Consider the following 57,671-nt stretch of genomic DNA (forward strand, 5'->3'; position numbering starts at 1 on the left):
GCGGCGTCCGGGCAGGCTCGTTGGCTCCCCGCAGGTACCACTTCACCAAGGTATTCACCGCGAACGTGTGCCTCAGGTCGTGGAGCTTAGGGCTGTGTGGCGCGCCGACTCCCACGCCGCCTTCGCGCATAGGTCCCGGAAGGTCCCGCCGACCACGGTATAGAAGAGCCCCTTTCCGGTGACGGTCACGAGGAACGCGTTGGTCTGGCGCTGGGGATGCACCGCACCCCGCAGTTTTGTATAGGAGCCCATGGCCTCCCTGGCCCCATTCTGGAAGGGTACGAGACGGGTCTTTCCGCACTTAGATTCCCGGATCAGCAACGCTCAACAACCCAATCAGCGATTTGTATGTTGCCGCAGGCAGCCGCGGACCCAGTGCAAACCGAGACTGGGCCATCAACCCCGCGACGTACCGGGCCGAGTAGATGTAGGGAGGGTGCCACCGTCCCCGATGCGGGAGCAAACCGACAGGAGGGACCCCCGTGCATCGGCTGGAGGGCAGGCACACCTGAGCACGTCCACGACGAGGTCAGGCCGAATAGGTTTTCGGGGGCTGGTTCGATCAGGAATACTTTCCTAGGTCCCGCGTGTCCGATGTCCGCGTTCCGTCGCAGGAACCCACCAACTTCTCCACCTCGGTGGCGTCAGTGAAACGGGCAGGCCGGCATCCCTCCATCCTGCGACCGACGACACTGAAATCGCCAGATCCAGCTCTGCCAGGTGGAGCAAGAGCGAACGAACCTCGGCCACGCGTCCGCGCGCGGAACCCAAACTCACCCGCCCGCTCTCGAGCAGCATGAACGCTGCCACGTCCGACCTCCGCAGGGCGGACGGTTGTGTCGAGGAACCGCCGCGCCAAATTGGCGTATCGAAGTATGGTCATTTCCGAGAGATCACGCTCAGCAGCCAGCCAGTGCCGATAACCCCGCAAGAAGGCTTTAGGGGCTGATGGCGGCTTGACGAGTGCGGCCGGGAGCACGTCCTGCTCGCGTAGGAAAGCCATCAGCAATGTGTAAACGCTCCGGTGCTTTTTCTGTCGATACCCGGCATCGTGCCGCTACTCATCGAGGGGTTCCACCCTGCGCTCGTTGAAGTCAGAGACCGTCAATCCCTCCAAGACAAGCCAGTTACCAACATTGCCAACCACCTTCAACATGCCCCCGGTCGTCCCAGGCGTGTAGCCCAACGACGACAGTCGTGATTCGAACTCCAAGATATTGGGCACCATCCGTCCCGGTTTCCGCCGCGTACCCACCATGATCCTGCCCTCCGTTCCGGACACCTTGTTCCTTGGAAAGCAGCATCAACCCCACCACGGGACCATGTCGATGGACGCCAGCGGTTTCCATCCCGTTTCTCATGTGGGCAAGGGTCGAGTCCGACGTTCCGTGAAGGGTATCGGCATAATCCCGACCTCGGCACAGGGCGATGACGTTCAACTGGTTCTTGGTCAGTGACGCGAGCTCCTTGTCCAGACGGTCCTCCTCCTTGGCAAGGCGCAGTATCACCACCAACGCGGAGGTGGTGAAGAACCTCGCCTGGATGCCCTGCCGGCACTCGGCGGCCACCAGTTCGGTGGCCATGTGCGTTTTATCCCGTGCCCATGTCTGCGTAAAGGAACCGGTCTTGGACTCTTTCGATGAAGTCCAGGGATTCCAAGGGATGGCCTCAGTAGTCCTCGGGGAACCTGACGTTGCTGTAGTCGAACCCGGTGAGGACTTTCATGGCCGGCAGCAGTGCGGCCTTCAGCAGTTCTTGCCGCCCCGATTCGCGTTCGGACACCAACACCCCGTGTAGGTAGTCACTTTGCTTCGGGGTGCCCTTCTCGGCCCATTCGGTCAGCACTGTGTCGGTGAGCGAGGCATGCTTGCCGGCCTCGAGCAGGTATTGGACGGTGATCGATCCATGCGGCTTCTCTGGTGGTCATATTCAGGGTGGAGAAGGTGTCGTAGAAGCTCAAGTCCACCTTGGCGGGACAGCATGGCCATGTCCAATTCGTGCCCATGCGCGATCAGGGTGTGGGCGGCCTTTATCGCGACCTTGAACCCGGTGGTCCCGGGCGCGGCATCCACCGCGTTGAACAACCATCGCCGGTCGGTGGCGGTGGTTTTGTCCAACCAGTCACGCCGGGTCGGTGACCAGAGTCCGCAACGGCGAATGGGCTCAGTTACCGGGCTTGATCACCAGCATCAGGACCAGGGACGCGGGGACGAAGATCGTCTCGGTGTGCTTCCCGAAGGCGCGCGGGCAGGTGCAGACCAGTGAGGAATGCTTGTCAAGAATCTGTACCACGTCGTGCCCGAGCACCACGGTGTTTTGGGGAAAGCTGGGGAGAGGCGCAATGGCTGAATAATCTGCTCGGAGTGCATGCGGGATCTTACTTCGGTACGGTTTCACGTGAAACATCTAGTTCCTATCGTTTGAGAAGGGAATCGAGACCTGGCCAAGATGTTGAGTGTTTCACGTGAAACACTCCGTAAGCGCGTAAGGCACCAATCGTGATCTACGGAGGCTGGCCGTGTTTGTTTCACGTGAAACAGTGCCCATGCCGCCCAACCTAGGGTCGAATCGTTCAGGATGAAACGGTCGGTATGCCGATCCCTGACCGCAGTAGATCACGGTCGTCGCGCGACTGGGGGAGCGGCGCACAGGAGCGCAGAAGCCGCGTACGCGCAGCTTTGGGGGAGTGGCGGCGCATGCAAGGCGCCTCGAACGGTAAGCCCTCCATTGTTGCAGTGACCCGCACGCGCCCAACGGATAATGAATTCGAACTAGCCCACGGCTTCAAGCCTGCCCAAACGGTACTACTGGCATGCTGAACATGGAGGGATGAGGGGCAGGATCGAAGGCCTTTCCCATGAAGGATCGATAAATGTAACCCAATCCTGTTCATCCCGTGGTGTGCATGAACCATCATGGATATGAGCGACATGCGGCCCGGGAGCCACACACCGGGGACAACGGTCGCTCATGACAGATGCCTGATGACCAATCGGCATCCGGGTTGGTTCGCGGAGATGCGAATGCGCCGGTCAAGATCATCCGTCACCGCCTGATTTCCTGTCGGGCGAAAATCGCGGGCAGTCACAAACTGCATGCACATGACCGGCGACCATCCAAGGCTCACATGCAAACTTGCCTCGCGAACTCAACGTCGAGGTGCCGTCGCTCGGGACAAATCACGCTTGATTAGAACGGAGAAAGAATTGCACACGCCGCACCGCCCGCTGGATACTCGACGGTGGGGTATCGCAGAGAGATTTGGTGGCTGCTTGGTGACGATTCATGGACGTCCTGAGCGTTGAGCGAATTTTGGTGATGAATATCTGACTCTAAGAGAGTCACCAATATTGCCGTTCAGAGCCACCAATTGCGCCTTGGAAGGCGTCAATACTGCGCGTGGGGACCATCCCGGGGAAACGGGAATAGTCTTCATGGGAACCGCTTTGCCGTCGACTTGGAGCAGGCCCTGCGAAATGAGTGAGTCGGTCCGGCCTCGACCGATTGCCCCGATTGCTCAGGACAACATGCTGCTGGGCACCGCGAAGCTCTGGAAATGCACTGCGGACTCCATTCTGCCGCCGATCCGCGGGCTGTTGCCGGAGCGCGCTACAGGGAAGGGGCTCTGCCTGCGGATCGAGTCTTGGGACCGCCGCTGCGGCTCAACCTCGCCGGTGCTCTGCAGGCAGTATCCGTAGAATGGCTACCGCCATCGACTCGGCTTCGGCGGCCACGCCGAAGCGAACATGGACCGGACCATTATCAACACCATCTGTAGCGAAACCGGAACGTACAACTTGCGCGAGAAGATCGATGCCGTCCAGGCCGGCGAGGAACCGTTGGAGGCCGGTGGCAATATCCGGTGGCTCTCAAACCTCCGGATATTCAGTCGACGTCGAACAGGCACGGCGGATGCTCTCCGCCAAGAGGTCTCACGGCTCCCCGCCCAAGAACATCGAGGGGTTGGGAACCGATGGGGAGCTGACAACGGCAAGCCTGGAACGGATGCGACCATTGAATTGCTCAGTCGGTGGATCGTGCACGCGCGTGCGTTGAACAACGAGGCATCGTCAGACCCAACACGAACCAAGCCTGAAGCCACGGATTCACTGTCGCGCAAAGGAAAACGTCTGCGTCAATCCTGGATATGGCGGGGCAGTGTGTGGGTGACGAGCTGCAGACCAGCGGTCCGTGAACTTCACGGACGGTCGGATTTGATCGGGCGTGTTGCCCGAACAGGGGCAAGTGTTTCGGCGCGGACTGACAGCGTTCCGTCATTGTTGCTGTTCGCGAAGCTTGAGGCTGCAAGCAAATGGCTGAGGTGTCGACAAGCCGGAGGCCATCTATGGCAGGTGTGTAGATCCTAGTGAGTTACGGAAACTAAAACCGGGCATCGATGCCGAGTCGAACAGGATCGACTACGTTTTCTAGGTAAACAAACAATTTCAATTGTATATGGACAGCACTTGTTCCAGAGCGTATCCATTGTCGTTCGATCGGGAGACGGACCCGAGGTAGGGCTTAAAAAATGCTCGGTGCATCCGGCCCGTGGGGCGGATGCACCGAGCTGGTGGATTCGAGGGCGCGTATTAGAGGTACGCGGCGAATTCCTTTTCCAGGACCGGCTTTGGCTTGGCGCCGATGGAGGTCGCGACATGTTCGCCGCCCTGGAAGACGTAGACGGCGGGGATGCTGGTGATCCCGTACTTGGCGGCGATGGCCGGGTTGTCATCGACGTTGACCTTGACCACGTCGACCTTCTCGGCGTGCTCGGCCGCGATCTGCTCGAGGATCGGGGTCAGCTGGCGGCAGGGGCCGCACCATTCGGCCCAGAAGTCCACGATGACGGGCTTGGCGGCCTCGAGGACATCGGCCTGGAACGTTGCGTCGGTGACGTCTTTGGTCTGGCTCATGGCCTGCACCTTTCGTTAAGGATTTCTTCCCAGTGCTTGGGAAGGGGATCTAGTTGGAGACGGAAACCGCTGCCGGGGTCGCGGCGTTGGAGTGGACGTCTGCGAGGTAGTGCTCGACGTCCAGGGCCGCGGCGCAGCCGGAGCCGGCGGCGGTGATGGCCTGGCGGTAAGAGGAATCGATGACGTCTCCTGCGGCGAAGACGCCGGGGAGGCTGGTCTTGGAGGTGCGGCCTTCGACGGCGATGGTTCCTTCGGCCGTGAGGGTCAGTACGTCCTTGACCAGGTCGGTGCGTGGGTCGTTGCCGATGGCTACGAACATGCCGGTGACCGGGACGTCCTGGCGGGCGTCTGTCTTGAGGTTGCGCAGCGTCATGCCGGTGACCTTCTGCTCGCCGGTGATGCCAACGACCTCGGAGTCCCAGATGAATTCGATCTTCGGGTGGGCCAGGGCGCGATCGGCCATGATCTTGGAGGCGCGCAGGGTATCGCGGCGGTGGACCACGGTGACCTTGGAGGCAAACTTGGTCAGGAAGAGTGCTTCTTCCATGGCCGAGTCGCCGCCGCCGATTACGGCGATTTCCTGTTCGCGGAAGAAGAAGCCGTCGCAGGTCGCGCACCAGGAGACGCCGTGTCCGGAAAGGCGCTTCTCGTCGGGCAGGCCGATCTCGCGGTAGGCCGAGCCGGTGGAGAGGATCACGGCGTGGGCGCGGTACACGGTGCCGTCGCCCAGGGTGACGACCTTGACGTCGCCGGCCAGATCGACGGCGGTGACGTCGTCGAAGAGGATCTCGGCGCCGAAACGCTCGGCCTGCTTCTGCATGTTGTCCATGAGGTCCGGACCCATGATGCCCTCGGGGAAGCCGGGGAAGTTTTCCACGTCGGTGGTGTTCATGAGCTCGCCGCCGGCGGTCACCGAGCCGGCGATGACCAGGGGCTGCAGGTTCGCACGTGCCGTGTAAACGGCCGCGGTGTAGCCGGCGGGGCCCGAACCGATGATGATGACGTTGCGGATGGCGTCTTGTGCTTCTGTGGCCACGGGTCGGTGAACCTTTCATGAGTGCGGCCTGGTTCAAACACGCCGCGGGTAAGGGGGACTGTCCTGCATAACAGCCAATGCAGTGTTGGTATTCCCGGCCGGGTGGGGCTAGGAGACGCGGAACTCGCCGATTTGCAGGCCGTACGGGCGGGAGGCGTTGCCGCCCGAGGCGCGGCGCGGCAGTTCGGTGACGTTAAGGAACACGTATTGCCCCTTGGCAGCTGCACCGTTCTCGCCGCTGACCGGGACGCTTACAGTCGGTCCGGTGAAGGAACCGCTGGAAACCATCTTGGCATCGGAAAGGTCGTCCGTTTCACCGACGCGGATTTCGAAGGATCCACCGGTGCCGTTCAAACCCTCAAGCTGGATTTCCGTGACGTCGGAAACTTCTTCCAGCTCCGCGATGAGCACCATGTTCGATGCAAGTCCGCCGAACTGGGGGGACGTGTAGGAGTATGACCTGTAGAGGCTTGCCGGGTTGCCGTCGATCGCCTTGGAAAGGGTGCTGTCCGTCTCCGCGTTGAGGTCCTGGTTGCCAGGCACCATGCGCGAGAGGTCGGCGACCACGGGCTCGACGGGGGCGGCGCTCGGCGATTCCGAGGCCGGCTCGCTGCCGCCGCTGGTATCGGGGGCACTTTGCGTGGGGGAGTCGCTGGCCACGGGTTCGGGGGCGCGGCCGCCCAATGCGTTGAAGGCGAAGACGACGGCCAAGACCAGCACTGCACACAGCAACGCACCCACGAGCAGGCGCGTGGTCTTCTTTCGGCCTTCACCAGCTTCCTCGTCCTCATCCTCGTAGTCCTCTTGCAGCGGCTCCGAGTACGACTGGGCTGCGACGGGGAAGCTGGAGGCCACGCGCTGGCCCGATTCGTCGACGTTGATGCCACGGGACTTCTGCGCCGCTGCAAGGGCGGCAGCGGACGTCACGACGGGTTCCTCGGTGTGGTCAGTGGTTTCCATCCGAGTGACCTTGGGAGCAGGCTGGCCGACGGGCGGTGCCGTGGGCGCCGGGGGAGTGGTGGGGGTGGCCTGCGTCGCGGCAGGGGTTTCGCGTGGCGCGGGGGTCGGGGAGGAAGCCGCCGGGGCAGGGGCGGAGGGAGAGGACGCCGAAACGGCAGGAGCCTGCTCGGTGCTCGAACCCACCGATGCAGCGGGCAGAACCGGGGGGACCGACGGCGGGGTCTGCTTGCCGCGGCCGAAGCGGCCCTTGATGCTGTTTAGTTTCTCGTTGAGGCTGATTTCCGGCAGCCGGTCGAGCATGGATGGACGCTGCTCTTCCTGGGTGCGCTGGTCCTCGTAGTATTCGGCGTCGTCTTCGTAGCGTGCCGGCTCCTTTGAGCGGGTCACGCCGAAGATCTCGGTCCCCAGGGTGTCGGTGTAGAACGGCTCGACGTAGGGGGCATCGACCTGGACCACCAGATCCAGAAGGTCTGCGGGCTCCGCAAGGTTTGTCACCAGGTAGGTGTTTCCCTCGGAAATTCCCAGGTCCAGGACCTGGACCGCGGCATAGCGTTCGCCGGTGGCAATTTCGCGCGCACTCGTGGCCAGCTGCGAGGCATTGGCCGTTGAACCGACCAGGATGCTGACAGGCCGGTTGAGCACCTGATCGATGCCACTGAGGACCTGGTCTCCGTCGGCTGAGGTCAAGACCAATTCGGTGACCTGGTAGCGGCCGCCAAGCATGGCGCCGGCGTCGATGGGCTGCGACACGATTCCCTCCCGGGATTACTTTGCGTTGCCGGCACCCTCGTGGGTGCCCCGTTCCATGTTACCGGGATGGGGACGGGATTTCTCGAAGTCCCAAGCCGAAGCCGGGGGCGCGCCGAGTCTCCCGAACCCGCCAGTTGCTCCGATTACCGCCGCAGTGAAGGGATTCGGCGGGCCAGCGGACCCAGGAAATCATCTAGCTCCTCCGAGCGCATCAGGCGCAGCAAAATGATGTAGACCAGGGCCATGACGGACCCGACGACGACAATCGAGACGACCGCGGCACCGATGGAACTCCAAGCAAATCCCCAGTCGTAGCCGCCCAGCAGCCACAGCACCACAGCCCCCACGGCACCGGAAATGGTGGCCATCATGCCGATGCGGATATACGCGGTCGCGACCCTGGCGCTGCCGTAGTCGCCATAGCGGCGGACGATCAGGAAGTGCGCGATCACCGCGGAGAGCACATTGGTGGCACCGTAGATCAGCGCCACGGCCCGGGCGATGTCCGTTGTAGGCAGGACCTGCACCGCGACGAAGGCCAATGCGACGGTGAGGCTGGCGACAACGGTCTGGATCAGCATGGGGGTCTTGGTGTCTTCCTCGGCGAAGAAGACACGGATCATGAAGAAGTGAATGGACTTGAATGGCAGCCCGAGCGTCGTGAGAAGCAACAACTGGCCGATGGCGGCGCCCTGCAACATCGCGGTGGAGGAGCTGCCGGCAAACAGCCGGCCCAACGGCCCGGCGAGCACGATGAAGGCCACCGAGGCGAAGACGATCGGAACCGCGCTGGTGCGCAGCCCGCGAGAGAGCAGTGGCGCTATGTCCTCGCGGCGTTTCTCATGGAAGGCCTTGGTGAACTCGTTAAAGAGCATTGTGGCCAAGGTGAGGGCAAAGATGGAGTGTGGCAGCACGGTGATCAGCTGGGAGGTGTTCAAGGCGTATTCGCCCGGAACCGTAGCCCCGCCGTCGGGCAGCAACAGACGTGCCGGAGCCGCGGCCGAGACGAACTTGGAGTTGATCAGTGAGGCGATGTTGCCCACCATCATCGACCCCAGCGTCCAGGCGGCCAGCTTGCCCACGTGCCGCAGGCCCATGCCGCGCCAGGAGAAATCCGGGCGCAAGTTCAGTCCGACGCGGCGCAAAGGCCAGAACAGGGCCAGCGCCTGGACCGCGATGCCCAGGGTGGCGCCGCCTGCCAGCAGGACGGTCTGCTCGGAGGTCCAGGCGGCCAGCTGGTCGCCGTCCCCGGAGTAGGCGCCAAAGAGGATGATGAAGGTTCCGATGGTGCAGATCTGCACCAGGTTGTTGGCCACCGGTGCCCACATATAGGCACCGAACCGGCTGTGGGCGTTGAGCACCTGGCCAATCACCGCGTAGACGCCGTAGAAGAAAATCTGTGGCAGGCACCAATACGCAAACGTGGTTCCCATGGCGATCATCGCCGGGGTCCAGTCCAGGGTCAGCACCTTGATCAGCGGTCCCGCCATGGAAACCAGCAGCACCGTGGCAAGGCCCATCACCACGATCGTGAGGGTCACGAGCTTGGAGGTGTACGCGGATCCGCGGTCGGACGCCTTCGAGGCCTTGATGAGCTGGGGAACCAGCACCACGTTGAAGATGCCGCCGGCCAGCAGCATGAAGATGATCGTCGGGATGACGTTCGCCTTCTCGAAGATGTCGGCCATCGTGGTGCTCGAGCCGATGGCAACAGCCAGCAGCGCGGTGCGGATGAAGCCGAGTACGCGGGAGACCATGGTGCCCGACGCCATTAGCGCGTAGGCCTTGGACTGGCTGTGTGATTGCTTGGCCGGGGTCTGTGGAGGCGTGCTGGGACGCGCGGGGTGTTTAGATACCTGGGACATAGTTGGGGAGCACTTCACGCGCAAGATCGGCGATGCGCCGCTCATTGGGGAAGGACAGGCGCTTGCCGAGATCAAGCAGCGGGACCCACGCCACGTCCACGGCTTCGTGGTCCGGGTCGTTTTCGATGGTCAGTTCGCCGCCCGTTGCACGCAAGAGGAAATGGTGCACGGTCTTGTGGACGCGGTAGTTGGTGACGGTAAACCAGTAGTCGACCGAACCCAGCGGGGCAAGGATGTCGCCGGCGATGCCGGTTTCTTCCTCGATTTCGCGGACGGCTGCTTCTTCGTTGGTTTCGGCGCCCTCGGGGTGGCCCTTGGGCAGGCACCATTCAAGGCGTCCGCCGCGGTTGTACCTGGCGATAATGGCCACCGGCAGGCTGGGAAGCGACGTGTCGATGACGACGCCGCCGGCCGAGATTTCCTCCACAGTGGGCAACGGGTGGTGTCCGGTGCCCACCTGCGCCTGCGCATGCGCCATTGACGCAGTCAACGGCGTGCGCTTCGGGGCGCTGGGAACTGGATGAGCCATGGAAACCACTCTATCGGTTTTGCGTCACTTCGTGGCTTGCCCCGCCCGCTCGGCGCGTGATTCCATTCTTCGGTGCGAAGCGGCGGCATCAGGCGTGTGGAAGCTAACGCCGAATCGGGGAGGCCGGGAACATGTCACCGTCCCGAAAGTCTGGCACCCTTAAAGAACTATGCAGCAGCTACCGTCCCCACAGGTCCTCTCCGATATTTTGCCCCCCGTCATCTTTGAGCTGGGGCAGCGGTTTGTCGATTCCGGCTTTGAACTATCCCTGGTGGGGGGACCGGTGCGCGACCTCTTCCTGGGCCGAGTGTCCCCGGATCTTGACTTCACCACCAGTGCTTCCCCAGATGAAACCCTTGCGGTGGTGGCCGGATGGGCCGATGCCACTTGGGAGGTGGGCCGCGATTTCGGAACGATTGCGCTGCGCAAGGGCGAGCACACCATCGAGGTGACCACCTACCGGGCCGATGCGTACGACCCTTCCTCCCGCAAGCCCATCGTGGCCTTCGGCCGCAGGCTGGAAGACGATCTCTACCGCCGCGACTTCACCATGAACGCGATGGCGCTGCGCCTGCCGAGCCTGGAACTGGTGGATCCATACAACGGAGCCGCCGACCTGGCCGAGGGCGAGGTCCGCACGCCGGGTGCCCCGTCCATGTCCTTCTCCGACGACCCGTTGCGGATGATGCGTGCCGCGCGATTCGCCTCCCAGCTGGGCATTGGCGTGGCGGACGAGGTGCGCGCGGCCATGAAGGAAATGGCTGAGCGGATCAAGATCATCTCCGCCGAGCGTGTCAGGGACGAACTGGTGAAGTTGATCAACGGTGTCGATCCGCGCGCCGGCATCGACCTGTTGGTGGACACGGGGCTGGCAGACATCGTGCTTCCGGAGGTTTCCGCCTTGCGCCTGGAACTCGACGAACACCATCGACACAAGGACGTCTACCAGCACTCGTTGACGGTGCTGGAGCAGGCCATGGAGCTGGAAAGTGATGCGGAGGGCCCGGTGCCGGGTCCCGACTTCGTGTTGCGCTTCGCCGCACTGATGCATGACATCGGCAAGCCGGCGACTCGCAAGTTTGAACCGAACGGTGCTGTCAGTTTCCGCCACCATGACGTCGTCGGTGCCAAGCAGGTCAAGGCCCGCATGCGCGCCCTGCGTTTCGACAATGACACCACCAAGGCGGTGGCCCGCCTGGTTGAACTGCATATGCGCTTCTATGGGTACGGAGATGCAGGGTGGAGCGACTCGGCGGTGCGTCGCTACGTTCACGACGCTGGCGACTTGCTGGAGCGGCTGCACCGGTTGACGCGGTCGGACGTGACCACGCGCAACCGCAAGAAGGCGGACAGGCTTGCCTTTGCCTACGACGACCTTGAGGCACGCATTGCAGAGATCAGCGGGAAAGAGGAAATGGCCGCCGTGCGGCCGGACCTCAACGGCCAGCAGATCATGGAGATCCTTGGGATCAAGCCCGGTCCCGTGGTGGGTCGCGCCTACAACTACCTGCTCGAGCGTCGCCTGGACAACGGGCCGATCGAAGAAGAGGAAGCAATTGCGGCGCTGCTCCAGTGGTGGCGGATGCAGCCCGAAGCAGCAGAGCAGTAGGCCAAGGAGTCCCCGGGGGAACCTTGTCCCGGCGTGTCGCACCAAACACGCCGAGACGAGGTTCCCCGTTTTAAACTCTTGGAAAAATGAGTGGCGTAACCCTATCGCGGTGTGTATCGTGGAACCTGTGATTGAGAAGTCTCAATGAGACATCGAAATCCAATAGACAATGTTGGCGCCAGAATCTTCTGGCATGTTCTTCCAGAAAAGGAGGTGGGAATGATGATTACTTCAATGAATTTCGGCGGCTTCTATGTGCCCCGTCATGGCTTCGGCGGCCTTACCGCTCGAGCCACTTCCCCCGCCTCCGGAACGGCGCCCTGCTAGTACTTCCCTAGCTTTTCAAAGTTCCCGAGGCTGATGAGTCATTAATCGACCAAATCCTTGAGGAACTTTTATCATGTCTACCCAGATCTCATCGATCTCCACCCAGGTTGCTCGCTCCGCTGAACTAATCTTCACCGGGCCGGAAGCGCTGCGTGCCCGCAGCTCGCGGCCCACGGAACAGGCCACCTTCCGCTCCTCCAACACCGTTGAGGGGAGGTAACCACCATGAGTGCAAAGGAACGCAAGCCAAAGAACAAGGCTTGGCTTCAGACGCAGTTCAACCCCGATGCAAGGGATCGCGAACTACGTCACCACCTTCCGATGGACATGATCTTCCGCGTGCGGTGAGTGAATTAGGACCAGGTCTCCACAAAGCCTGGCCCGGAATGCAAGTCACTCACCCACCCAGGAGCATGACCATGAACGAGTATGTAACCCACTGTGCAAAGCCCGCCGGCTTCGCCGGCGGGCTTTGCCGGTTAAAGTTGGTTCCTGCCACTTGGCAATCGGAAGCAGGCGGCTGCTCAGTCGAGCTGCGCGCGCCAATGGCGGAGGAACGCCAATCCTGCATGGTCGTGGATGATGTCCTGTCCCAGACCTAGATCCCGCGCGGTAAGCACCGGGTAGGGTTTCCCTGCAGGAATGCCGTCGCCCGGGCGCACGTCGACGTGGCTGACCCGGTGCCCGTTTTGCGCCAGCCAGTCGGCCATGGCGTAGTCGGTGCGGGAATCGCCAACCGTGAACCACTCCGCGGGGAAGATGCCATCCGCGGCCAACAGCTCGAGGGTGCGTCTGGCACCGAGGTCCTTGCCCAGTTCCACCGACTCAATGTCCGTGGAGATGATGGTCGGGTCGACCCGGTAGGAGATTTCCTCATTCGCATCCGGTTGGCTTACCTCCAGTCGTTCAACGCCCAGGCCACTGCGGGCCATCGCGTCCATGGCGGCCGAATCGAATTGCTCTTGGGCGCGCCGGTATTCATGGTTCGCTGCATCGATGTTTTGTTCCACCGAAACCATGGCGCGTTTGGTCTCGTCGAAGAACATGTGGTCGTCGAATTTGGAGGCCACCAGCTCTCGAATTTCATCCGAATAGTGCCCAGGGACAGCAAGCCCGTGGTCGATGTGGACTTCCCCGGCGCCGGTTGAATCAAAGGTGAACCAAGTGGCTCCCTTTTCGCAGATGGCGTGGATTTTAAGGTTTTCGGGCATGCCCGACGTGATCATGGGTCCCATCACCTGGCGCTTGATGAACTCGTCGGAACGCCCGGTGTTGAAGACAACGGGGATTCCCGAGACGGCGAGTTCCAGGAGCAGGGAGATGACCTCCGGTGCGACATCGCGGGTCACCGGAGATGCGATGGGACCGTCGACATCGAGAAGCAAGGCAAATGGGGGAGTTGAGGACATGACTTCCATTCTCCCACTGCGCGGGAAAGGGACGGAAACCTCGAACCCTGGCGCCCAAAGGGCACGGTCCCGCTGGCACTGGAGTTATCCACAGATTCGCCGGCACCGGTCAATCGCATGGGCGCAATTCCTAGGATGAGGGCATGGACAAGGGAAAACGGAAATATGCCGTTGCAGTCGTACTCTGTTGTGTCGGGCTGATGGTTGGTTCCTGCACGCCGGGACCGGAATCGGCCGGTGGAGCAATTTCGGGAACGGACGCCTTGGCGCCCGCTTCACCTGCGGTCGACGCGGCGGCGGAACTAGCCAATCGCCGAACCCGTATGGTCGAACCCTCATGGAGCGTGAAGATGAAGGTCTTGGACCGCCCCCGGGTGGTCAACGGGGTGGCGGTCGTGCTCGCCGAAGGGGCCAAAGGGCTGCAGCTGGTGGGGCTGAAGGAAACCACGGGCAAGAAACTCTGGGGCGTCACCGTTGTCCCGGGCTGGGTACCCAGCGGCGTCAACATGACGGTGGAACTGAGTAAGACGGCCAAGGGGAAGGACATGGCGCTCTTCCTGGAGAAATCGAAACCACGCGATGGCTGGAGCGGAGGTGTCTGGACCAAGCCGGTGGCCGTGGACATCGCCTCGGGCAAGGTCGTCTACAAGGGGCCCGCGCAACTGATCAGGTCCCGACCGTCCTCCTGCCCAGACAGCAAGGACATGTGCTATCTCTCGATCAACCCCTACATCAATGACGAGCAGCGGATGCGTGTCGACCTCGACCGTGGAACCCAGCGAACCCTCACGCCGCAGTACAAGTTGGGGGATTCCATCTTCCCAATCAGCGGCGGGGAACTCTACGGGCACTACACCGGAAACACGAGCAACCTCCTGCGGCTCAAGGGAAACAAGAAAGTGTGGGGAGTGTCCCTGGCCAAGGCCATGGGACCGGGCTACACACCCGGTCAGGGCTGGAACGTTGACTACTCGGAAAAGCTCGGAGTCTACTCCGGCTGGATCGGCCGAGAACACAAGGAAACCCAGGACAGCAAGGGAAACGTCGTCGCCCGCGATACGGACTTCCGCCAGGAAATGATGTTCGGCATAGATGCCGAAAACGGAAAGACCCTGTGGAAAGCCAAGGGGGCAGCCACTTACTGCCTGCCCCCCATGGGCCGGAAACAGACTGTGCTGGAGGAGGGAAAAGCCTATCCAGTGAGATGCATCTTCGACTCCGGAAGATTTAAGGAAGCCAAGGGAACCAAGGGCAGATTCGAGGATGTCAAAGTCCATTTGGAAGGGTTCGACCCGAAAACCGGGAAGGTCATCTGGAAGACCAAAAGCTACCCAAGGGCTGCCGACCTGGATGTCGCCCACGCACCCGATGACGGCGGGGCAAGCCTCTTCCTGGCAGCGGAAGAGACGCCGACGTTGCTAGACACCCGTACCGGCAAGACCATCAATGTCGCCGCCGGGGAACGCTTCCTGTGCACCAAGGATGCCAAGTACACCAAGCCCGAGGATGGCAACGGCGGGACGCTGCTCTATCCCTGTGCGGCAGGCGGCAAGGAAGCCAGAGGTGTCAGTGTCGGCGCGCTCCAGGCACAGGATTCCGGTGAAAGCCACGTGGTTCTGGGCTTTGCCGGAGCGGTCGCTGCCTTTCCGGTGGATCCCTAAAAGGCCGAGACCTGCCGGTCACGGGGCCGGGCTTCTCCTTGTTCCGCTGATGCGGTGATAGCTTGAAGGTGTAGCGAGGACGGCCAGACTCCTTGAACGTCCTCAATCACCCCGCCACCGGGAATCCAGATAGGGGACACACTATGACAGCGATGCCGGAAGCCGACATGAGTGATCTAGCGATTGCTTCGCGGGCCGTGCTCAAGCCAATTTCCGAGATTGCCGCATCGGCCGGGATTCCGGAAGACGCGGTTGAGGCCTACGGTCGCTACAAGGCCAAGATCGATCCGGCACGCCTGAGAGCACGCGGGGCGAAACTCGGAAAAGTGGTCTTGGTCAGCGGAGTATCCCCAACGCCCGCCGGGGAGGGGAAATCCACCATCACGGTGGGTCTGGGAGATGCCCTTGCGGCCGCCGGCGCCAAGACGATGATCGCCCTGCGCGAACCGTCGCTGGGGCCGATCTTCGGCATGAAGGGCGGAGCCACCGGTGGCGGTTACTCGCAGGTCCTGCCCATGGATGAGATCAACATGCATTTCACCGGGGATTTCCATGCCATCACCAGCGCCAACAACCTGCTGATGGCGCTACTCGACAACCATCTGCATCAGGGCAATGCCTTGGGAATTGACCCGCGCCGGATCACCTTCAAGCGCGTCATGGACATGAACGACCGAGCCCTGCGCAACATCGTGATCGGCCTTGGCGGCCCGACCGAAGGTGTTCCGCGCGAAACGGGATTTGAGATCACCGTGGCCTCGGAAGTCATGGCGGTCTTCTGCCTGGCAACCGGTCTCGATGACCTGCGGACTCGCCTGGGCCGGATGACGATCGGATACACCTACGCCAAGACCCCCGTCACCGTGGACGACCTAGGGGCGTCCGGCGCCATGACTATGTTGCTCAAGGACGCCATCAAGCCCAACCTGGTCCAGACCATGGCCGGAACGCCGGCGTTCATCCACGGAGGACCGTTCGCCAACATCGCCCACGGCTGCAACTCGGCTATCGCCACCAATACTGCCCGTTCGCTGGCCGACATCGTGGTCACCGAGGCTGGCTTCGGGGCGGATTTGGGCGCCGAGAAGTTCATGGACATCAAGGCCCGCTATGCCGGCTGCAATCCCGATGCGGTGGTCCTGGTGGCAACTATTCGTGCTCTTAAGATGCATGGCGGCGTGGCCAAAGACGCGTTGAAGAGCGAAAACGTCGAAGCGGTACGCGACGGCATGGCCAATCTGGTCCGGCACGCCCAAAACGTCAGGAAATTCGGGGTCCAGCCGGTTATCGGCATCAACAGGTTCACCGCGGACACCGAGGAAGAAATCGCGGTTGTCACCGAATGGGCAGCCGCCAACGGCATCGAATGCGCTGTGGCGGATGTCTGGGGACAGGGGGGAGAAGGGGCCGGTGAGCTGGCCGCCGCCGTGTTGCGGGCCATCGAGGCCCCGAACAATTTTGCCCCTCTCTACGACTTGGATCGTCCCGTCGAGGAGAAGATCCAGACGGTCGTGCGGGAGATCTACGGAGGCGCCGGAGTCGAGTATTCCGCGGCTGCCACGCGGATGCTCAAGCAAATCCATGACAACGGCTGGGACAATCTCCCGGTGTGCATGGCCAAGACCCAGTACTCGTTCTCCGACGACCCCACGCTGCTGGGCGCTCCCGAGGGGTTCACGCTGCACGTGCGGGATCTCATTCCCAAGACCGGTGCCGGGTTCATCGTGGCGATCACCGGGACCCTCATGACAATGCCGGGCCTGCCCAAGGTTCCGGCCTCGATGCGCATGGATGTTGACGAAAACGGGCGGGCCGTCGGCCTGTCGTAATCGCGCTGACCCGGCAATGATCGCGGGAAGGCGCAGGGACCCCCTGGTCGGGGATTAACCGTCGAAGCCACCACGGGCAACCGTGGTGGCTTCGACGGTTCGCACCCCTTACACGGGTGCGGCGTTGAGTCCTAGGCTTCGCCGCGGATGAAGGCCTCGACCTTTTCCTTGGCGATGTCGTCGTTGTACTGCTCCGGCGGCGACTTCATGAAGTACGAGGAAGCCGAGAGAATCGGTCCGCCGATGCCGCGGTCCAGGGCGATCTTGGCGGCGCGCACGGCATCGATGATGACACCTGCGGAGTTCGGGGAGTCCCACACCTCAAGCTTGTATTCCAGGGACACCGGGGCATCACCGAAGTTGCGGCCTTCGAGGCGCACGAAGGCCCACTTGCGGTCATCGAGCCAGGCGACGTAGTCCGACGGGCCAATGTGCACGTCGTCGGCCTCCAGCACCGCGGTGGTGTTGGAGGTGACGGCCTGGGTCTTGGAGATCTTCTTGGACTCCAGGCGGTCGCGCTCGAGCATGTTCTTGAAGTCCATGTTGCCGCCGACATTGAGCTGGTAGGTGCGGTCCAGGGTGACGCCGCGGTCTTCAAAGAGCTTGGCCATCACGCGGTGGGTGATGGTGGCGCCGATCTGGGACTTGATGTCGTCGCCGACGATCGGGACGCCGGCGGCGGTGAACTTGTCGGCCCACTCCTTGGTGCCGGCAATGAACACCGGCAGGGCGTTGACGAAGGCCACGCCGGCGTCGATGCATGCCTGTGCGTAGAACTTTGCGGCGGCGTCGGAGCCGACCGGCAGGTAGCAGACCAGGACGTCGACCTGTGCGGCCTTCAGCGTTTCAACCATGTCCACCGGCTCAGCGGAGGATTCGGTGATCGTCTCGCGGTAGTACTTGCCCAGGCCGTCGAGGGTGTGGCCGCGCTGCACCGTGACGCCCGAGGTCGGGACGTCGGCGATCTTGATGGTGTTGTTCTCGGAGGCGTGGATTGCGTCCGCCAGGTCCAGTCCGACCTTCTTGTCGTCCACGTCGAAGGCAGCCACGAATTGCACGTCATTGACGTGGTACTTTCCGAACTGGACGTGCATCAGGCCGGGAACCGTGGCCTGCGGGTCCGCGTCACGGTAGTACTCAACACCTTGCACCAATGACGTGGCGCAGTTGCCTACGCCAACAATTGCAACCCGAATCGGATTTTCCGACACCTTGTCTCCTCAAAATCAAAACTTCTGGGCAGGGGAAGGCCCACCGTCCAGCACATCTACAATGCTAAGTGAGAAAGCGGGACGGTTATTCCCAACGGGCTTCTTCAGTGGTACAAGCGGGCTGGCGGATCAGATCCGCGAGCCGCGTTCGCGCAGCCACCAGCGCCGTATCCGCAGCAGCGCCTCGAGGGCAGGGCGTGGCAGCGAGGTGCGTACTCGCTGCCTGAAAGCGACGTCACGGACCATGGCCAGCTGCTCGTTCGAGGTGGTCAGCGCCTGGTTCTGGGCACGCTGGGCATAGTGGGAAAGCGCGGAGATGAATTCCGGGCCGCGGCGGTGGAAGTAGTTTTCCCGCAACCACGCGCGATTCGGGAAAGAAAAGTGCAATGTTGCCGCGTCATCAAGGGTTCCCAAGAGCCCGGAGCCTCGGAAGACTGAGTTGAGCATCTGGTCATTGAGGCCGAAATCGGTCATCACCAATACCGGCAGTCCACGATCCACCGCCTCCAACGCAGCCGTGGAGGAGACAGTGAGCAACGCGGAACCGGGAACCAGCACCCGGTCCATGGCTCCGGTCACGAACTCCACGTGCCCGGCCCCGACCTTCCCCTCGGCCACCAGCTGCTCCCACAGGGCGTCGAAGGGGTGGGCCTCTGCATGGGTCTGTGGTTCCCCGGCACGGGCGCGGAGCTTGACCAGAACGCGCACGTCCGGGTTCAACCGCGCCACCCGTTCAAGGGCCAGCAGGATCTCCTCGCGTTCGGCGCGCTGGACCGGGACCTTGGCCTGGGAAGCGAACACCACGGTGTCGATGGGGGAGGTCTGGGGCTGCGGGAACCCGGCGGTCTTCAGGAAAGGAAGCTTCGAGACCAGGATGTCGGGGCTGTGGCCGGTCTCCATGTCGGCCAGGTGCGAGAATTCGCGGGCCTCGGCATGGGAATGCACGATAAACGCGTCCCCGCTTCGCCGGTAGGCCCATCCCTTGGTGGTCGCCGGGTAGGCGACGCCGGGCAGCGCCGAGATCAGCGCAGCGGGGCGCGCCGAGTTGGTCTTGGAGCGCAGGAGCTTCGTGAAAAGCTCGCTGACCACCGGTCCGGTGGCCGCGGCAAAGATAATGTGTTCCTCGAGCGAGTCGTAGTTCAGCGCGGCCCGCGGAATGACCGGAATGTCCTCGGCCTCGAAGCAGGTGCCGGCGGTAGCGGCGGCAATCTGTTCCGGGGTGGGGGCGATCGGGGTGCGCACCAACACCACGCGGCGGTCCCATTCCGGTCCGAGGGCCGAGAGGGTGGTGCAGGCCAGCTTCAGGTAGGAATCGGAGTCGGCCACGGCCACGATGCTGGGTCTGAATGAAAGATTGTTCACGGGGTCAACAGCTCCAGGGACGAGGACAAGTGGGAACGAAGTTCTGGGGTGGCGGCGGGTTTCCACCAGGCGGCGGGGATCCCTTGGCCCAGGATCCGCACCCCGCCCTCGCCCAGCAGCAGCCGCAGGGACGGCAGGGCAGTGGACGGCAAGGCCCGCACGACCTGGCCGGGGCGCAGCGAGCGCAATCGCATTTCGATGGGGATGGTGTGCTCGCGGACCACGATTCGGTCGTGGTCCGCGAGCAGGGCCAGGAACTTCCCCGACTCGCGGCGGTGCGGGAAGTAGGCGACGGGCCCGTCGAGCGTCAGCGAATCCAGCCAGCGGAAGTACGGCTCCGCGTGGATGAGCCCGTCGGCGGCCATGGCCGAACCGACAACCACGGTGGGCTCGTTGATCCGCTCGGTCACCGGTTGGGTGTTTAACCATTCGAAGCGGTGGGACTCCAGGTGCCCGCCCAGCTCCAGGAACCGTTGCGCGATGTCGGGCTCGACGGGAAGGGCAGTGAAGATCAGCAGGCGGCCCGCCCGGGCCAGGGCGCGCAGGCGGTACCAGCTGGCGATGCCCAACGCCCGGCGTGCCGGGTTCGTGCGGGAGCGCGGACGCACCAAGGGGGTCGGCTCGGCGGACACCAGCGCCTTGATGAGACCCAGCGTGGCCAGGCCGTCGTCGATGATCACCACTTCCTTCACGGCGATGTACCCCAGCATGGCGCGCTGGACCCTTCCCGAATACGCGTCGCCTATCACCCAGCGCCGGGCCCCGGCGGATCCCGGCGCGGGAGGGGCAGCGGTGGACGGCGCGAACTGCACGCCCGCCGGGGCCTGCGCGATGAGCGTGGCCAGGGTGGCGTCTAGCGTCGTGGTGCCCCCGCGCGGGTGGATGCGGCTGGTGGTTCCCAGCAGCCCGGCTCCGTGCGCCTCGATGGCGGAGAGCAGTTGCAGCGGGGATTCCACCCACACCTCGGCATGTCCGAAGCGGGGACGGGCGACGGCCGATTCAGCGGGATACACGGGAAGAAGTCTCCTGGAGCGTGCGTGCCAATTTCTCCAGGGAACGGGAGCCGACGCGCAGGGCACGACGCTTGATGCTGCGTCCCCAGACCCGGCTGCGGTTGGCCCGCGAGGGGTGGGCCCAGGTCGGGGGCAGGTCCAGGGCGGCCAGCCGACGGCGCTTGAAATGCGCGGCAAAGGACGAGTAGTTCGACTCCAGGAACGCGGCGGCATCCTCGCGAAGCCCGGGCAGGTTGCGGTACTGCATGCAATAGGCCACGGCGCGCAGCAGTGGGGTGAGTTCGTCGTCGGGACCCGCCTCGGCGGGCGTTGCCAGCTCCTGGACGAGCAGGGCGTCGACGATCGAGACAGGGATGCGGTTGCTGTTCTGGTAGGGGCTCAGTTCCTGCAGCAAGTCCCCGGTGCCCACGGCGATGACAGGGGTGCCAAGCATGTACTTGGCGCTGATCAATGCCGTGGAGAAGCAGGAGATGACCACCAACGGGCTCATGAGCGTGATGACGGTTTCGGCCAGCAGGTCGGTGTGCAGGATCCGGAACTCCAGACCCAGGGACTCTGCGCGGGCACGCAGTTGCAGCGCGGCGGTCGGGCCGGCGCTGGGGTGCGGCTTAAACACCACGGAGCCCGCCCCGGCCTCCCGGGCTGCCAACAGCATGTGATGGTGCAGCTCCAGTTCCCTGGCCGTGTCGAGGATGCCCAGCGAGCCCAGGTACTGGCCCACCACCAGGGCTGCGCCTTGGGGCAGGTCGAGGCCGGCGGGCCCTGCCGCGGCTGCCAGCTCGGCAAAGACGGCGGCCAGCGGCTCGAGGCGCAGGACCTTGCGCTGTACCGGGGCCTCGAGCAGCAGCATGGGCTCCAGGCCCGGCACCAGGTCGATGTGGATGGTCTCGCGCAGGCGCTGGGTCATCTGCACGGACAGCTTGTTGCGCGTGGGGCCGTAGGACATCAACCCGTCCGAATGCACGGAGATCGGTGCGTCGAAGAAGATCCTGGCCAATGCCTGGGCCGGGTTCACCTGGATGGATTCGAGCACCAGCGACACCTGCCCCGCGCCGAGGTTCCAGCGGTGGCGCAACAGCTTCTCGAAGAGCGGGAGTTCCTCGTTCCGGGGATTGAACTGCCCCGGGCGGCGTGGCCACAGCAGCTCGCCCAGGTCCACCACGTCGTCGAAGCGTGCGGCCAGGGCCTCGAAGCCCGGGTTCCCGCGCAGCGGTGTGGTGATTTCGGGCATCTGGCTGCCGTTGGCCAGCACCAGGACGCGGCGCTCGGCCTCCGGGAGCAGGCCGGCATCGACCATCGCGGCCAGCGAGACGACCTGGAAGTAGGTGGACGCCTGGATGAGTTGGATCATTTGCTTTCCCTCTTGGCCGCGGCGGAGGGCCGCAGGCCGGTCAATGTCTTGCGGCGCTTGGCGTCGAGTTGGGCCAGCCCGTCTTCCAGCAGCGGTGCCGGCACCATCGCCAGCCGGTCGGCGATGCGCAAGCGCAGGGCCTGGCGCAGGGCGGGCGGGAACTCGGCGGAGCGCTTGAGGTGGTGGCAGGAAACGGCGAGGAATTGCCGCAGTGCCTTGGGTGCGTGGGCCTCGTGCGCCGGATCGTCCAGCACCATGTCCAGGATCCCTGCATAGGCGTTCACGAAGTCCAGTTGCCGGTCGTCGAAGACCTGCGTGAGGGAGCCGGGAAGTCCGCGGCGGTAGAAAACCCCCGGCGCGTTCAGGACCGCGTAGCTTTTGGCGTTGAGGCACAGCTCCCACATCCAGGCCCTGTCCTCGCAGGTGCGCAGCTCCTCGTTGAAGCGCGGTGCAGCGGCCTCCAGCACCTCGGCGCGGTACATGCCCGCCCAGACCAGGGGGTAGTCGATCATGGTCGCGGTGTGGATGGGGGAGATGTCGTCGGCCGGGTCCAACACGATGTTTCGGTTGGCTTGCGGAGCGTGGTGCAGGGTCCGGTTCGCGCCGGTGACCCGGACGTGGTCGCAGCGCACGAAGTCCACGTCCAGTGCCTCCAGCCCGTCGGCCAGCTGTGCCAGGTGGTTCGGGGCAAACCAGTCGTCGGGATCCAGGAAGACCACGAATTCGCCGCTGGCGTTTTCCAGCCCGGTGTTGCGGGCGGCGGACACCCCGCGGTTGGCATGGTGCGTGAGGATCTTCAGGCCGGGAATGCGTGTGCCGAACTCCGCGGTGATTGCCACGGTGGCATCGGTGGAGGCGTCATCGACAACCAGGACTTCCAGTTCCCTTCCCTTCAGTTGCTGGAGGGCCAGGGACGCCAGGGCGTCGCCAATGAAATCCTGCTGGTCCATCGCGGGGATGATGACGCTGATGCGGCCGGGGACGCGGGCCTTGACGGGGGGAAGTGTGGCTGTGGAGGGCATGGGGATCTCGGTGTGGTCCTTAGGTCTGGGAGGCTGGTCGACGGCATATGTGGCCACCTAGTCCCGTGGGGTGCCCGCCTGGTAGGCGGACACCCCACGGTGTTGAAGCTATGCGAAGAATGCTACGGGTTAGGCATCGACGCGGCGCAGGCGGGACAGCGGTGCCAGCTCGCCCGGGAAGACCTTCTTGACGCCGTCGCCCATGGCCTGCTCGAGGATGCGGATGTCGCGGATCAGTGCCTCGAAGCCCTTCGGCTCCAGCGAGGAGGCCTGGTCGGAGCCCCACATGGTGCGGTCAAGGGTGATGTGGCGCTCGACGGTGACGGCGCCCAGGGCGACTGCTGCCAGCGAGATCTGCAGGCCGCGCTCGTGGCCCGAGTAGCCGACCGGAACCTGGTAGCGCTCCTGCAGCGTGGTGATCATGCGCAGGTTGGCCTCTTCTGGAGGCAGCGGGTAGGTGGAGGTTGCGTGCATCATGACCAGCTTGTCGGTGCCGAGGGTCTCCACGGCCTTGTCGATCTGCTCGATGGTGGACATGCCGGTGGAGAGGATGATCGGCTTGCCGGTCTCGGCCAGGGCCTTGAGCAGCTCGATGTCGGTGACCGAGGCGGAGGCGACCTTGTGGGTCACTGCGCCCTGCTCTTCCATGAACTCGACCGAGGGGACGTCCCACGGGGAGGCGAAGGCGTGCAGGCCCTGTGCTGCGGCGTAGCGGATCAGTTCCTTGTACTGCGCTGCATCGAATTCGACGCGGTAGCGGTAGTCCAGGTAGGTCATGTCGCCCCACGGGGTGGAACGGATCTTGTCGCGCATGTCCATCGGGGTGGAGATGTCGGGGGTGCGCTTCTGGAACTTCACGGCGTTGGCGCCGGCCTTGGCGGAGACGTCGATGAGCTGCTTGGCGATCTCCATGTCACCGTTGTGGTTGATGCCGATCTCGCCGATGACATAAACCTGCTGGCCGGTGCCCAGGGTCTGCTCGCCGATGGCGACGGGTGCGGTTTCCGTGGTGGTGATAGTCATGGGGGACTTTCCTTTCGTTGATTGCCGGACCGTTCGGGTTGGTTATGTGAAGGTCACGGCGAGAATTGGTGGAAAACTGTGGGGGCCTAGCGAACCAGTGAGGGTTCCAGTGGCCCGGATGCCGGGACGGCGGCCGTCACGGTGTTTTGGCTGGTGGTGCCGGCCAGGATGAGGTCGGCGGCTTCCCGCACCGCGCCGCGGCCGCCGAGCCGCGAAAGGCGGTGCCGGGCCGCGAGGTGTACGGAGTCTTGGGCGTCGGCCACCGTCAGTGGCCAGCCGACTTGGTTCATGGCGTCCAGGTCGTTCACGTCGTTGCCAAGGTAGGCGACGCGTTCCGGATCCAGGCCGCGGTCGGCGATCCATTGGTTCAGGACGGTGGCCTTGTCGCTCACGGCTTGGGCGACTTCCACGCCGAGTTTGGTGGCCCGGGCGGTGACCACGGGGTTGGTTTCCGTGGACAGGATCAGCAGGTGGATTCCTGCCTTCTTCAGCAACGAGATGCCCATTCCGTCGGAGCGGGAGACCCGTACCGATTCGCTTCCGTCCTGGCCGAGGTAGGCGGTGTCCGGGGTGTGCACGCCGTCGAAATCGGTGACCAGCGCGTCAACGTCGATCCCGGCCACGGGCGTGTTGTGGGTCAGTCGCCATTGGGCCAAGGCCAGATCGGCCTCGGTGTCGATGTCGATTCCGTGGTCCTCCGGCACCTGGGCCAGGGCCAGGGAACCGAAGAAGCGATGTTCCGCCTCAAGGAATCCCGCGGTGTCCATGACGTAGAACGCACCCGTTTCGCGGAACCGCGGTTCGCGGTCCTGCCGTCGCGGACGCCGTGCGGCATCGTGTCCGCTGGCCTGGGCGGCCCCGGTTTCGTCGCAGCTCCAGTGGAACCCGTGGTCGGGAACCACGGCAAAGCTGACGTCCGCCGCTCCGCTGGCAACCGTGGTGATGGCCGCCTGCAGGTCTGCCGGGTCGATGACCGGCGAGGTGCATTGGATGAAAACAGTGATTTGGGGGAGAACGTCCAGCGTGCCCAGGGCGTGCAACAACACCGATTCGCTGCTTGCTGTGTCACCGGCGATCTCTGCCGGGCGGTCGATGACTGTTGCGCCGTTTGCCAACGCCTCCGCCTTGATGTCCGGGTGATCCGTGCTGACCACGACGTCGAGAACTGACGGCGTGGCAAACGCGGATTCAATGGCCCGGGCCAGCAAGGTTTGGCCGCCGATCCTGCGCAGGTTCTTTAGCGGGATTCCCTTTGATCCCCCGCGGGCCGGGATGATGACCAGGGTCTTCGCTTCGCTGTTCGTACTCACAACCAAAGACGCTATCGGCGCAAGTCAACGAGCCGACCGCATTTAGGTTAACGGGAAGCGACAACTGGGAGACTATTGGGAAATGTCGATGATAACCCCTTGTCAGGACGCTTTTGCCATGGTTGAAATTAAGGATTGGGTATCGCTTGGGCAGCCGGGTTGCCCCAAAGGGAAGGTAAATGCAGGCCGGGCATGGGGGGCAGGGTTTCGTCGTGCGGCGGGTGCTGCACCGGGACCGGAGCGCGAATCCGGTCGGTGACGGGGCCACCGTGGCTGGCACGGCGTATCCGGGGATGTGTACCGCGTCCGGCCCTAGGGCACGCGGGCTGCCGTCGGCCGGGTCTCTCGCGACGGGAACTGTTTTCCGTACCTATGATGGATGGACGGAACCATCCACCAAAGCAGGGAACAAAGTGAGCGAAAAACCGCCGGTAGATCCGCTGGCGTTGGAGAACCAGGTTTGTTTTGCGCTGTCCTTGGCGTCGCGCAGCGTGGTCGCGGCCTATCGGCCGGTCCTTGAGCCGCTGGGGCTAACCCATCCCCAATACCTTGTCATGCTGACGCTCTGGGAGCATGAACCTCTGTCAATCAAGGGCCTTAGTGAACTGCTCCAATTGGACCCCGGAACGCTGTCGCCGCTGGTGAAGCGAATTGAAGCTCTCGGCTATGTGCGGCGCAGCCGCAGTGCGGCCGATGAGCGGACCCTGGAGATAGTGCTGACCGAAAAAGGCAGGGACGCCCGGGAGCTTGCCCTTGAGGTGCCCAGGGAGATGATGCGGCGTCTGGATATGGACGGCGACGAACTCGTTGCCCTCCACGCGACCATGAAGAAGGTCATCGCGGCCGCCTCCAAGGCGACCCACTAAGACCCTCCGAATTCGTCGGAGGATGTCCCGGGGCAATTAGTTGGTGTACCAATCATTGGCTTACACTTGAACCGAGGCAGCCCACCGGACGATCCGCTCGCAATCGGGTTGTTGTCCCACAGAAAGTGACTGGAAACCCATGAGTGACAAGAAATTGCCCATCGTCGAGGACACCACGGGATTGAGCCTCACCTACCGCGTTCTGTGGCGCCTGCAGTTCCTGGGATTCACCGTCCTTGGCCCCGCGGACCAATTGCCGCACCGCGATCCGCGCGAACGGTTGAAGCGCGACCGTGCCCGCAAGGTGTTGCGCGCCCACGAAGCGGCCGGAACCCAGGCGCCCGATGAGGTAATTGCGGCAGCAAACCGCTGATCCAGTGGCGCCCGGCCCTTCCATCGTTGTGAAAAGGCAATGTCTCCCTAGGGGGCATGGCCTTTTGACGAAGAGATGGGTTGTACCCTCTGTAGGCGCGTGATGCATTGAGGGAAACTGCCGTGCGAACAAGCATGGCCAGGTGTATCCCCTGGTTTGGCGCAAGGACTTGTGGCTGGCGTTGAGGAAACACGCCAACGATCAAGGTTCCCGCAAGAACGGCCAAAGCAAGCCTTGAGTCGATTGCGGAAAGCTTGGAGGAAGCCTGCCGAAAAATCCATCTCCATCTTGTGGTTCGACCTGCACAGTAGGTGTTGCACCGGTCGCTGGGTCCGGCGCAGGACTTGTGGAGGACCAACACGACGAACAAGATGACGAAGGGCGCTCTTGCGACCGGCCTCGGCGTGGCACTGCTGCTGGGAGGCGGTGGAACGCTCGCAGTGTGGAACAAATCAGTGGCCGAGCCGGCAGGAACCATTGTCTCCGGCGATCTTGACCTGACTGCGGGCGTCGGAACCTGGACCAATGACGCCGGCACCGCGATCGAACTGGATTCCTACAAGGTCGTCCCGGGCGACGAGCTGCACTTCTCGCAGCCTGTCACCGTGGCGCTTGATGGCGACTTGATGAGCGCGTCGCTCACGCTGACGAACAATCTGGCCGGATCCGAGTTCGCCTCCTACCTCGAGGTCGGCAGCGCGACCCTGAAAAATTCAAGCGGAACCCCCGTCATCGCGCCCCTTGACGCCAACTCGGACGGTGAATACACCGCAACTGTCAGCGTGACATTCCTGGAAGCAACCACCGGCACCGAGGGCGCCAAGGCCAGCAATGCACTGGGAACCATCGGTTTCAAGCTGGAACAGATCGCGCCGGTCAGCACGCCATAGCGCCACCGCTGAAATCTTGACCCACGAGGAGCACAGCATGGGCACGAAAACGACGCTGAGGATGGTTGCGATCTTGGGGGCCGCAACCATCCTGGCGCTGTTTACGGTGCAGGGAACCCTTGCCGCGTGGAACCAAACGGAAACATCGACACGCCAGATCGTGACCGGTGCCGACTTCTCGTTGGCCGTTAAGACATCCGGGGGCACGGCACAACAGCTCTCGGTTTCGGGACAAACCGTGACGATTCCCGGGGTCACCGGGCTACTGCCCGGAGCGACCCGCACCACCGCCGTCACACTCACCAATTCGAGCAACGCCGGCAGCGGGACGTTCCGCATCAGAGTGGATCCGGGACTGCCAAAGGCAACAGGTGCGCTCGCGCCCTATCTCACCACCGACCTCTACAGGGTCCAGGGCGCCGATTGCTCGGTGATCCGCGTGTCAACGGCAGTGGAGCTGGGACAGGGCCAAAGTGGCACGCTCTGCCTGACAGTCGCGCTGGCGGCCAATGCCCCGGCAACCCTTGGGGGAGCGGTTGCCGGCGTTGGCTTCAACCTCAACGCCACCCAACTCCAGTAAACCCACCTCCCAGAAAGGTATGGTCCCCCATGTCCCGGCATACGGCAGCACATTCATCCTTCGCCCGCCAGGCACTTGGCCGGGCCGGGACCGCCGTCAGTTTCGTCGCCCTGGTTGCTGCCTCGTTGGCAGCATTGGTGCTCATCGTGGTCCCCGCACTCACGGGGTCGCAGGCCTATTCGGTGCTGACCAGCTCCATGCTGCCGAACTATGGACCGGGAACGCTGCTGGTCGTCAAACCCGCCCCGTTTGAATCGTTGAACGTCGGCGACGTGGTGACCTACCAGCTTGAATCTGGCCGCCCGGAAGTCATCACCCACCGCATCGAATCACTCGCCGCGGACCAGTCGGGCATGCGCACGCTGGTCACCCGGGGAGACAACAACGATGTTGCCGATGAAACCCCTGTCACCGAGGTGCAGATGCGCGGGAAGCTGTTCTACGCGGTGCCGTACGCAGGATTCGCGGCCAATTGGCTAGGCAACCACGACCGCGGACTGGTGGGCAACCTTGCTGCAGCCGGGCTGATTGGCTACGGTGCCATCACCATGATCCGCGGACTTCTCGCACGGCGGCGTGCCGCGGCGACCCCCGGCCAGGACGACGAGGCCTCCCGACAGGTGTCGGCGTGAGCGCGCGCGGCACCCGCGAGCGGTCCGGTTCGTGGCGCATCGCGGCGATTGTCTACGGCGTCATCGTGGTCCTTGGGCTCGGCGCCACCGGAGCACAGGCACTGTGGACGCTGAACGGGTCGGTGGCCTCCACCGTGGTTGCCGGCGCGTGGGCACCGCAGGGCGTCAACCCCGCAACCGTGACCTGTACCCGCAAGGACGGGCCGCTGTTGGGCGATTCATACTCCGATCTGACCCTGAAATGGGGCGCAGTCGACGCCACCGGATACACGGTGCAAGCCGTGCGGAACTCGGTCACGACCACAAAAACCACATCGAACACAACGGCAACCTTGCGCCTGGACGGCGCGGCCCTGCTGGGCACCTACGTGTATGCCGTGACAATCACGCCCACGGCCTCGGGGCTTAGCGGCGCGCCGGCGCGCGTCACGGCGGAGCTGTCCAAGGTCCTGCTCGTGACCAGCGTGAAGTGCACCCCGGCCTCGTAGCGGGACGGCTACGCTCCGACGTAGGCTCCCAGGTGCTTGCCGGTCAGCGTGGAACCATCGGCCACCAGCTCCGCAGGGGTCCCCTCGAAAACGATGGTGCCCCCGTCGTGGCCCGCGCCCGGACCGATGTCGATGATCCAGTCGGCGTGGGCCATGACCGCCTGGTGGTGCTCGATCACGATGACCGACTTGTCCGACTCCACCAGCTTGTCCAGCAGGCCCAGCAGCTGCTGGACGTCGGCCAGGTGCAGACCTGTGGTCGGCTCGTCCAGGATGAGGATGCCGCCGGATTCTCCCATGTGGGTGGCCAGCTTGAGGCGTTGGCGTTCGCCGCCCGAGAGTGTGGTCAGCGGCTGGCCGATGCCCAAGTAGCCCAGGCCCACGTCCGAGAGCCGGGAGAGGATCTTATGTGCTGCCGGCAGCTTCGCCTCGCCGGCGGCGAAGAATTCCTCGGCTTGCGCCACCGACATCGCCAGCACCTCGGAGATGTCCTTGCCGCCCAGGTGGTAGTCGAGCACCATCGCGTCGAAGCGCTTGCCCTCGCACTCCTCGCAGGTGCTGGAGACCCCGGCCATCATGCCCAGATCGGTGTAGATGACCCCGGCGCCGTTGCAGGTGGGGCAGGCGCCCTCGGAATTCGCGCTGAACAGCGCCGGCTTCACGCCGTTGGCCTTCGCGAAGGCCTTCCGAATGGGCTCCAGAAGCCCGGTGTACGTGGCCGGGTTGGAGCGCCGCGAGCCCTTGATGGAACCCTGGTCGATGCTGATGACGCCCTCGCGCCCGGCCACCGAACCGGTGACCAGCGAGCTTTTTCCGGACCCGGCGACGCCGGTGAGCACCGTGAGCACGCCGAGGGGGATGTCCACGTCGACGTTCTTCAGGTTGTTGGTGTTGGCGCCGCGCACCTGAAGCGCCGAGGTGGAAGTGCGCACGGTCTCCTTCAGCGTCGCCCGGTCATCCAGGTGGCGCCCGGTAATGGTGTCGCTGGAGCGCAGGCCCTGCACGCTGCCCTCGTACATGATCTGCCCGCCGGCGGTGCCTGCCTTCGGGCCTAGGTCAACGACGTGGTCGGCGATGGCAATGGCCTCGGGCTTGTGCTCGACGACCAGCACGGTGTTTCCCTTGTCGCGCAGGGCAAGCAGCAGCTCGTTCATCTTGTCGATGTCGTGCGGGTGCAGCCCGATGGTCGGCTCGTCGAAGACGTAGGTGACGTCGGTGAGCGAGGAACCCAAGTGGCGGATCATCTTGGTGCGCTGCGCCTCGCCGCCCGAAAGCGTACCGGAGGGACGGTCAAGGGAGAGGTAGCCCAGCCCGATGTCGACGAAGGAATCCAGCGTGTCGCCCAGGGCGCCGAGCAGCGGGGCGACCGAGGGTTCGCGCAACGAGCGGACCCACGCTGCCAGGTCGCTGATCTGCATGGCGCAGGCGTCGGCGATCGACTTCCCGTCGATCTTCGAGTTTCGGGCGTGCTCAGCCAGGCGCGTACCGCCGCACTCGGGGCAGGCGGTGAACGTAATGGCGCGCTCCACGAAGGCGCGGATGTGCGGCTGCATGGCTTCGACGTCCTTGGCCAGGAAGGACTTCTGCATCTTGGGGATGATGCCTTCGTAGGTGAGGTTGATGCCCTCGACCTTGATCTTGGTGGGCTCCCGGTACAGCAAGTCATGCATTTCGGTCTTGGTGAATTTGGCCAGCTTCTTGTCCATGTCGAAGTAGCCGGAGCCCGAGAAAATGCGCCCGTACCAGCCGTCCATGGAGTATCCGGGAACGGTCAGCGCGCCCTCGGACAGGGATTTTTCGGCGTCGAAGAGTGCCGTGAGGTCGAAGTCGTTGACCTTCCCGCGGCCCTCGCACTCCGGGCACATGCCGCCGGTGATTGAGAAGCTGCGCCGCTCCTTGATCTTCTTGCCGCCCTTTTCGAGGGTGACGGCGCCGGCGCCGGAGACCGAGGGGACGTTGAAGGAGTACGCCTGCGGGGAGCCGATGTGGGGTTGTGCCAGCCGCGAGAAAACGATGCGCAGCATCGCGTTGGCGTCGGTGACCGTGCCGACGGTGGAGCGCGGGTTGGAGCCCAGGCGTTCCTGGTCCACCAGGATCGCGGTGGTCAGCCCCTCGAGCGTGTCGACCTCGGGGCGGGCCAGGGTGGGCATGAAGCCCTGTACGAACGCGGAGTACGTCTCGTTGATCATGCGCTGGGACTCGGCGGCAATGGTGCCGAAGACCAGCGAGGACTTGCCGGATCCGGAGACGCCGGTGAACACCGTGAGGCGGCGCTTGGGGATCTCGACGCTGATGTCCTTGAGGTTGTTCACCCGCGCGCCACGCACGCGGATCACCTCGTGGCTGTCCGCGGCGTGCACCGATGCGGGCCTGTTGGTGGTCATCTCGCTGGTCATCGCTTTTCCCCTTCGTGCCGTTTCCGCGTGGGCGGAACTCCCGTGCCTACACTATCGCCCCGATGCCGGCGTAGGCTTCTTGGAAACTGCCAGGCTTTCTCGCGCGCCTGGAGCGCGGGGACAAAGTGCCCTTGTGGTCCGCCGCGCACGCGACTCGCTTCGGAAAATGTCCGGTTCCGCAAATCACCGCGTGGCCATGCCCCAGCCCAGAAGGCGCAGCGGGAATATGCTGTTGCGCCTGCGGCTCGGGGCCACCGAGGAAGAGATCATTGACGCGGCCACCGCGACCTACGTGGGCAGGTTCGTCTGCTCGCTGCCCGAAGGTTATGACACGGTGCTCGCCGCAGAGGCCGAGAACGTCAGCGCGGGCGAGCGGCAGCTGATCACCATCGCCCGCGCGTTCCTGGCCAGACCCAGCGTGCTGATCCTGGACGAGGCCACCAGCTCGGTGGACACCCGCACCGAGGTGCTGGTGCAGGAGGCCGTGGCCGCGCTGCGCGGTGACCGCGCACCGGCTCTCCACGATCCGCGACGCCGACCTGATCCTGGTGATGGACGCCTGGCGGATCGTCGAACAGGGGAGCCAGGGGGAAATGCTGGCTGCCGGCGGCGCCTACAACGTGCAGTTTGCGCTTCCGGTCGATAACGGGCTGCGGCCCCCGGTCCGGTGACAAATAACTTCCCGGGAAAGCCTATCCGTGAACTCCTTACCTGTATCGCCGTATTCAGTCATGACCAAAAACCGATTGGATCATGACACGAATCAGTTGCTTTCCGTGTGGCTAGGCGTGCGGGCGATCGCTACGGAACTCGCGTGGGAGAAACAGATCGAATACGTGGCGTACGCAGAAGAGGTCCGCTGACTGGTTTCCAAGAGGTCGCCCGCAAGTTCCCCGCCTCTCGGTCGCTAATCGAGCTGGAGCGGTTCTGCGGCACTCAGGATGATTTCAACCCAGAGCGGGACTGGAGGAGTGGGTTTGCCAATGGAGGGGTGGCTATCGGAACTTGGGACTCGAACATTAGCTGCGACACACTATTAGGGTCCGGCCGTGATGGCTCCCGAGATCCCGTAATTGTCCAGACGATGTCTGGACAATTACGGGTATCGGCTTGGTGCCTCCAGCCCGGGACAAGCCGTGACCGGAAGTGAGTCCGTTCATCAGGTCGATCATTTCGAGGTGTTGGCGGCGGTGAAGGACCAGGTGCGTCCGGGGCCGAGCGAAATATGCACCAGGACGTGGCGTCGTTGCCCCGGGCGCGCCTTCCCGGTGGTTGCAAGGCGAGCACGAGCTGTCCGTTTCGCAAGGCGATCCGGAAACCGCCTCCTCAGCTATCCGCTCTGGCCACGCGGTGGACCTTGATGGAGTTGGTGGACCCGGGGATTCCCGGGGGTGAACCGCTGGTGATGACGACCAGGTCCCCGGGTGCGGCCAGGCCGTTGGCCCGCAGCTTCTCGTCCACCTGCCCGATCATGGCGTCGGTGTGCTCCACGGGTGGAACCCGGTGGGCGGTGACGCCCCAGGCCAGAACCATGGTGTTCAACACTGCAGTGGATGGCGTGAACGCGTGAACCGGCCGGGCCGGACGCAGTCGGGAGAGCCTTCGTGCCGAATCCCCGGTCTGCGTGAACGTGGCGATACAGGTGGCGCCGAGCTGGTTGGCGATCTCGACGGCGGCCCGGGTGACGGATCCACCCTGGGTCTTGGGCACGGTGCCCAGCGGGGGCACGCGCTCGAGCCCGTGGTCCTCGGTGGATTCAATGATCCTGGCCATGGTGCGGATCGTTTCGACCGGGTATTTGCCCACGCTGGTTTCCCCCGAAAGCATGACCGCATCGGCACCGTCCAGCACGGCGTTGGCGCAGTCCGAAGCCTCGGCCCGGGTGGGAGTTGGGGACTCGATCATGGACTCGAGCACCTGGGTGGCTACGATCACCGGCTTGGCCCGTCGGCGGGCCAGCTCGATGGCGCGTTTTTGCACCAGGGGAACCTCCTCCAGTGGCAGCTCCACGCCGAGGTCGCCGCGGGCCACCATGATGGCGTCGAAGGCGTCGATAATTTCCTCGAGCGCGTCAACGGCCTGGGGTTTTTCGATCTTGGCGATGACGGGGGTGCGTCGGCCTTCCTCGTCCATGATTTCGTGGACCCGTTGTATGTCGGCCGCATCCCGCACGAAGGACAACGCGACCATGTCGACTCCCGTGCGCAGCGCCCAACGGAGATCCAGCTCGTCCTTGGCGGTGAGCGCGGGGATGCTGACGGCCACGCCGGGAAGATTGATGCCCTTGTTGTTGGAGACCAGGCCGGCCACCACGACTTCGGTCACCACGTCGGTGTCGGTGACCGAGAGGGCGCGCAGGGCGACCTTTCCGTCATCGATCAGCAGGATGTCGCCGGGATTCACATCGCCGGGCAATCCCTTGAAGGTGGTGGAGCAGATCTCGGCGGTTCCCACGACGTCACGGATCGTGATCGTGAAACGTTCCCCGGCGGCCAATGCGTGGGGTCCCTCGGCGAAGCGGCCGAGGCGGATCTTCGGGCCTTGGAGGTCGGCAAAGATCCCCACTGGCCGGTTCGATTCCTGTGCGGCCTTGCGCACATTGAGGTATGTCTGCTCGTGCACGTCGTGCTCTCCGTGGCTCATGTTCAACCGGGCAATGTCGACACCCGCTTCCAGGACAGCGAGTGTGGCAGCGTAGCTGCCGATGGCGGGACCGAACGTGGCAACGATCTTGGCGCGTCTCATGAGTGAATGCTGTCCTTGCGCGGTGTAAGGGTGGCGGATATTTGTTTTCCGAGCTCCGTCAACAAAGCCGCCGAAAGCTCGGCGTCGCTGGAACTATCCAGGGCGGTCATCGAGCTCAGCGAGTGGATGGCGGAGATGCGGTTCTCGGGCAGCGAACCGACGCCCAGGGCGTTGTGGCCGACCACCGCAACGACCGGGACCGGCGCGGCGCGGCGGGCCACCACCACAGGCAGTTTTCCGGCCAGCGTCTGAGTGTCGAGCTTTCCTTCGCCCGTGATGACCAAGTCGCAGTCGGCCAGTGCCGTCTCGAAGCCAAGCAGGTCCAGAAAGAAGTCCGCACCGGACACCATGCGTGCGCCTAGCAGCATTGCGGCGAAGCCGATTCCGCCGGCGCTGCCCGCCCCGGGGGCCAAGGCGCAGGCGCTCCCCGGCAACCCAGCCTCGTCGAGTTTCCGGACCAAGTGGGCCAGTCCTGCCTCGAGCAACTGCACGTCCTGTGCGGTGGCGCCCTTTTGCGGCCCGTACACGGCCGCGGCCCCGTCTGGACCCATTAGAGGATTCTGCACGTCGTTGGCGGCGACCAGGTCTATTCCTGCCAGGGGGAGCATGCCTGAGGCTTCGAGGTAGGCGATGTTCTTCAGGGTGCCGCCGGAAGGGACGAATGACCGCCCCGATTCGTCGAAAAAGCACATCCCCAGCGACGAGAGCATGCCCGCACCGCCGTCGGTCGTGGCGCTGCCGCCCAGGGCCAGAACCACCTGCTTAGGCCCGTGGCCCAGGGCTGTGGCGATCCCCTGTCCGAAGCCGTCGCTGCTGCTGGACAGCGGGGCCAGTGTCCCGGGGGCGAGCATCTGCAGGCCCGAGGTGGTGGCGACCTCAACGACGGCGGCGGATCCGTTGAAGGCCAGCGTGGTGATGGCCGGTGAACCGTCGGGCCCGCGCACGTGCGCCGGTAGGGGCCTGAAGCCTGCGGCCAGTGCAGCCTCGATGCTTCCGTCCCCGCCGTCGGCCAGCGGGAGGACGCGGCATTCGACGTGGCGTCCGACGGGGCCGGTTCCCAGTCCGGCCGCCAGGGCGTCGGCCGCCTCGGCGGCGCTGAGCGATCCCTTGAACTTGTCCAGGGCCAGCAAGATCTTCATCGTGCTGCCGCCCCCACCAGAGTCTCGTTCGTTGTTGCCGGTCCATTCACCGAGGGAGGTTCCGTGGCATCCGAGGCCTCCGGCCCGCCGGTGTCGGCGTCCCCGGATTCAAGCGGCGGGACGTCCTCGCCGTTGAAGACCCGGCGGACCCGATCGATGTCCAGTGACTTGTCCCACCAGGCGATGAAGAGGGTGGCCACCGCGTTGCCGCAGAAGTTGACCAGGGCGCGGCACTCGGACATGAACTTGTCGATGCCGAAGATCAGCATGATGCCCGCCGCGGGGATGGTGCCCAGGGTGCTCAGGGTTGCGGTCAGGGCGATGAACCCGCCGCCGGCAACGCCGGCCGCGCCCTTGGAGGTCAGCAGCATGACCGCGAGCATGCCCAACTGCTGCCCGACGGTCAGCTCGGTGTTGGTGGCCTGCGCGATGTAGACCGCGGCCAGCGAGAGGTAGATCGCCGCACCGTCGAGGTTGAAGCTGTAGCCGGTGGGAACCACCAGTCCGACGGTCTCCTTCTTGACGCCCGCGTGCTCCAGCTTCCGCATCAGCCCGGGCAGCGCCGGTTCGGCCGTCGAAGTGCCCAGGATCAGCAGGAGCTCCTCCTTGAAGTGCTTGAACATCTTGAAGATGTTCAACCCCAGGAAGGCCATGATCCCGCCGAGGAACACGATAACGAAGATGATTGAGGTGCCGTAGAAAAGCAGGATCAGCCACCCGAGGCTGGAGAGCGTCTCCACGCCGTACTTGCCCACCGCGAAGGCCATGGCGCCAAACGCGCCCAGCGGAGCCGCCTTCATGATGAAGTTCAGGACCTTGAAGACGATGGCGGTCAGCCGCTGGACCATGTCCAGGACCGGGGCGCCGATCTTGCCCACCGCATTGAGGGCGATGCCGAAGATGACGGCCATGAAGATGATCTGCAGGATGTCGCCCTCGACGAAGGGGGCGGCCATGGATCCGGGAATGATGTGGGTGAGGAATTCCCACCATTGCTGGTTCTCGCCCTTTTCGATCAATTCGGCGGCCTTGCCGGTGGTTTCGATCTGGCTTGCGTCGGCGTTCACGCCGTCTCCCAAACGGAAGATATTGATGGCGACCAAGCCCAACAGCATCGCGCAGATGGTGCCGATCTGGAAGTAGCCCAGCGCCTTCAGGCCGGTGGCCCCGACCTTTTTGAGGTCCGCGACGCTGGCGATGCCTCCGACGATTGTCAGGAAGACGATTGGGCCGATCAGCATCCGCATGGCCTCGACGAATGTCGTGCCGATCGGCTGCATGGCCTCGCCGGTGGATGGCGCAAGCCAACCGACGATGACGCCGGCGACGATTGCGATGAGGACCCAGAAGTACAACTGGCGGTACCAGCGCTTGCGCACAGGTCCGGTGGTCTCGCTATGCATGGTGGTGTCCATGATTCCTACCTCGTTGTTGGAACAAGTCGGGCTCCGGACTCTCACGCATGCTCGGAAGCGGGACTTGGAAAGATGGGTGGGCCGGAAACGGAAAGCGTTTCGCGGCGGGGGAGTTCCGGAGGCCGGGCGGCCGATGGCGCCCGGACTCCGGGAAGGCTCGGGATATTAGACGGCTGCCAGGTTCCTGCTCAGCGCCGCAACGATGGCCTCGGTGACGGCCTCGGTGTCCGAGGAACCCCCGATATCACGGGTGAGGTGACCTGATCCGGTCGCGGCCTCGATGGCGGCCTCGATGCGGCGGGCTTCCTCGGGCAGTCCGAAGTGGTCGAGCATCAACGCTGCGCTGGCAATGGCCCCGATGGGGTTGCAAATGCCCTGGTCGGCGATGTCCGGCGCGGTGCCGTGGACCGGTTCGAACATGGAGGGGAAGCGACGCTCCGGGTTCAGGTTGGCGCTGGCGGCGAGGCCGAGGCTGCCGGCCAGCGCCGAGCCGAGGTCTGAGAGGATGTCGGCGTTGAGGTTCGAGGCCACGACGACCGAGAGGTCTTCGGGGTTCAGGATGAACTTGGCGCTCATCGCGTCGACCAGCACGCTTTCGGTGCGCACGTCCGGGTAGTCCAGGGCCACGCGGTTGAAGACTTCGTCCCACAACACCATGCCGTACTGCTGGGCGTTGGACTTGGTGACCGAGGAAACCTTTTTCACGGTGCGGGTGCGGGCCAGGTCGAAGGCGAAGCGGATGATGCGTTCGCAGCCCTTTTCGGTGAACAGGGCGGTCTGCAGGGCGACCTCGTTGCCCGGGCCGCGGCCGGAAAGGTTGCGCCCGCCCAGTCCGGCGTATTCCCCTTCGCTGTTTTCGCGCACGACGATCCAGTCGAGCTCGGTGTCGTCGGCCTTGCGCAGTGGGGAGGTGACGCCGGGCAGGAACTTCACCGGGCGGATGTTGGCCCACTGGTCGAAGTTCTGCGTGATGTTCAGGCGCAGGCCCCAGAGGCTGATGTGGTCCGGAACGTTTTCCCAGCCCACGGCACCGAAGTAGATCGAGTCAAAGCCCTTCAGGGTCTCCAGGCCGTTGGGGTCCATCATGACCCCGTGCTCTGCGTAGTATTCGCAACCCCACGGGAATTCGGTCCAGTCGAAGGAGAACTTGCCGCCTGATTGTTCGGCGACGGTGTCCAGCACGCGTCGGCCGGCTGCGACAACTTCCTTGCCGACTCCGTCGGCGGGAATTGAGGCAATCTTGAAAATCTGGGTCTGGCTCATAAAATAACTCCTAATTGAAAGTGCTCCGCATCACATGCGGCGTTGGGTTCAATTAGATCGGGTGTCATGAGATACGTCTAAGACTGAAATTGCATACGCCAAATAGGCGGAACCTATCCAATGTGATCGTCATGGGATGCCGCGTAGTCCCGGGCCACGTCAAGGAAGGCTTTGGCTGCGGGCGTCAGGTTGGACTGCCGGCTCAGGATGGCCACATGCAGTTCTGAGACCGGCTCGATGTGCAACACCCGCAGGCCGGATTGCCGTGCCAGAGGTGCCCAGGACAGCGGCATGACCGAATGGCCCACCCCGGCCAGCACCAGCGGCAGCACCGAGGTGCGGTGCGCGACTTCGACGGCGATCTCCACCTTGATTCCGCTGGCCAGGATGTTGTCGACCAATGAGCGCATGAGCGAACCGCGCTGGGAAACCACCATCCGGTGGCCGGCCAGGTCTTGCGGGGAAATCACGTCGCGGCCACCAAAGTCATCTTCCTGCGGGTTGACGATCAGTACCAACGGTTGACGCTCCAGTTCCAGGACATCGACATCCGGGACCCTAATCGGTCGGTCCGATCCCAGAATGCCGACCTCGCTGCTACCGTCGCGCACCGAGGAGACCACATCATCCACGGTGAAGGCCGCATCCGTGCTTACCGTGATCGATGGATGCAACCGGGTGTAGGTGGCGATCATCGTGGTCAGCGGTTCCACGCCCGGGGACGGCATGGCGACCAGCTCGAGCCGGCCACTACGCACGCCCTTTACGTCAGCCATGGCCGACTGTGCCGCCTCCAGATCCCTGACCACCAACCGCGCCGGCCCCACCAAGGCCTTGCCCGCTTCGCTGAGCACCGCCCGGCGGCCCACTCGGTGGAACAGTGGGACCCCCGCTTCCTGCTCCAAGGCCTTGATCGCTTGCGACAAGGATGGCTGGGCGATGAGAAGTTTTTCGGCGGCCCGGTTGAACCCCTGATGGTCGACAACCGCCAGGAAATACCGCAATTGCCTGACATCCATGAGTGCTCCCGCCCGACCAAGACCCGCACGTGGGTCCGGCGGGTCGATTCCAACCATTATGTTCGCTGCGCATGGTCACTCGTCTTTCATGACGCTGCTCAGGCCCAGCGATACCACGGAAACCTGATTTTCAGGCAGGCCGCATGGTGGATCCGACTAATCCGTTCCCGACATGACCCGTGGCAAAAGTTCGCCTTGGTAGGAATGCCCGGTGAAATCGCCGTTTCGCACAGCACCCCCGGGTTCCGTTGTGGTCACGATAGATCCCGGGGGTGCCTTTTGCTGTCCGGGGTCAGCCGAGTTCCGGCAACCTGGAAAGCAATGCCCTGGCCGCCTCGGTCGGGTCGTCTGCGTCGGTGATCGCGCGCACCACCACGATGCGCGAGGCTCCGGCGGCGACGACCTGCTCCACGTTGGCGAGGTCGATCCCGCCGATGGCGAACCACGGCTTGGATGTTTGGAGGGCGGCGGCGTGTTCCACCATCTCCAGTCCGACGGCCGCGCGGCCGGGCTTGGTCGGGGTGGCCCACAGTGGGCCGACACAGAAGTAGTCGGTGTTGGGGTCTGCATCCGCCGCGGTGATCTGTTCGGGATCGTGGCTGGACAGCCCCACGATGGCCGAGGGGCCGAGCAAGGACCGGACACCCGGAAGCGGCAGGTCCTTTTGGCCCACGTGGAACACCGGTGCGCCGGAGAGCATCGCGAGGTCGGCGCGGTCGTTCACCGACCACAGCTTGCCGAATTCGCCGGCCACTGCGCGCAGCACATGGAGTAGTTCAAGTTCCTGACCGGCGTCCAGGTTCTTGTCGCGCAGCTGGATGATATCCACGCCGCCGGCATAGGCGGCACGCAGGAACTCGGCGAAATCCCCGCGGTCGGCCCGGGCATCGGTGCACAAGTACAGGCGTGCGGAGGCGAGGCCCGGAGCGCTTAAGACGGGGGTTGCTTCATCTTGGGTGGTGATCTGGCTCATGTCTCATAGACTAGTTCAGTACCGCGGGAGCCAGGAAAGCTGGCTGAGAGGGCGCCGATTGCGCCGACCGACAGACGCCGTCCCCACACCGGGGCGGCGTGGAACCTGATCCGGCTCATACCGGCGTAGGGAAGGAGACCTCGATGTCGTGCACCGTGCCCGACCCCCTGTCCACCGACATTGCCGTCATCGGCGGCGGAATCATCGGCCTGGGCATCGCCCTGGAAGCCCAGCGCGCCGGGCACCGGATCACGCTGATCGACCCGGACCCGGCCGCCGGTGCCACGTTCGCCGCTGCCGGCATGCTGGCCCCGGTCAGCGAGCTGCACTACCAGGAAGAGGACCTGCTTTCCCTTACCCTGGCTTCCTCCGCCCGCTGGCCCGGCTTTGCCCGGACCCTGGCCGCCGAGACCGGGCTGGACATCGGATACCGCACGACCCCCACGCTGGCCCTCGCTGCCGACGCCGCCGACCGCGCCGCGCTGGGCGACCTGCGCGAGGCACAAACCCGGCAGGGACTTCAGGTGGACCGGGTGACCACCCGGGAGGCCAGGGTGCGCGAGCCGATGCTGTCGCCGAACATTTCCGCCGCCCACTTGATCACACAGGACCACCAGGTCGACCCGCGGGCCCTGGCCAAAGCCATCCTGACGCGCCTGGCCGCCGTGGGCCGCGAACGTGACGGGACCGAACCGTCCAAGACCCTCGTCCGCGTCCGGGCGACGGGCTTGCTGCACCAGGACCCCGCCGATTCCCGCTCCCCGGTCACCGGGGTGCTGCTTGCCGACGGCACCGCGATCCATGCCCGCGAGACGATCCTCGCCAACGGCCTGGGCGCCGCGGGCTTCGAAGGGTTGCCCGAATCCCTGGTGCTTCCGCTGCGTCCGGTGCACGGGGACATCCTGCGGCTGCGCGTGCCCGCACACCTGCGCCCGCTGACCACCGCCACGCTGCGCGGGATGGTGCGCGGGGTGCCGGTATACGTGGTCCCGCGCGAGGATGACACCGTGGTCATCGGAGCGACCGCCCGCGAGGACGGCAACCTGGGGGTCAGCGCCGGGGGAGTGCACCAGCTGCTGCGCGACGCGCAGGTGCTGCTGCCCGCGGTCGCCGAGCTCGAACTCATCGAAACCACCGCCCGCGCCCGCCCCGGGACCCCCGACAACGCGCCGCTGCTCGGACGCGTGGCGGCCTGGGATGGTGCGGATGTGCCGGGTCTGCTGATCGCCACTGGATTCTTCCGCCACGGCGTGCTGCTCACGCCGGTCGCGGCCCACATCGTCCTCGAGCTGGTCGCCGGCCGCGGCGACCCCGCCTGGGACCGCTTCCGACCCGACCGGTTCTCACCGGCATTGAAACCCAAGGAGTATGCATGAGCACCATCCAACTCAACGGCGCCCCCCGGCCGCTGGCCGCAGGAACCACCCTGGCCGAACTGGTCACCGACGTCACCGGCCGCGAGCTGCTGCCCACCGGCAAGCCAGCCGACGGCGGACGTCTGGGCGTGGCCGTTGCCCGCAACTCCGGGATCGTGCCGCGCAGCCAGTGGTCGGTGACCGAGCTCGAGCAGCACGACGACATCGAGATCGTCACCGCCGTCCAGGGCGGCTAAGCACCTCCCTGCACCTCCGCCCCGCCCCCCTCTTGGAAGAAAGCGAAGGACCATGACACAAACACTCACGCAGGCCGAACCGCTGGTCATCGACGGCATCGCCCTGGGCTCACGGCTCATCATGGGCACCGGCGGCGCCCCGAGCCTGGACGGGCTGGGTGCCGCGCTGGTGGCCTCGGGCACCGAGCTGACCACGGTGGCCATGCGCCGCTACAGCGCGCCTGGGCCGGGGTCCACCGGCGGCACCAACCTCTTTGACCTCCTGCTCGAGAACAACATCCGCGTGCTGCCCAACACCGCCGGCTGCTTCACCGCCCGCGAGGCGGTCATGACCGCCGAACTGGGCCGCGAGGCGCTGGAGACCGACTGGGCCAAGCTCGAGGTGATCGCCGACGAGCACACTCTGCTGCCCGACGCGCTCGAACTCGTCGAGGCCACCGAGGCCCTGGTGGAGCGCGGCTTCAAGGTCTTCGCCTACACCAACGACGATCCGGTGCTGGCGTTGCGCCTCGAACAGCTCGGGGCCGCGGCCGTCATGCCGCTGGGCGCCCCGATCGGCACCGGGCTGGGAATCCTGAACCCGCACAACATCGAATTGATCGTCTCCCGGGCCTCGATCCCTGTCATCCTCGATGCCGGAATCGGAACCGCCTCCGATGCCGCGCTGGCCATGGAGCTGGGCTGCGACGCGGTTCTGCTGGCCTCCGCGGTGACCCGGGCACAGGATCCGGTGGCCATGGCACAGGCCTTTAGACATGCCGTCATTGGTGGCAGACTGGCGGCACAAGCAGGGCGCATCCCCAGGCGCACGCACGCCCTGGCCTCCTCCGCCATGGAGGGACGCCCGGATCTCTAGAACCGGAACCCGAAGGAGAGAACCATGCCCGCAAAAGACGTTCTGACACTCGAACAAGTCCAGGCGAATCTGCTGCAACTGCCGCAGTGGCGCTACGGAATGGGTGCACTGCGCACAGCGTTGAAGTGCGAGTCCTCGGCCTCCGCCCTGGCGCTGTTCTCCACCATCGGCGCGCTGGCCCAGGAAGCCAACCACCACCCCGACGTTGACTGGCGTTACGACACGTTATTCATCACCCTGACCTCGCACGACGCAGGAGGCAGGGTGAGTGCGCGCGATGCGGCGCTGGCCCGGTCGATCTCCGCCCAGGCGCAGAACTCCGGCGCCGTGGCCAAGCCTGAACTGCTGCGCGTGGTGGAGATCGCCATCGACACCGACGACGAGGACGCCATCTCGGAAACCTGGCGCACGGCGCTGGGCTACAAGCGGCAGATGGACGGCAGCCTGGCCGACCCCTTCGGGCGGGGACCGGCCCTGTGGTTCCAAAAGACCGCCACGCCCAACGCCAACCGTTTCCACCTGGACATCACGGTGCCGCACAGTGAAAGCTCGCCCATCCTCAGCGAGTTGGAAGCCACCGGCGCTGCCCTGGACCCCGAGGCCGCCCCCAGGTTTGTGGTGGCCACCGATGCGCAGGGCAACAGGCTATGCCTGTGCACCGAGGAAGGCCGCGAAATCGACGGCTCTCCCGTGGATGGCCAGTAGCCCCACTCCTTAAGGATCATCCCCCAAAAGCGTTTCGCGGGGATGACCAACATTGTTCTGGTTGCAAACGGCGGATCATTTTTTGTTGTCCCTTTTGTCCCCCTAAGGCAGGTTTCATTGAGTCAGACGCTCGTCGAAAACAACATGGCAATGTTGCCGCCCCTCGTGGAACCGGGGCCGCCCCTGATCGCCGAGGAACTCGAACGCTACTCCCGCCATGCCCTCATGCCGGAGATCGGGCTCGAGGGACAGCGCCGGCTGCGCAACGCCAAGGTGTTGGTCATCGGCGCCGGTGGCCTGGGATCGCCGGCATTGCTGTACCTGGCAGCCGCCGGCGTGGGAACGCTGGGAATCGTCGATGACGACACGGTGGAGCTGAGCAACTTGCAGCGCCAGGTGATCCACGGGGTCCACGACATCGGCCGCACCAAGCTTGAGTCCGCCCGCGAATCGATCGCCGCCATCAACCCCGGGGTGGAGATCGTGCTGCATCCGGTCCGGCTGGATTCGACCAATGTGCTGGAGATCTTCGCCGGCTACGACGTCATCCTTGACGGCGCGGACAACTTTGCCACGCGCTATCTGGTCAACGACGCCGCGGCGCTGATGGGCAAGCCCTACGTCTGGGGTTCGATCCTGCGCTTCGATGGACAGGTGAGCGTCTTCTGGGCGAAGCACGGCCCGAACTACCGCGATCTCTATCCGGAGCCTCCGGCGGCGGGCACCGTCCCCTCCTGCGCGGAGGGCGGTGTCTTCGGGATGCTGTGTGCCTCGATCGGGGCCATGATGGTGACCGAGGCCGTCAAGCTCATCACCGGGGTGGGCAAAACCCTGCTGGGCCGCCTGCTGGTCTTCGATGCGCTCGGAGCACGCTGGCGCGAACTGCGCATCGCCCGGGAACCGGAGGCCTCCCCGATCACCGAACTCATCGACTACGGGAGCTTCTGCGGCATCTCCGCGCCCGGTAGCCGGGGAGAGGCGGACGAGGCCCTGATCGGGGTCGGGGAGCTGGCCGACCGATTGGCCGCCAGGGATACGGGGGCAGCGGACTTCGTGCTGCTCGATGTGCGCGAGCCGGTGGAATTCGAAATCTCGCGCATCCCCGGGTCCGTGCTGGTGCCCCTCGCGGGAATCAAGGACGGATCCGCGCTGGACGGGATTCCCCGCGGCGTGCCGCTGATCCTGCACTGCAAGTCCGGGGTCCGCTCCGGACAGGCGCTCGATGCCCTGCGCTCCGCCGGCTACGGAGACGTGGTGCACCTCAGCGGCGGGATCGATGCGTGGGCAACCAGGGCTTGACCACCGCGCTCACGGGGCCGTTCGCGGTCGCACGGTCCGCATCCATTACCGGGAGAAAACCATGAAACATGTACGCGCGGCCTCGCTGTTCGCGGCCGGGCTGGGGATCGCCGTCGTGCTGGGGGCCTGCACCCCGGCGCCGCCGACCGGCCCGGACCCCTCCACGCCCCCGCCTTCCCCGTCCCTCTCCGCATCCGGGACGGCCACCTCGGCACCGCCCCGGGATCCGGCGCCGGCGGGCACCCCGCGGGCGGTGGCCACGGGCCTGCAGGCGCCTTGGTCGGTGGTGTTCCGCAACGGAACCCCGCTTCTCAGCGAACGCGACTCCGCCCGCATCCTTGAACTTGCCGAGGACGGCACGACGCGCGAGATCGGAACCGTCCCCGGCGTCCGGCACGGCGGGGAGGGCGGTCTGCTGGGCCTTGCCGTCGATCCCCGGGACCGCCTGTACGTGTACTCGACCGCGGCCGGGGGCAACCGGATCCAGCGCTTCGAGCTGACCGGTGCGCCCGGGTCGCTGGCCCTGGGCAGCCCCGAGACAATCCTGGAGGGAATCCCCGCGGCAGGCGTCCACAACGGCGGGCGCCTGGCCTTCGGCCCCGACGGGATGCTCTACGCCACGGCGGGCGACGCCTCAGAGGGCGGCAGCGCGCAGGACCTGGACTCCCTGGGCGGCAAGATCCTGCGGATGACCGCCGAGGGAGCGGTGCCACCGGACAATCCGTACCCCGACTCGCTGGTCTACAGCTACGGGCACCGCAACCCACAGGGCCTGGCCTGGGCGAAGGACGGCACCATGTTCGCCGCCGAATTCGGGCAAAACACCTGGGACGAACTGAACATCATCACTCCGGGCGCCAACTACGGCTGGCCGCGGGTCGAGGGCATCGCCGACGAGGAGGGCTTCACCAACCCCGTGCAGCAGTGGGAGCCCGGTGCCGCGAGCCCCAGCGGCATGGTGCACGTGGACGGGACGCTGTTCATCGCGAACCTGCGCGGTACGGTGCTGCGCCAGGTGCCCGTCGCCGACCCCTCCACTTCCACCGAACACTACAACGGCGAGTTCGGAAGGATCCGCGACGTGGCAGTGTCCCCGGACGGGGAACTCTGGATTCTCACCAACAACACCGACGGGCGGGGCAACCCCGGCCCCGACGACGACCGCATCCTGGGCGTTCGCCTGGACCGGGGGTAGGGATCCGCCCGCGTGCCGCCGCCGGGGGAGGCCGTGCGGAACCTAGGCCAGCGTTGCCGCGTCGATGACGAAGCGGTAGTGGACATCGGAGGCGAGCACGCGCTCGTAGGCCTTGTTGATGTCCTCGGCCGCGATGACCTCGACCTCGGCGGCGATCCGGTGCCCGGCGCAGAAGTCCAGCATTTCCTGGGTCTCGCGGATGCCGCCGATCATCGAACCGGCAAACGAGCGCCGGCCGGTAATCAGTGAAAACACGTTGACCGGCAGCGGCTCGGCCGGGGCGCCGACGTTGACCAGAGCGCCGTCAAGGGCCAGCAGCTGCAGGAAGGCGCTGATGTCGATACCGGCGCTGACGGTGTTGATGATCAGGTCGAAGGACCCGGCGAGCACCTCGAACGTCTCGGGGTTTTCCGTGGCGAAGTAGTTCTCGGCACCCAGCTTCAGACCGTCTTCCTGCTTCTTGAGCGTCCGCGACAGCACGGTGACCTCCGCGCCCATGGCATGGGCGATCTTGACCGCCATGTGCCCGAGCCCGCCGAGCCCAATCACCGCGACCTTCTTGCCAGGTCCAGCGCCCCAGCGGCGCAGCGGGGAGTAGGTGGTGATGCCGGCGCACAGCAGGGGAGCGGCGACGTCGAGTTCCAGGGCGGCGGGGATGTTCACCACGAAGTCCTCGTTCACCACCACGGCCGTGGCGTAGCCACCCTGGGTGATGGTTCCGTCGACATCCGTGGCGCCGTAGGTCCCGATGTTGCCCAACAGGCAGTACTGCTCCTCGCCGGCGCGGCAGTGGACGCATTCGCGGCAGGAGTTGACCATGCAGCCAACGCCCACGCGGTCGCCCACGGCGTGCCGGGTGACCGCGGCTCCGACCTCGGTGACGATTCCGGCGATCTCGTGGCCCGGGACCAGCGGGTACTGCTGGGGGCCCCATTCCCCGCGCACGGTGTGAATGTCCGAGTGGCAGATCCCGGAGTACTTGATACCGATCAGCACATCGTGCGCCCCGACCTCGCGGCGGTCGATGAGGGTGGGAACGAGGTCTTCCGTGGTGGACGGTGCGGCGTAGGCGTTGACTTGAAGCATGGTTCTCCGTGTTGCGATAGGAAGGTTTCACTGCGGGTCGGATACAAAGAGGCGCAAGGCCGCCTGCCGCGAGACGACAGGATTGCGGTCCGCACCACGCGGTGCGTCGATCCGTCCCAGTCAATCAAATCATCATGGGCAATCGCTGACGGAGGCCCTGCCGAGGCGTGTACTGGCAGGGTATGCCCGGGTGCCGCCGCGACGGTTCGGTTCCGAGTCAGGCATCCGATGGTTAGCCACGAACGCGGTTCCCTGACTCCAAGTACGTCACAGACAACCGGAAGCCGGCGCGTCTACAATGTCTTAGGCGCCGGAACACTCACTGCACCAAGCCGGTGGCCCGGGGATGGCATCCAAGGATGAATGTCGCCCCCAGCACAACCCCCTTCCAGGAGATCCCCCCCTATGCAGCGCACCATGTTCAAGTCCAAGATCCACCGCGCCACTGTCACGCACGCGGACCTGCACTACGTCGGATCCATCACCATCGACGCCGACCTTTTGGACGCGGCTGACATCCTTCCCGGGGAACTGGTCTCGATCGTGGACGTCACCAACGGCGCCCGGCTGGAGACCTACACGATTGCCGGGGAGCGCGGTTCGGGGGTCATCGGCATCAACGGCGCCGCCGCCCACCTGGTCAACGTGGGGGACCTGGTCATCATCATCACGTACGCCTCCATGACCAACGCCGAGGCCCGCGCCTTCAAGCCGTCCGTGGTGCACGTGGACGAACACAACGCCATCCGCGCGCTGGGCACCGACCCCGCCGAGGCGCTCGCCGACGGCTTGGAAACCCCGCCCTTCGCCATCTTCGCCGACGCCTGAGAATCCGCCAGGTCGTTCCCCTGCCGTGAGAAGCGGCATGATGGAACCATGGAGAACACTGCCGCGCACCCCTGGACCAAGAACTACCAGCCGGGCGTCCCGGCCGAGATCGAGCTGCCCACCGAATCCCTGAGCGCGATGTTCGAGCGCTCCGTCGCCGAGGCGGGGGACAGCCCGGCCACCGAGTTCTTCGGGAAGCGCACCAGCTACCGCGAGCTCGGAGAACAGGTGGAGCGCGCCGCCGAGGGGCTGCGCCTGCTCGGCGTTCGTGCCGGGGACAGGGTCGCGCTGATCCTGCCCAACTGTCCGCAACACGTCATCGCGTTCTACGCGGTGCTGCGCCTGGGCGCGGTGGTCGTTGAGCACAACCCGCTCTACACCTCGCGCGAACTGCGCCACCAATTCGAGGACCACCAGGCCCGCGTCGTCATCGCCTGGGACAAGGCGGCCGAATCGGTGCGTCAGTTCCCGAAGGACATGCGCATAGACACCGTGGTCTCGGTGAACCTGCTCGAAGCCTTCCCGGCCGTGAAGCGCATGGCGCTTAACCTGCCAGTGAAGAAGCTCCGCGCCTCCAAGGCCGCGCTGACCGCGCCCGCCCCCGGGACCATGGCCTTCAAGGACCTGCTCAAGGCCGGCCGGATCGATACCGCCCATCTGCGCCCGGGCGTGGAGGACCTCGCGGTCATCCAATACACCTCCGGGACCACGGGAAGGCCCAAGGGTGCGATGCTCACCCACTACAACCTGTATTCCAACGCGTTGCAGGGCGAGGCTTGGATGGCCGGGGCGCAGGAACGCAAGGAAATCCTCTACGCGATCCTGCCGATGTTCCACGCCTTCGGCATGACCCTGTACCTGACCTTCGGCGTGAAAAAGCAGGGCCTGCTGGTGCTCTTCCCCAAGTTCGACCCGGACCTGGTCCTGGCGGCGATGAAGAAGTCCCCAGCAACCGTGTACTGCGCCGTCCCGCCGATCTACGAGCGCACGGCCCTGGCCGCGAAGGCCAAGGGCGTGTCGCTGCGCTCGGCCAAGTACTGCATCTCCGGGGCCATGAACCTGCCCGATGCCGTGGTCGAACTCTGGGAATCGGTCTCCGGTGGCCTGCTGGTGGAGGGCTACGGGATGACCGAGTCCTCACCGGTGGCCCTGGGCAACCCCTTCCACCCGACCCGGCGCACCGGGACCATCGGGGTGCCGTTCCCCTCGACGGACATGAAGGTCGTGGACTTGGATGACCCGTCGATCGAGGTGGCCCAGGGCGAGCCCGGCGAGTTGCTGCTCAAGGGTCCGCAGGTGTTCGCCGGTTATTGGAACAACCCGGAGGAGACTGCCAAGACGCTCACCGCCGACGGCTGGTTGCGCACCGGGGACGTGGTGACGGTTGATGCCGAGGGCTTCACCACGATCGTGGACCGAGCCAAGGAGCTGATCATCACCGGCGGCTTCAACGTCTCGCCGACCGAGGTCGAGACCGTGCTGCGCGCCCACCCGGATGTGTTGGACGCAGCCGCGTTCGGCAAGGCGTTGGAACGCGGCGGGGAAATGGTGGTTGCCGCCGTGGAGCTGGAGCCCGGGACGGAATTGGACGAGGACGCGCTGCGCGAACACTGCCGCGGACAGCTGGCGGGCTACAAGGTGCCCAAGCGGATCGTGGCCATCGAGGCGATGCCGCGCTCGATGCTCGGCAAGATCCTGCGCAAACAGGTCCGCGAACAGGTCGCACCCGGCCTGTAGGAACCCACGCGAAAGCCCCGGGACGAATGCGGCATCGGCCGCATCCGTCCCGGGGCTCTCTTGCTTTCGAGCCCTACTTCTTGGCGGTTCCGTCGGCGCCGACGGCGAATTCCACGACGTCGTCGTAGACGCGGCGTTCGGTCTTGACCAGGTTGTAGTCTTCGTCGAGGACCGGAAAGAGGTAGATGGGGCTGAGCTTGATCTTCGCCCCGTCGCCCTGCCGGGTGATGTCGATCTGCAGGTGGCCGTAGTGCAGGCCGCCGTCAAGAAGCTGCGGGGTTCCGTTCTCGTCGGTGGCCCAGGTCTCGGGCTGGTTGGCCGCGGCGGACCACTTCGAGTGGGTGTTGAAGCGCAGCGGCTCGTACTCGCCCTTCTCGTTTTTCACCTGCTGCTCGCCGCGCAGCCCGTCGGAGGCGACGCCCACGTCGTAGGAGTGGAAGCCCTGCCCGTCGCCGTCGCCGTCGACCCAGGAGCGCTCGAACATCTCGTCGTGGCCGGAGAGCACCGTGGCCACCCCGTACTTCTCAAAGAGCGGGGAGTAGGCGCGCATCGCGGTGCCGGACTGGTTGTCCGCGTGCTCGTGGTTTGGCGGCGTTCCGTGCACGCCCGAGGAGTAGGCGGCGTGGTGGAACTGGACGATCACGATCTGTCCCTGTTCGCGGGCCTCGGCCAGCTGCTTCTCGGCCCACTTCCACTGTTCGCCGCCGACCGACATGTTGGGCAGGTCGGAATCCTCCGCGGTGGTGCCCGCGAAGAGTTCGGTGTAGGCCTTGTCGTAGTCGGCGTCGGTGAACTCGCCCTGGGTGTCGGTGGAGAGGTTCTCCGCCGTGAGGTTGGAATCGTCCCCGGAGAAGGGTTCGCCGGAGAGGGTGCCGGTCTTGGTGTTCTCGTCCGGTTCGCCGTTGGTCGAGTCCAGGGTCAGCACCGTCACCGGCCCGTGGTCGGTGCGGTAGTAGGAGCCCTTGGCCGCCGGGTTGGCGGCGTCCCCGTCGTTGTCGAAGTAGGAGAGGTACTTGTTCCGGGAAATGACCGCGGGCGACTGGTCGGCGGGCGAGCCGTAGCCGCCGTTGATCCCCGCATAGGTCTCCCAGTTGCCCAGCGCCGTCACCAGCGGGACGTTGGAGGCAAGGTCGCCGTGTTCGCCGGCGAAGTAGCCAAAGAATTCGTCCCAAGCAGGCTGGTAGCCCGCGCCCTGGACCAGGTCGCCGGCGATGAGCATCAAATCCGGGTCGGCCGCCTCGATCGCCGCCATGTTCTCGCGCATCGCGGTGTCCTGGCTGAGCGGGTAGCGAAGCGTGAAGTCGCCGTAGCGGGTGGTGGAGCCGAACTTCTGCGCCCAGGCGGAATCGCTTCCGGGACGCTGTTCGGAGTCGGGCGTGTAGCCGTTGACCGGGTTCAGTTCCCACTCGCGGTGCTCGACGCGGCCCATGGGTTCTGTCTCGGAGTCGGAGAACGCGATCAGCCGCAGGTCTTCCCAGGACTCGGCGTCGGGTGCGGTGGTGAAGGTGCCCTCATGGCGCTTGCCGCCCTGGGCGACCGTGTAGTTGTAGTCCTTGCCGGCCTTCAGTCCCTCGACGGTGAGCGTGTGCTTGTAGTTGGTGTTGGCCTTGAGCCAGGAACCCTTCACCAGACCGCTGATGCTTTGGTCCAGTTCCTTCTGGGTGTATTCCATCAGCGGCATGTACTTCGGGGTCGAGGTGAGCACCCGCTGGTTGCCCGCGCCCTGGCCCTTGCCGTTGCCGATACCAGGACCGGTGACGCTCAGGGTTCCCGGGTCGGCGGTTTCGCTGATCCAGCTGATGGTCATGGCATCCGGCTTCGGGTTCTGCAGGTAGGGCAGAACGCGGAAGCCGGGCTGGGCGTCGCGGGTGCCGACGGTGCTGTTGGCCGGTGCGGTGGTGGCGCCGGCCGGCGTGGCCAGCAGGGGCGTGGCCAGAACGGCAAGTGCCAGGGCAGCGGACAGGGACTTCTTCATGTTTTGCCTCACGGTGCGGTGTTGGATTGGCGCGGCCGGGGGAGCGGCGCGCGAACCCATCCTCCCCGACCCTCACCAACCGAAGATGGCGCGCCGGTAAACATGCGGTGACCGCGGGGAGCCCTGTTGAGATGGGCGTTCCGGCTCGACGTCCGCCTTGCCTCGGGGCTGCGATGTGTGAAAATCTGGGAAGAAGCCTCATGACAGGGGTTCCGGACGATGGGTGCCGTACCCGGTGTGCGACAAGACGGCCCGCGAGGAGTCAGTCATGTCTTGGTTTATTCTCATTGTTTCCGGTGTTCTCGAAGCCGTTTGGGCCACCGCGTTGGGTAGATCCGAAGGGTTAAGCCGGTTGGTTCCTACCGTTGTATTCGCCGTGGGACTGGTGTTGAGCATGGCCGGCCTGGCCTATGCGATGAAGGAACTGCCACTCGGTACCGCCTATGCGGTATGGGTCGGAATCGGTGCGACGCTGACGGTCGTTTACGCGATGGCCACTGGCACCGAGACGATCTCGATCCTGAAAGTGCTCTTTCTGCTGATGATCATCGGCGGCGTTGTTGGCCTCAAGTCCCTTCACGCCTGAGCTCCGTTCATCCCAACCTCGATGGGCCGGAAAGGGTCCGGCGGTTCCCAGATGCTCGCCTGTTGTGCGATGTTTTCACGCATACCTTGCCTGGTTCGCCAGGTGGAGCATAGGTTTGGGGGACTGTCGGGCGTTTCCTTGGGGGAGAAGCTATGGATCACTATGAATGCTTGGGGGTGGGACGTGCTGCATCCCCCCACCAAATCAATGTCGCTGCCAGGTTTGCCTTATGGCGCAATGGCACCAGCGCTCTTGAATGTCGGCGGATCATGGCTGCATGGTTCGTCGTCGGGGACCCGAACCGACGGTTCGACTACGATTTCTGGCTCATGTGCAACCCTGGACCCAGGGAAAACTTCGTGCCTGTGGAACGAAAGACCGCCACGGGACAGGTGCCATGAATAGAACAACCCCCAGGCAGTGCCGGGCGTGGTGATTGTTGGCCGAGGGGCAGACAGCGTCTTGGATCGCGGCTAGGCTGGGCCGCAAACACCGGCAACCCGACGCGCACGGCGCTGGGGGAGCGAGAGGACCACTGACATGGGCTACACGCACAGCATCACCGTTTCGCTGGACTGGGAGGAAGCAGTGGCCCGCACCAAGGATGCACTGGGGCGCCAGGGCTTTGGGGTGCTGACCGAGATCGATGTGCGCGCCGTCCTGACGGCAAAGATCAGTGCCGAATCGGCCGACCGGATCGGCGACTACCTGATACTTGGGGCCTGCAATCCGCATCTGGCCAATCGGGGATTGCTCACCGAGCCCGAACTTGGGGCCTTGTTGCCGTGCAACGTGGTGGTCCGCAGGGCACTGGACGCGACCGAAACCACGATAGAGACCATTGACGCGCAGGTCCTGTCCCGCATTAGTGGGAACCCTGCCATTCGCGAGGTAGCCGCCGATGCCGATACCCGCCTGAAGGCGGCGCTGGACCAGCTACGCGACACCTAGGCCATTCAACAGTCGGTGCCGACTCAGAGCTGCGGCACGCGGGTTGGTACCTGTTCCGTTCCTGGCTTGGCCCCTCCACTGTCGGGCCGCGCAGGTAGAGCCGCGCAAGAAGGGCGATGACCAGTCCGAGCTTCCATGTGCGGCGAACACGCCCGGAACTGCGCTCCCATCTTTTCTTGCGCGACATTCAACCCCCAAGGTTTCTGCCTGGGTGGGGCTCCCCGGCCCCCACACAATCCAGCACAGGCCGAAGACGCGACAGAGGGGGCGGGAAATTCTTCCCGCCCCCTCTGGCTTCCTTCCCGGCTACGCCGCGAGTGCAGCTTCCCGGCCTGCCGAAACCTGCAGGCCCGATTCGTCGGCTGTCACCGTCACGGTGCCTCCCGCGGCCAACTCGTCGGTGACCAACAGGTCCGCGACCTCGTCGTCGAGCTCGCGCTGGATGACCCGGCGCAGCGGGCGGGCGCCGAACTCCGGCTCGTGGCCTTCGGCGGCGATCCAGGCGACAGCTGCCTCGTCCACCTCGAGGCCGATGCCGTTGGCGGCAAGCCGGGCCTCGGTGCGGCGCAACTGCAGCCGCACGATCCCGCGCAGCTGCTCCGCCTCCAGCTTGCGGAAGAGCACCGTCTCGTCGATCCGGTTCAGGAACTCCGGACGCATGGTCTCACGCAGCCGGCCCATGACCTTGGCGCGCAGCTCGCGCTCGGACCCGGTGCCGGAATCGCTACCGAAGCCCAGCGGGGCACCGCGGCTGGCCAGGAACTCGGATCCCAGGTTGGAGGTCATGATGATGACGGTGTTGCGGAAGTCGACGGTGCGGCCCTGCCCGTCGGTGAGCCGGCCGTCGTCGAGCACCTGCAGCAGCAGGTTGAACACGTCGGGGTGCGCCTTCTCCGCCTCGTCCAGCAACACGACCGAATAGGGGCGGCGGCGGACGCGTTCGGTCAGCTGCCCCGCCTCGTCGTAGCCGACGTATCCCGGAGGGGCGCCGACCAGCCGCGAGACCGTGTGGCGCTCGCCGAACTCGCTCATGTCGAAGCGCACCATGGCGGACTCGTCGCCGAAGAGCGAGGCCGCCAGCGCCTTGGCCAGCTCGGTCTTGCCCACGCCCGTGGGGCCCAGGAAGAGGAAGCTGCCGACCGGGCGGTTTTCGTCGCCCATCCCGGTGCGGGAGCGGCGAACCGCCTTGGCAACGGCAGCCACAGCATCGTCCTGCCCGACGACCCTGTCGTGGAGCTCGTCCTCCAGACGGGCCAGGCGTTCCTTGTCGTCCTCCGTCAGCCGCGCGGCGGGGATGCCTGTGGCGCGGGCGATGACCTCGGCGATCTGGGCTTCGTCGACCACCGCGTCGGCGGTGCCGGTGCCGGACTCCTCAGTCTCGGCCAGCCGGGCAGAGATTTCCTCGGCCTCGTCGCGCAAACGCGAAGCGTCCTCGTAGCGCTCCTCTGCCACCGCGCGGTCCTTGGCGGCTGCGAGTTCGGCTATCCGCGACTTCAGCGCCACGGTGTCGATGCCCGGTCCGCGCTTGAGGCCCAGCCGGGCACCCGCGGTATCGATCAGGTCGATGGCCTTGTCCGGCAGGAACCTGTCGGTCACGTAGCGGGCCGACATTTCCACCGCGGCGCGGATCGCCTCGTCGGTGTAGGTGACCCGGTGGTGCTGCGCGTACCTTTCCTTCAATCCGTGCAGGATCGTTACGGCGTCCTCAAGGGAGGGCTCGCCGATGGTCACAGGCTGGAAGCGGCGTTCCAAGGCGGGATCCTTCTCGACCTTGCGGTATTCGGCCAACGTGGTGGCGCCGATGAGGTGAAGCTCGCCGCGGGCCAGCCGGGGCTTGAGGATGTTGCCGGCATCCATGGATCCCTCGCCGCCTGAGCCGGCGCCGACCACGGTGTGCAGCTCGTCGATGAAGACGATCACCTCCCCGTCCTGCGCGGCGATCTCGTCCATGGTCTGGGTCAGGCGCTCCTCGAAGTCGCCGCGGTAGCGGGTGCCGGCGACCATGGCCGGCAAGTCGAGCGCGATGATGCGCTTGCCTGCCAGCTGATCCGGCACCTCGCCGGCGACGATGGCGCGGGCGAGGCCCTCGACAACGGCGGTTTTGCCGACGCCGGCCTCGCCGATCAGCACCGGGTTGTTCTTCGTGCGCCGGGCCAGGATCTCGATGGTCTGCTCGATCTCCTGCGTGCGGCCGATCACCGGGTCCAGCCCGTCCTCGGCGGCCCGGGCGGTCAGGTCCATGCCGAATTTCTCCAACAATGGCGTCTCACCCTTGGCGGGCTGGTTGGCCTCGGCGGATTTCCGCTGGGTCGGAGCGGAACCGGAGCGTTGTTGTTCGGCACCCTCGGCGGCGGCCTGCAGGGTCTGCGGAGTGACTCCGGCGGCGCCGAGCACCTGCCCGGCCGGGGATTCGGTGTTGAGCACGAATGCCAGGAACAGGTGTTCGGGATCGATGTAGGTTGAGCCGAAGGCGCGGGCGACCTGGTAGGCGTCCAGCAGGGCGCGCTGGGCCGATGGGGTCAGCGCGGGAGCGGATTCGGAGTGTCGCGGTCCGGATTCGGGCAAGCGCTGTTCGGCGTCGCGGGCAATCGCCCCGGCGTCGGCCCCGGAGCGGCGCAGGGCCTCGTCGACGGGCTCGATCTCGAGCATCACGCGCAGCAAGTGCAGCGCGTCGATGTCGGTGTGGCCGTGTTCAACGGCGAATTGCGCGGCACGGGTCAGTACCTCGTGCGTGTGGCGGCTGAGCAGTCGGGTGATGTCGACGGGGCGCCCGAAGCGGCTGGTGCGCTGGCCTTGCAGGTAGCGCGCCAGGAAATCCTCGAAAGAGCCGTTGCCGGCGCCGGATGGGCCAAAGAATGCTGGCATGTTTCCTCCTATTGGATACTTGAGTGCTATTGGCTCAAGTTAACGCGGATGCCAACAGGATATTCCCGGGCGTGATTCCGGCGGGGCAATGTTCGCCGACGGCGAGATGCCGGGGGTGACGGCCTGGAGATGCTTTCAGCACGGCAGCACGGAATATGCCTGCTTCAGGGTGTCACCCGCCCGCTTGCCCTTCAGGCAAGCGGCTGGTGGGGGACGGTGGTCCTTCTTGCCCGAGGCGTGGAGGTGCCAGTGTTCCCTTTTCCGCACGCCGAGACGCAGGCAGGTGATAGTCCTGTCCATCAACAAGGACTTCGCAGCGGCCACGATGTTCCCGTTAAGGAAGAAGGTCCAACTCAGGATGGATTTGCGGGTCTTCACCTACTGAACCTGCCGCATTATCCGCAACTGGTTGAAGGCGTGGTGAGCCGCAATGGAGGGAATCAGCCCGACGACCGGCTTGGACTGCACCATCCGCACCGCCGCAGAGCCCGGGCCCACCGTCTACTTGATCACATTTAAGCTACCGCCCCGGGGGAGCTCCTGACTATTGCCATCCAGATGGAATCCGGGCTGCTGGCGCAGCCCTACTATGACGCCATCCGACCGGGCTCCTAGTCACCATGGAAAGGGCCGGAAGTCCGCACTTGTGCGGGTATACGGGATCGAGGGAGCGGGAGCCATCGACCGGTGTCGGCATCCACGTATTTGTCCGCCGCATGGATTGATAACGGAATTGTAACTTTTGTATTTACCCTCGTAGGGTTTTACATCGGGTCGCATCTAGGCAACCCAGTCCCGATCCGGTTCGCCCAACCCTACCGGCGGATCGCGGAGTAAAAATTCCCGGTAGGGGCGGAGGACCCAATCAACCGATCCTGGTCTTGCACCATGGATCTCGGGGTGAAGTTGAGTCCACCTTGGTGGGCTCGGCCGAGTTAATCTCATGACTCGAATCCGACAGCTAACTTCGCAGGCGATACATGAGAGGTAATCATTTGACCCAGCACCATAATTCCGCGCGCCGCCGCGCGTCCGGCCCCGTTGATGCCAAGCCCGCCAACGCTTCCATGGAGCAAATCGCGAGCGGCGAAAACACTTCCCGGCGGTCGGGCCGCCGCGCACTCGGCGCGGTCCCGGATTCCGCGCAATCCCCGAATGACACGGAGTATGCCGGCCGCCGATTCGTGGCAAGCCTCCGCTATGGAGCGGCCCCGGACGCTTCATCCATGGCCGCCGCCGAAGTCCCTTCCGCATCTGGTGCACAGTCGGTGCCCCTGCCGATGCCTGCGGAAGCCGGCAAACTGGACAGCGTTCGGAAGTTCGCCCCCCGGAACCGGCGCCCCCGCCTCGGGTTGGCGCACAAGCTCGCAGCAGTCGCCGCCGTGTCCGCCCTGGCATTCGCTGCCGCCCCCGCGCAGGAGGCCGAGGAGGTTGCCCCGGAGCCCCAGCGCGTCGCCCAGACCGCCGTCGCGGATGTCAAAGCCCCGGCCAGCGACAAGCTCACGGTCGATCGCGCCTCGGTGACCAGCAAGTTCATCAAGGTGGAAAAGAAGGAAAAGAAGCCGGCCCCTGTCACGACCGTTGCCGCCGCAAAGGTCGCCAAGGACGCCAAGCCGGCGCCCGCCGCCACCGCTGACACCGGAAAAGTCACCAAGCTCGCCCAGCCGGTGGACAGTATCCGGTTGACGTCGCGCTTTGGTTTCCGCAAGAACCCGACCGGTCCGGGGTACATGAACCACAACGGCCTGGACTACGCAGTTCCCATGGGTACGCCGATCAAGGCAAGCGCCGCCGGCACCGTCGTGCAGGCCGAATGGGCCGGCCACTCCGGCAACCGCGTCAAAATCGACCACGGCAACGGGCTGGAAACCAGCTACAACCACAACTCGGCCCTCAAGGTGTCCGTGGGACAAAAGGTCGGGCGCGGCGAGGTCGTCGCCCTGGCTGGCAGCACGGGCAACTCAACAGGCCCCCACCTGCACCTCGAGGTCATCGTCAACGGCAAGTGGGTCAATCC

At 64.9% G+C, this 57,671-nt stretch carries 47 protein-coding genes, 1 pseudogene and 2 riboswitches (1 of these 50 running past the window's edge); of the genes and pseudogenes, 22 read left to right on the plus strand and 26 right to left on the minus strand.

Annotated elements, in window-relative coordinates; translation table 11 throughout:
- Nucleotides 1-1,127 precede the first annotated feature (1,127 nt).
- The 8 genes from Q2T94_RS08070 to Q2T94_RS08105 form a co-directional block, all read right to left on the minus strand.
- Nucleotides 1,128-1,583, minus strand: coding sequence for a hypothetical protein (locus Q2T94_RS08070; RefSeq protein WP_264271061.1), 456 nt, complete (start codon nt 1,581-1,583; stop codon nt 1,128-1,130).
- Between the two features lie 85 nt (nt 1,584-1,668).
- Nucleotides 1,669-1,845 carry a hypothetical protein gene (locus Q2T94_RS08075; protein WP_302263606.1) on the minus strand — a complete coding sequence of 59 codons (177 nt, stop codon included), beginning with the start codon at nt 1,843-1,845 and terminating at the stop codon, nt 1,669-1,671.
- Nucleotides 1,846-2,163: 318 nt separating this feature from the next.
- The gene (locus tag Q2T94_RS08080) at nt 2,164-2,292 is read right to left on the minus strand and encodes a hypothetical protein (protein ID WP_264271062.1); all 129 of its coding nucleotides are present in this window, start codon (nt 2,290-2,292) and stop codon (nt 2,164-2,166) included.
- A 2,297-nt stretch (nt 2,293-4,589) separates the two neighbouring features.
- The gene (trxA, locus tag Q2T94_RS08085) at nt 4,590-4,913 is read right to left on the minus strand and encodes a thioredoxin (RefSeq protein WP_264271063.1); all 324 of its coding nucleotides are present in this window, start codon (nt 4,911-4,913) and stop codon (nt 4,590-4,592) included.
- Between the two features lie 49 nt (nt 4,914-4,962).
- Nucleotides 4,963-5,949: a thioredoxin-disulfide reductase gene (trxB, locus tag Q2T94_RS08090; RefSeq protein WP_264271064.1), complete on the minus strand. Its 987-nt coding sequence runs from the start codon at nt 5,947-5,949 to the stop codon at nt 4,963-4,965.
- A gap of 108 nt (nt 5,950-6,057) precedes the next feature.
- The gene (locus Q2T94_RS08095) at nt 6,058-7,659 is read right to left on the minus strand and encodes a hypothetical protein (protein ID WP_302263607.1); all 1,602 of its coding nucleotides are present in this window, start codon (nt 7,657-7,659) and stop codon (nt 6,058-6,060) included.
- 143 nt (nt 7,660-7,802) lie between these two features.
- Entirely contained in the window at nt 7,803-9,524 is a 1,722-nt protein-coding gene (murJ, locus tag Q2T94_RS08100; protein WP_264271066.1) for a murein biosynthesis integral membrane protein MurJ, read from the minus strand.
- Complete coding sequence (locus tag Q2T94_RS08105; protein ID WP_302263608.1) at nt 9,508-10,053, minus strand: NUDIX hydrolase; 546 nt, start codon at nt 10,051-10,053, stop codon at nt 9,508-9,510. The genes murJ and Q2T94_RS08105 overlap by 17 nt, the downstream gene beginning before the upstream one ends.
- A gap of 169 nt (nt 10,054-10,222) precedes the next feature.
- On the opposite strand from Q2T94_RS08105, the gene Q2T94_RS08110 reads away from it, so the two are divergent.
- Both Q2T94_RS08110 and Q2T94_RS08115 read left to right on the plus strand, forming a co-directional pair.
- The gene (locus Q2T94_RS08110) at nt 10,223-11,662 is read left to right on the plus strand and encodes a CCA tRNA nucleotidyltransferase (protein ID WP_302263609.1); all 1,440 of its coding nucleotides are present in this window, start codon (nt 10,223-10,225) and stop codon (nt 11,660-11,662) included.
- Between the two features lie 400 nt (nt 11,663-12,062).
- On the plus strand, nt 12,063-12,209 hold the full coding sequence (locus tag Q2T94_RS08115) for a hypothetical protein (RefSeq protein ID WP_302263610.1): 147 nt from the start codon (nt 12,063-12,065) through the stop codon (nt 12,207-12,209).
- 304 nt (nt 12,210-12,513) lie between these two features.
- Here the strand turns inward: Q2T94_RS08115 and Q2T94_RS08120 are convergent, their stop codons facing one another.
- Nucleotides 12,514-13,398, minus strand: coding sequence for a Cof-type HAD-IIB family hydrolase (locus Q2T94_RS08120; RefSeq protein WP_302263611.1), 885 nt, complete (start codon nt 13,396-13,398; stop codon nt 12,514-12,516).
- A 350-nt stretch (nt 13,399-13,748) separates the two neighbouring features.
- On the opposite strand from Q2T94_RS08120, the gene Q2T94_RS08125 reads away from it, so the two are divergent.
- On the plus strand, nt 13,749-15,059 hold the full coding sequence (locus tag Q2T94_RS08125; RefSeq protein WP_302263612.1) for a hypothetical protein: 1,311 nt from the start codon (nt 13,749-13,751) through the stop codon (nt 15,057-15,059).
- 143 nt (nt 15,060-15,202) lie between these two features.
- Entirely contained in the window at nt 15,203-16,888 is a 1,686-nt protein-coding gene (locus Q2T94_RS08130; protein ID WP_436836823.1) for a formate--tetrahydrofolate ligase, read from the plus strand.
- 131 nt (nt 16,889-17,019) lie between these two features.
- On the opposite strand, the gene Q2T94_RS08135 is transcribed toward Q2T94_RS08130, so the two are convergent.
- From Q2T94_RS08135 to Q2T94_RS08165, 7 genes are all read right to left on the minus strand, one after another.
- Nucleotides 17,020-18,099 carry an inositol-3-phosphate synthase gene (locus tag Q2T94_RS08135; protein ID WP_264271073.1) on the minus strand — a complete coding sequence of 360 codons (1,080 nt, stop codon included), beginning with the start codon at nt 18,097-18,099 and terminating at the stop codon, nt 17,020-17,022.
- Nucleotides 18,100-18,228: 129 nt separating this feature from the next.
- On the minus strand, nt 18,229-19,461 hold the full coding sequence (locus Q2T94_RS08140) for a DUF6716 putative glycosyltransferase (protein WP_264271074.1): 1,233 nt from the start codon (nt 19,459-19,461) through the stop codon (nt 18,229-18,231).
- Nucleotides 19,458-20,474, minus strand: a complete 1,017-nt coding sequence (locus Q2T94_RS08145; protein WP_302263613.1) for a hypothetical protein — start codon at nt 20,472-20,474, stop codon at nt 19,458-19,460. Before Q2T94_RS08145 ends, Q2T94_RS08140 begins: the two co-directional genes overlap by 4 nt.
- Nucleotides 20,461-21,825, minus strand: coding sequence for a polysialyltransferase family glycosyltransferase (locus Q2T94_RS08150; protein ID WP_302263614.1), 1,365 nt, complete (start codon nt 21,823-21,825; stop codon nt 20,461-20,463). Before Q2T94_RS08150 ends, Q2T94_RS08145 begins: the two co-directional genes overlap by 14 nt.
- A complete protein-coding gene (locus tag Q2T94_RS08155; protein ID WP_302263615.1) occupies nt 21,822-22,847 on the minus strand; it encodes a glycosyltransferase family 2 protein in 1,026 nt (341 codons plus the stop codon). The genes Q2T94_RS08150 and Q2T94_RS08155 overlap by 4 nt, the downstream gene beginning before the upstream one ends.
- A 129-nt stretch (nt 22,848-22,976) precedes the next feature.
- Nucleotides 22,977-23,870, minus strand: a complete 894-nt coding sequence (locus Q2T94_RS08160) for an N-acetylneuraminate synthase family protein (protein WP_264271078.1) — start codon at nt 23,868-23,870, stop codon at nt 22,977-22,979.
- A gap of 86 nt (nt 23,871-23,956) precedes the next feature.
- Nucleotides 23,957-25,180: an acylneuraminate cytidylyltransferase gene (locus Q2T94_RS08165; RefSeq protein WP_302263616.1), complete on the minus strand. Its 1,224-nt coding sequence runs from the start codon at nt 25,178-25,180 to the stop codon at nt 23,957-23,959.
- Between the two features lie 413 nt (nt 25,181-25,593).
- Between Q2T94_RS08165 and Q2T94_RS08170 the strand changes: the two genes are divergently transcribed.
- The 6 genes from Q2T94_RS08170 (at nt 25,594) to Q2T94_RS08195 (ending at nt 29,009) form a co-directional block, all read left to right on the plus strand.
- Nucleotides 25,594-26,046 carry a MarR family winged helix-turn-helix transcriptional regulator gene (locus Q2T94_RS08170; RefSeq protein ID WP_302263617.1) on the plus strand — a complete coding sequence of 151 codons (453 nt, stop codon included), beginning with the start codon at nt 25,594-25,596 and terminating at the stop codon, nt 26,044-26,046.
- Between the two features lie 139 nt (nt 26,047-26,185).
- Nucleotides 26,186-26,419 (plus strand): hypothetical protein, encoded by a 234-nt coding sequence (locus Q2T94_RS08175; protein ID WP_264271081.1) that lies wholly within the window; start codon nt 26,186-26,188, stop codon nt 26,417-26,419.
- Nucleotides 26,420-26,790: 371 nt separating this feature from the next.
- A complete protein-coding gene (locus tag Q2T94_RS08180; protein ID WP_302263618.1) occupies nt 26,791-27,309 on the plus strand; it encodes an alternate-type signal peptide domain-containing protein in 519 nt (172 codons plus the stop codon).
- Nucleotides 27,310-27,346: 37 nt separating this feature from the next.
- Complete coding sequence (locus Q2T94_RS08185) at nt 27,347-27,889, plus strand: SipW-dependent-type signal peptide-containing protein (protein WP_302263619.1); 543 nt, start codon at nt 27,347-27,349, stop codon at nt 27,887-27,889.
- Between the two features lie 29 nt (nt 27,890-27,918).
- The gene (locus Q2T94_RS08190) at nt 27,919-28,521 is read left to right on the plus strand and encodes a signal peptidase I (RefSeq protein ID WP_302263620.1); all 603 of its coding nucleotides are present in this window, start codon (nt 27,919-27,921) and stop codon (nt 28,519-28,521) included.
- Nucleotides 28,518-29,009, plus strand: a complete 492-nt coding sequence (locus tag Q2T94_RS08195) for a hypothetical protein (protein WP_302263621.1) — start codon at nt 28,518-28,520, stop codon at nt 29,007-29,009. Before Q2T94_RS08190 ends, Q2T94_RS08195 begins: the two co-directional genes overlap by 4 nt.
- 8 nt (nt 29,010-29,017) lie before the next feature.
- Here the strand turns inward: Q2T94_RS08195 and Q2T94_RS08200 are convergent, their stop codons facing one another.
- A complete protein-coding gene (locus Q2T94_RS08200) occupies nt 29,018-31,405 on the minus strand; it encodes an ATP-binding cassette domain-containing protein (RefSeq protein ID WP_302263622.1) in 2,388 nt (795 codons plus the stop codon).
- Between the two features lie 241 nt (nt 31,406-31,646).
- Between Q2T94_RS08200 and Q2T94_RS08205 the strand changes: the two are divergent.
- Nucleotides 31,647-32,076 (plus strand): annotated as a pseudogene (locus Q2T94_RS08205) (ATP-binding cassette domain-containing protein); the annotation flags it as partial.
- Nucleotides 32,077-32,731: 655 nt separating this feature from the next.
- Here Q2T94_RS08205 and pyk read toward each other — a convergent pair.
- From pyk to thiE, 6 genes are all read right to left on the minus strand, one after another.
- Complete coding sequence (pyk, locus tag Q2T94_RS08210) at nt 32,732-34,150, minus strand: pyruvate kinase (protein WP_302263623.1); 1,419 nt, start codon at nt 34,148-34,150, stop codon at nt 32,732-32,734.
- A complete protein-coding gene (locus Q2T94_RS08215; protein WP_302263624.1) occupies nt 34,147-35,289 on the minus strand; it encodes a glycerate kinase in 1,143 nt (380 codons plus the stop codon). The genes pyk and Q2T94_RS08215 overlap by 4 nt, the downstream gene beginning before the upstream one ends.
- Nucleotides 35,286-36,704, minus strand: a complete 1,419-nt coding sequence (gene dctA / locus Q2T94_RS08220) for a C4-dicarboxylate transporter DctA (RefSeq protein WP_302263625.1) — start codon at nt 36,702-36,704, stop codon at nt 35,286-35,288. The genes Q2T94_RS08215 and dctA overlap by 4 nt, the downstream gene beginning before the upstream one ends.
- A 165-nt stretch (nt 36,705-36,869) precedes the next feature.
- Complete coding sequence (locus tag Q2T94_RS08225; RefSeq protein ID WP_302263626.1) at nt 36,870-37,967, minus strand: tartrate dehydrogenase; 1,098 nt, start codon at nt 37,965-37,967, stop codon at nt 36,870-36,872.
- Nucleotides 37,968-38,080: 113 nt separating this feature from the next.
- Complete coding sequence (locus Q2T94_RS08230) at nt 38,081-38,986, minus strand: LysR family transcriptional regulator (protein ID WP_302263627.1); 906 nt, start codon at nt 38,984-38,986, stop codon at nt 38,081-38,083.
- Between the two features lie 292 nt (nt 38,987-39,278).
- Entirely contained in the window at nt 39,279-39,959 is a 681-nt protein-coding gene (gene thiE / locus Q2T94_RS08235) for a thiamine phosphate synthase (RefSeq protein WP_302263628.1), read from the minus strand.
- A 143-nt stretch (nt 39,960-40,102) separates the two neighbouring features.
- On the opposite strand from thiE, the gene thiO reads away from it, so the two are divergent.
- The 6 genes from thiO (at nt 40,103) to Q2T94_RS08265 (ending at nt 45,626) form a co-directional block, all read left to right on the plus strand.
- On the plus strand, nt 40,103-41,335 hold the full coding sequence (gene thiO / locus Q2T94_RS08240) for a glycine oxidase ThiO (protein WP_302263629.1): 1,233 nt from the start codon (nt 40,103-40,105) through the stop codon (nt 41,333-41,335).
- Nucleotides 41,332-41,571, plus strand: a complete 240-nt coding sequence (gene thiS / locus Q2T94_RS08245) for a sulfur carrier protein ThiS (protein ID WP_302263630.1) — start codon at nt 41,332-41,334, stop codon at nt 41,569-41,571. Before thiO ends, thiS begins: the two co-directional genes overlap by 4 nt.
- Before the next feature lie 52 nt (nt 41,572-41,623).
- Entirely contained in the window at nt 41,624-42,427 is an 804-nt protein-coding gene (locus Q2T94_RS08250) for a thiazole synthase (RefSeq protein ID WP_302263631.1), read from the plus strand.
- Between the two features lie 24 nt (nt 42,428-42,451).
- Entirely contained in the window at nt 42,452-43,132 is a 681-nt protein-coding gene (locus tag Q2T94_RS08255) for a 4a-hydroxytetrahydrobiopterin dehydratase (protein ID WP_302263632.1), read from the plus strand.
- Between the two features lie 117 nt (nt 43,133-43,249).
- Nucleotides 43,250-44,431, plus strand: coding sequence for a molybdopterin-synthase adenylyltransferase MoeB (gene moeB, locus Q2T94_RS08260; RefSeq protein ID WP_436836824.1), 1,182 nt, complete (start codon nt 43,250-43,252; stop codon nt 44,429-44,431).
- 61 nt (nt 44,432-44,492) lie between these two features.
- Nucleotides 44,493-45,626: a PQQ-dependent sugar dehydrogenase gene (locus Q2T94_RS08265; protein ID WP_302263633.1), complete on the plus strand. Its 1,134-nt coding sequence runs from the start codon at nt 44,493-44,495 to the stop codon at nt 45,624-45,626.
- A gap of 42 nt (nt 45,627-45,668) precedes the next feature.
- Here Q2T94_RS08265 and Q2T94_RS08270 read toward each other — a convergent pair whose 3' ends face one another.
- Nucleotides 45,669-46,712, minus strand: coding sequence for an NAD(P)-dependent alcohol dehydrogenase (locus tag Q2T94_RS08270; protein ID WP_302263634.1), 1,044 nt, complete (start codon nt 46,710-46,712; stop codon nt 45,669-45,671).
- 405 nt (nt 46,713-47,117) lie between these two features.
- Between Q2T94_RS08270 and panD the strand changes: the two genes are divergently transcribed.
- Complete coding sequence (gene panD, locus Q2T94_RS08275; RefSeq protein ID WP_264271095.1) at nt 47,118-47,540, plus strand: aspartate 1-decarboxylase; 423 nt, start codon at nt 47,118-47,120, stop codon at nt 47,538-47,540.
- A gap of 48 nt (nt 47,541-47,588) precedes the next feature.
- Complete coding sequence (locus Q2T94_RS08280) at nt 47,589-49,277, plus strand: long-chain-fatty-acid--CoA ligase (protein ID WP_302263635.1); 1,689 nt, start codon at nt 47,589-47,591, stop codon at nt 49,275-49,277.
- A 73-nt stretch (nt 49,278-49,350) separates the two neighbouring features.
- Here Q2T94_RS08280 and Q2T94_RS08285 read toward each other — a convergent pair whose 3' ends face one another.
- Entirely contained in the window at nt 49,351-51,252 is a 1,902-nt protein-coding gene (locus Q2T94_RS08285) for a metallophosphoesterase family protein (RefSeq protein WP_302263636.1), read from the minus strand.
- A gap of 190 nt (nt 51,253-51,442) precedes the next feature.
- Nucleotides 51,443-51,509: riboswitch (guanidine-III (ykkC-III) riboswitch) on the plus strand.
- Between the two features lie 11 nt (nt 51,510-51,520).
- Here Q2T94_RS08285 and Q2T94_RS08290 point away from each other — a divergent pair.
- Nucleotides 51,521-51,838 (plus strand): DMT family transporter, encoded by a 318-nt coding sequence (locus tag Q2T94_RS08290; protein WP_302263637.1) that lies wholly within the window; start codon nt 51,521-51,523, stop codon nt 51,836-51,838.
- A 540-nt stretch (nt 51,839-52,378) separates the two neighbouring features.
- Nucleotides 52,379-52,789 (plus strand): DUF302 domain-containing protein, encoded by a 411-nt coding sequence (locus Q2T94_RS08295; RefSeq protein ID WP_302263638.1) that lies wholly within the window; start codon nt 52,379-52,381, stop codon nt 52,787-52,789.
- 306 nt (nt 52,790-53,095) lie between these two features.
- Here the strand turns inward: Q2T94_RS08295 and Q2T94_RS08300 are convergent, their stop codons facing one another.
- Nucleotides 53,096-55,654: an ATP-dependent Clp protease ATP-binding subunit gene (locus tag Q2T94_RS08300; protein ID WP_302263639.1), complete on the minus strand. Its 2,559-nt coding sequence runs from the start codon at nt 55,652-55,654 to the stop codon at nt 53,096-53,098.
- Between the two features lie 817 nt (nt 55,655-56,471).
- Nucleotides 56,472-56,646: riboswitch (cyclic di-AMP (ydaO/yuaA leader) on the plus strand.
- 3 nt (nt 56,647-56,649) lie between these two features.
- On the opposite strand from Q2T94_RS08300, the gene Q2T94_RS08305 reads away from it, so the two are divergent.
- Nucleotides 56,650-57,671, plus strand: partial view of a M23 family metallopeptidase gene (locus tag Q2T94_RS08305; protein ID WP_302263640.1) — the 5' portion only. Its footprint extends 16 nt past the window's final position; 1,022 of the gene's 1,038 nt are visible here — the first part of the coding sequence; its start codon is at nt 56,650-56,652; its stop codon lies beyond the right edge, outside the window.

The organism is Paeniglutamicibacter sulfureus (genome assembly GCF_030512175.1).
Classification (GTDB): Bacteria; Actinomycetota; Actinomycetes; order Actinomycetales; family Micrococcaceae; genus Paeniglutamicibacter; species Paeniglutamicibacter sulfureus.

Bases quoted from the DNA above. Each gene is read 5' to 3' on its own strand.
- Q2T94_RS08070 (WP_264271061.1), bottom strand. From the start codon at position 1,583: ATGGCCACCGAACTGGTGGCCGCCGAGTGCCGGCAGGGCATCCAGGCG.
- trxA (WP_264271063.1), bottom strand. From the start codon at position 4,913: ATGAGCCAGACCAAAGACGTCACCGACGCAACGTTCCAGGCCGATGTC.
- murJ (WP_264271066.1), bottom strand. From the start codon at position 9,524: ATGTCCCAGGTATCTAAACACCCCGCGCGTCCCAGCACGCCTCCACAG.
- Q2T94_RS08105 (WP_302263608.1), bottom strand. From the start codon at position 10,053: ATGGCTCATCCAGTTCCCAGCGCCCCGAAGCGCACGCCGTTGACTGCG.
- Q2T94_RS08110 (WP_302263609.1), top strand. From the start codon at position 10,223: ATGCAGCAGCTACCGTCCCCACAGGTCCTCTCCGATATTTTGCCCCCC.
- Q2T94_RS08115 (WP_302263610.1), top strand. From the start codon at position 12,063: ATGTCTACCCAGATCTCATCGATCTCCACCCAGGTTGCTCGCTCCGCT.
- Q2T94_RS08120 (WP_302263611.1), bottom strand. From the start codon at position 13,398: ATGTCCTCAACTCCCCCATTTGCCTTGCTTCTCGATGTCGACGGTCCC.
- Q2T94_RS08125 (WP_302263612.1), top strand. From the start codon at position 13,749: ATGAAGGTCTTGGACCGCCCCCGGGTGGTCAACGGGGTGGCGGTCGTG.
- Q2T94_RS08130 (WP_436836823.1), top strand. From the start codon at position 15,203: ATGACAGCGATGCCGGAAGCCGACATGAGTGATCTAGCGATTGCTTCG.
- Q2T94_RS08150 (WP_302263614.1), bottom strand. From the start codon at position 21,825: ATGATCCAACTCATCCAGGCGTCCACCTACTTCCAGGTCGTCTCGCTG.
- Q2T94_RS08155 (WP_302263615.1), bottom strand. From the start codon at position 22,847: ATGCCCTCCACAGCCACACTTCCCCCCGTCAAGGCCCGCGTCCCCGGC.
- Q2T94_RS08160 (WP_264271078.1), bottom strand. From the start codon at position 23,870: ATGACTATCACCACCACGGAAACCGCACCCGTCGCCATCGGCGAGCAG.
- Q2T94_RS08175 (WP_264271081.1), top strand. From the start codon at position 26,186: ATGAGTGACAAGAAATTGCCCATCGTCGAGGACACCACGGGATTGAGC.
- Q2T94_RS08180 (WP_302263618.1), top strand. From the start codon at position 26,791: ATGACGAAGGGCGCTCTTGCGACCGGCCTCGGCGTGGCACTGCTGCTG.
- Q2T94_RS08185 (WP_302263619.1), top strand. From the start codon at position 27,347: ATGGGCACGAAAACGACGCTGAGGATGGTTGCGATCTTGGGGGCCGCA.
- Q2T94_RS08190 (WP_302263620.1), top strand. From the start codon at position 27,919: ATGTCCCGGCATACGGCAGCACATTCATCCTTCGCCCGCCAGGCACTT.
- Q2T94_RS08200 (WP_302263622.1), bottom strand. From the start codon at position 31,405: ATGACCAGCGAGATGACCACCAACAGGCCCGCATCGGTGCACGCCGCG.
- pyk (WP_302263623.1), bottom strand. From the start codon at position 34,150: ATGAGACGCGCCAAGATCGTTGCCACGTTCGGTCCCGCCATCGGCAGC.
- Q2T94_RS08215 (WP_302263624.1), bottom strand. From the start codon at position 35,289: ATGAAGATCTTGCTGGCCCTGGACAAGTTCAAGGGATCGCTCAGCGCC.
- dctA (WP_302263625.1), bottom strand. From the start codon at position 36,704: ATGGACACCACCATGCATAGCGAGACCACCGGACCTGTGCGCAAGCGC.
- Q2T94_RS08225 (WP_302263626.1), bottom strand. From the start codon at position 37,967: ATGAGCCAGACCCAGATTTTCAAGATTGCCTCAATTCCCGCCGACGGA.
- Q2T94_RS08230 (WP_302263627.1), bottom strand. From the start codon at position 38,986: ATGGATGTCAGGCAATTGCGGTATTTCCTGGCGGTTGTCGACCATCAG.
- thiE (WP_302263628.1), bottom strand. From the start codon at position 39,959: ATGAGCCAGATCACCACCCAAGATGAAGCAACCCCCGTCTTAAGCGCT.
- thiO (WP_302263629.1), top strand. From the start codon at position 40,103: ATGTCGTGCACCGTGCCCGACCCCCTGTCCACCGACATTGCCGTCATC.
- thiS (WP_302263630.1), top strand. From the start codon at position 41,332: ATGAGCACCATCCAACTCAACGGCGCCCCCCGGCCGCTGGCCGCAGGA.
- Q2T94_RS08250 (WP_302263631.1), top strand. From the start codon at position 41,624: ATGACACAAACACTCACGCAGGCCGAACCGCTGGTCATCGACGGCATC.
- Q2T94_RS08255 (WP_302263632.1), top strand. From the start codon at position 42,452: ATGCCCGCAAAAGACGTTCTGACACTCGAACAAGTCCAGGCGAATCTG.
- Q2T94_RS08265 (WP_302263633.1), top strand. From the start codon at position 44,493: ATGAAACATGTACGCGCGGCCTCGCTGTTCGCGGCCGGGCTGGGGATC.
- Q2T94_RS08270 (WP_302263634.1), bottom strand. From the start codon at position 46,712: ATGCTTCAAGTCAACGCCTACGCCGCACCGTCCACCACGGAAGACCTC.
- panD (WP_264271095.1), top strand. From the start codon at position 47,118: ATGCAGCGCACCATGTTCAAGTCCAAGATCCACCGCGCCACTGTCACG.
- Q2T94_RS08280 (WP_302263635.1), top strand. From the start codon at position 47,589: ATGGAGAACACTGCCGCGCACCCCTGGACCAAGAACTACCAGCCGGGC.
- Q2T94_RS08285 (WP_302263636.1), bottom strand. From the start codon at position 51,252: ATGAAGAAGTCCCTGTCCGCTGCCCTGGCACTTGCCGTTCTGGCCACG.
- Q2T94_RS08290 (WP_302263637.1), top strand. From the start codon at position 51,521: ATGTCTTGGTTTATTCTCATTGTTTCCGGTGTTCTCGAAGCCGTTTGG.
- Q2T94_RS08295 (WP_302263638.1), top strand. From the start codon at position 52,379: ATGGGCTACACGCACAGCATCACCGTTTCGCTGGACTGGGAGGAAGCA.
- Q2T94_RS08300 (WP_302263639.1), bottom strand. From the start codon at position 55,654: ATGCCAGCATTCTTTGGCCCATCCGGCGCCGGCAACGGCTCTTTCGAG.